The organism is Acinetobacter sp., from assembly GCF_041919735.1.
Taxonomy (GTDB): Bacteria; Pseudomonadota; Gammaproteobacteria; order Pseudomonadales; family Moraxellaceae; genus Acinetobacter.
Window position 1 is genome coordinate 1 of the sequence record NZ_JAYRTF010000017.1, and the last position, 56,872, is coordinate 56,872.

Annotated in this window: 53 protein-coding genes (1 of these 53 cut by a window edge); 24 read left to right on the top strand and 29 right to left on the bottom strand. The window is 49.8% G+C overall.

Translation table 11 applies throughout. The features are described 5' to 3' along the window. Positions 1-225: 225 nt before the first annotated feature. On the top strand, positions 226-1,710 hold the full coding sequence (locus tag ACE3T3_RS10765) for an NACHT domain-containing NTPase (RefSeq protein ID WP_374666904.1): 1,485 nt from the start codon (positions 226-228) through the stop codon (positions 1,708-1,710). Between the two features lie 283 nt (positions 1,711-1,993). Here the strand turns inward: ACE3T3_RS10765 and pyrE are convergent, their stop codons facing one another. Next, complete coding sequence (gene pyrE / locus ACE3T3_RS10770; protein ID WP_374666761.1) at positions 1,994-2,644, bottom strand: orotate phosphoribosyltransferase; 651 nt, start codon at positions 2,642-2,644, stop codon at positions 1,994-1,996. Positions 2,645-2,683: 39 nt separating this feature from the next. Here pyrE and ACE3T3_RS10775 point away from each other — a divergent pair, with 39 nt between their 5' ends. Next, the gene (locus ACE3T3_RS10775; RefSeq protein ID WP_374666763.1) at positions 2,684-3,502 is read left to right on the top strand and encodes an exodeoxyribonuclease III; all 819 of its coding nucleotides are present in this window, start codon (positions 2,684-2,686) and stop codon (positions 3,500-3,502) included. Positions 3,503-4,170: 668 nt separating this feature from the next. Continuing rightward, positions 4,171-4,518: a Spx/MgsR family RNA polymerase-binding regulatory protein gene (locus ACE3T3_RS10780; RefSeq protein WP_374666765.1), complete on the top strand. Its 348-nt coding sequence runs from the start codon at positions 4,171-4,173 to the stop codon at positions 4,516-4,518. Positions 4,519-4,669: 151 nt separating this feature from the next. On the opposite strand, the gene ACE3T3_RS10785 is transcribed toward ACE3T3_RS10780, so the two are convergent. Then, positions 4,670-5,107, bottom strand: a complete 438-nt coding sequence (locus ACE3T3_RS10785) for a DUF2147 domain-containing protein (protein ID WP_374666768.1) — start codon at positions 5,105-5,107, stop codon at positions 4,670-4,672. 154 nt (positions 5,108-5,261) lie between these two features. On the opposite strand from ACE3T3_RS10785, the gene ACE3T3_RS10790 reads away from it, so the two are divergent. Continuing rightward, complete coding sequence (locus ACE3T3_RS10790; RefSeq protein WP_374666770.1) at positions 5,262-6,173, top strand: alpha/beta hydrolase; 912 nt, start codon at positions 5,262-5,264, stop codon at positions 6,171-6,173. Between the two features lie 115 nt (positions 6,174-6,288). On the opposite strand, the gene ACE3T3_RS10795 is transcribed toward ACE3T3_RS10790, so the two are convergent. Further along, positions 6,289-6,855, bottom strand: a complete 567-nt coding sequence (locus tag ACE3T3_RS10795) for an FMN-dependent NADH-azoreductase (RefSeq protein WP_374666772.1) — start codon at positions 6,853-6,855, stop codon at positions 6,289-6,291. A 249-nt stretch (positions 6,856-7,104) separates the two neighbouring features. Here ACE3T3_RS10795 and ACE3T3_RS10800 point away from each other — a divergent pair, with 249 nt between their 5' ends. Further along, on the top strand, positions 7,105-8,295 hold the full coding sequence (locus ACE3T3_RS10800) for a GGDEF domain-containing protein (protein ID WP_374666774.1): 1,191 nt from the start codon (positions 7,105-7,107) through the stop codon (positions 8,293-8,295). On the opposite strand, the gene ACE3T3_RS10805 is transcribed toward ACE3T3_RS10800, so the two are convergent. From ACE3T3_RS10805 to ACE3T3_RS10825, 5 genes are all read right to left on the bottom strand, one after another. Further along, on the bottom strand, positions 8,292-8,957 hold the full coding sequence (locus ACE3T3_RS10805) for a glutathione S-transferase family protein (RefSeq protein WP_374666776.1): 666 nt from the start codon (positions 8,955-8,957) through the stop codon (positions 8,292-8,294). The two genes, ACE3T3_RS10800 and ACE3T3_RS10805, sit on opposite strands and share 4 nt — an antisense overlap. A 33-nt stretch (positions 8,958-8,990) precedes the next feature. Continuing rightward, positions 8,991-10,793 carry a protein-disulfide reductase DsbD gene (gene dsbD / locus ACE3T3_RS10810; protein WP_374666778.1) on the bottom strand — a complete coding sequence of 601 codons (1,803 nt, stop codon included), beginning with the start codon at positions 10,791-10,793 and terminating at the stop codon, positions 8,991-8,993. Positions 10,794-10,833: 40 nt separating this feature from the next. Beyond that, complete coding sequence (locus ACE3T3_RS10815) at positions 10,834-11,610, bottom strand: transporter (protein ID WP_374666906.1); 777 nt, start codon at positions 11,608-11,610, stop codon at positions 10,834-10,836. Between the two features lie 21 nt (positions 11,611-11,631). Then, the gene (locus ACE3T3_RS10820) at positions 11,632-12,174 is read right to left on the bottom strand and encodes an ankyrin repeat domain-containing protein (RefSeq protein ID WP_374666780.1); all 543 of its coding nucleotides are present in this window, start codon (positions 12,172-12,174) and stop codon (positions 11,632-11,634) included. Positions 12,175-12,331: 157 nt separating this feature from the next. Further along, a complete protein-coding gene (locus tag ACE3T3_RS10825; RefSeq protein ID WP_374666782.1) occupies positions 12,332-12,697 on the bottom strand; it encodes an HPF/RaiA family ribosome-associated protein in 366 nt (121 codons plus the stop codon). A 484-nt stretch (positions 12,698-13,181) separates the two neighbouring features. Between ACE3T3_RS10825 and ACE3T3_RS10830 the strand changes: the two genes are divergently transcribed. Both ACE3T3_RS10830 and ACE3T3_RS10835 read left to right on the top strand, forming a co-directional pair. Then, positions 13,182-13,919, top strand: coding sequence for an outer membrane protein OmpK (locus tag ACE3T3_RS10830; RefSeq protein ID WP_374666784.1), 738 nt, complete (start codon positions 13,182-13,184; stop codon positions 13,917-13,919). A 93-nt stretch (positions 13,920-14,012) separates the two neighbouring features. Then, on the top strand, positions 14,013-14,516 hold the full coding sequence (locus tag ACE3T3_RS10835; protein WP_374666786.1) for an N-acetyltransferase family protein: 504 nt from the start codon (positions 14,013-14,015) through the stop codon (positions 14,514-14,516). Here the strand turns inward: ACE3T3_RS10835 and ACE3T3_RS10840 are convergent. The 3 genes from ACE3T3_RS10840 to ACE3T3_RS10850 all read right to left on the bottom strand — a co-directional run bounded on the left by ACE3T3_RS10840 (position 14,508) and on the right by ACE3T3_RS10850 (position 17,999). After that, on the bottom strand, positions 14,508-14,996 hold the full coding sequence (locus tag ACE3T3_RS10840) for a DUF1877 family protein (protein ID WP_374666788.1): 489 nt from the start codon (positions 14,994-14,996) through the stop codon (positions 14,508-14,510). The genes ACE3T3_RS10835 and ACE3T3_RS10840 overlap by 9 nt on opposite strands. A 263-nt stretch (positions 14,997-15,259) precedes the next feature. After that, positions 15,260-17,137 carry a DNA topoisomerase IV subunit B gene (parE, locus tag ACE3T3_RS10845; RefSeq protein WP_374666790.1) on the bottom strand — a complete coding sequence of 626 codons (1,878 nt, stop codon included), beginning with the start codon at positions 17,135-17,137 and terminating at the stop codon, positions 15,260-15,262. Between the two features lie 253 nt (positions 17,138-17,390). Then, positions 17,391-17,999 (bottom strand): YqiA/YcfP family alpha/beta fold hydrolase, encoded by a 609-nt coding sequence (locus tag ACE3T3_RS10850; RefSeq protein ID WP_374666792.1) that lies wholly within the window; start codon positions 17,997-17,999, stop codon positions 17,391-17,393. Between the two features lie 245 nt (positions 18,000-18,244). Here ACE3T3_RS10850 and ACE3T3_RS10855 point away from each other — a divergent pair, with 245 nt between their 5' ends. Further along, complete coding sequence (locus ACE3T3_RS10855; protein WP_374666794.1) at positions 18,245-19,576, top strand: hypothetical protein; 1,332 nt, start codon at positions 18,245-18,247, stop codon at positions 19,574-19,576. Between the two features lie 66 nt (positions 19,577-19,642). On the opposite strand, the gene ACE3T3_RS10860 is transcribed toward ACE3T3_RS10855, so the two are convergent. Next, positions 19,643-20,170, bottom strand: a complete 528-nt coding sequence (locus ACE3T3_RS10860) for a disulfide bond formation protein B (RefSeq protein WP_374666796.1) — start codon at positions 20,168-20,170, stop codon at positions 19,643-19,645. Positions 20,171-20,190: 20 nt separating this feature from the next. Beyond that, positions 20,191-21,768 (bottom strand): glutamate--cysteine ligase, encoded by a 1,578-nt coding sequence (gene gshA / locus ACE3T3_RS10865; RefSeq protein WP_374666798.1) that lies wholly within the window; start codon positions 21,766-21,768, stop codon positions 20,191-20,193. Between the two features lie 207 nt (positions 21,769-21,975). Here gshA and ACE3T3_RS10870 point away from each other — a divergent pair, with 207 nt between their 5' ends. The 6 genes from ACE3T3_RS10870 to ACE3T3_RS10895 all read left to right on the top strand — a co-directional run bounded on the left by ACE3T3_RS10870 (position 21,976) and on the right by ACE3T3_RS10895 (position 28,010). Beyond that, positions 21,976-22,515 carry a DUF924 family protein gene (locus ACE3T3_RS10870; protein ID WP_374666800.1) on the top strand — a complete coding sequence of 180 codons (540 nt, stop codon included), beginning with the start codon at positions 21,976-21,978 and terminating at the stop codon, positions 22,513-22,515. Positions 22,516-22,570: 55 nt separating this feature from the next. Beyond that, a complete protein-coding gene (locus tag ACE3T3_RS10875) occupies positions 22,571-23,128 on the top strand; it encodes a hypothetical protein (RefSeq protein WP_374666802.1) in 558 nt (185 codons plus the stop codon). Between the two features lie 16 nt (positions 23,129-23,144). Next, on the top strand, positions 23,145-24,458 hold the full coding sequence (locus ACE3T3_RS10880; protein WP_374666804.1) for a DUF445 domain-containing protein: 1,314 nt from the start codon (positions 23,145-23,147) through the stop codon (positions 24,456-24,458). 255 nt (positions 24,459-24,713) lie between these two features. Next, positions 24,714-25,301 (top strand): hypothetical protein, encoded by a 588-nt coding sequence (locus tag ACE3T3_RS10885; protein WP_374666806.1) that lies wholly within the window; start codon positions 24,714-24,716, stop codon positions 25,299-25,301. A 176-nt stretch (positions 25,302-25,477) separates the two neighbouring features. Beyond that, positions 25,478-27,268, top strand: a complete 1,791-nt coding sequence (gene argS, locus ACE3T3_RS10890; RefSeq protein ID WP_374666809.1) for an arginine--tRNA ligase — start codon at positions 25,478-25,480, stop codon at positions 27,266-27,268. 142 nt (positions 27,269-27,410) lie between these two features. Next, positions 27,411-28,010: an SPOR domain-containing protein gene (locus ACE3T3_RS10895; protein ID WP_374666811.1), complete on the top strand. Its 600-nt coding sequence runs from the start codon at positions 27,411-27,413 to the stop codon at positions 28,008-28,010. A gap of 103 nt (positions 28,011-28,113) precedes the next feature. Here the strand turns inward: ACE3T3_RS10895 and asd are convergent, their stop codons facing one another. The 3 genes from asd to pncB all read right to left on the bottom strand — a co-directional run bounded on the left by asd (position 28,114) and on the right by pncB (position 31,176). Beyond that, a complete protein-coding gene (gene asd / locus ACE3T3_RS10900; protein ID WP_374666813.1) occupies positions 28,114-28,965 on the bottom strand; it encodes an archaetidylserine decarboxylase in 852 nt (283 codons plus the stop codon). Next, positions 28,962-29,810: a sulfurtransferase gene (locus ACE3T3_RS10905; RefSeq protein ID WP_374666815.1), complete on the bottom strand. Its 849-nt coding sequence runs from the start codon at positions 29,808-29,810 to the stop codon at positions 28,962-28,964. Before ACE3T3_RS10905 ends, asd begins: the two co-directional genes overlap by 4 nt. A 157-nt stretch (positions 29,811-29,967) precedes the next feature. Next, complete coding sequence (gene pncB, locus ACE3T3_RS10910; RefSeq protein WP_374666817.1) at positions 29,968-31,176, bottom strand: nicotinate phosphoribosyltransferase; 1,209 nt, start codon at positions 31,174-31,176, stop codon at positions 29,968-29,970. 383 nt (positions 31,177-31,559) lie between these two features. Here pncB and dtd point away from each other — a divergent pair, with 383 nt between their 5' ends. Continuing rightward, entirely contained in the window at positions 31,560-32,000 is a 441-nt protein-coding gene (gene dtd, locus ACE3T3_RS10915) for a D-aminoacyl-tRNA deacylase (protein WP_374666819.1), read from the top strand. Between the two features lie 93 nt (positions 32,001-32,093). Here the strand turns inward: dtd and ACE3T3_RS10920 are convergent, their stop codons facing one another. The 3 genes from ACE3T3_RS10920 to serB all read right to left on the bottom strand — a co-directional run bounded on the left by ACE3T3_RS10920 (position 32,094) and on the right by serB (position 34,694). Then, positions 32,094-32,573 (bottom strand): SCP-2 sterol transfer family protein, encoded by a 480-nt coding sequence (locus ACE3T3_RS10920; protein WP_374666821.1) that lies wholly within the window; start codon positions 32,571-32,573, stop codon positions 32,094-32,096. Positions 32,574-32,726: 153 nt separating this feature from the next. Further along, complete coding sequence (gene aciT, locus ACE3T3_RS10925; protein ID WP_374666823.1) at positions 32,727-33,062, bottom strand: ciprofloxacin tolerance protein AciT; 336 nt, start codon at positions 33,060-33,062, stop codon at positions 32,727-32,729. 411 nt (positions 33,063-33,473) lie between these two features. Continuing rightward, positions 33,474-34,694 (bottom strand): phosphoserine phosphatase SerB, encoded by a 1,221-nt coding sequence (gene serB, locus ACE3T3_RS10930; protein WP_374666825.1) that lies wholly within the window; start codon positions 34,692-34,694, stop codon positions 33,474-33,476. A 77-nt stretch (positions 34,695-34,771) separates the two neighbouring features. On the opposite strand from serB, the gene ACE3T3_RS10935 reads away from it, so the two are divergent. Continuing rightward, positions 34,772-36,025: a hypothetical protein gene (locus ACE3T3_RS10935; RefSeq protein WP_374666908.1), complete on the top strand. Its 1,254-nt coding sequence runs from the start codon at positions 34,772-34,774 to the stop codon at positions 36,023-36,025. A 66-nt stretch (positions 36,026-36,091) separates the two neighbouring features. Here ACE3T3_RS10935 and ppk1 read toward each other — a convergent pair whose 3' ends face one another. From ppk1 to mhpT, 4 genes are all read right to left on the bottom strand, one after another. Beyond that, a complete protein-coding gene (ppk1, locus tag ACE3T3_RS10940) occupies positions 36,092-38,155 on the bottom strand; it encodes a polyphosphate kinase 1 (protein ID WP_374666827.1) in 2,064 nt (687 codons plus the stop codon). 198 nt (positions 38,156-38,353) lie between these two features. Next, on the bottom strand, positions 38,354-39,328 hold the full coding sequence (locus ACE3T3_RS10945) for a bile acid:sodium symporter family protein (protein ID WP_374666829.1): 975 nt from the start codon (positions 39,326-39,328) through the stop codon (positions 38,354-38,356). Between the two features lie 97 nt (positions 39,329-39,425). Continuing rightward, positions 39,426-40,064, bottom strand: coding sequence for a bifunctional nicotinamidase/pyrazinamidase (pncA, locus tag ACE3T3_RS10950; RefSeq protein WP_374666831.1), 639 nt, complete (start codon positions 40,062-40,064; stop codon positions 39,426-39,428). Between the two features lie 214 nt (positions 40,065-40,278). After that, a complete protein-coding gene (gene mhpT, locus ACE3T3_RS10955; protein WP_374666834.1) occupies positions 40,279-41,484 on the bottom strand; it encodes a 3-(3-hydroxy-phenyl)propionate transporter MhpT in 1,206 nt (401 codons plus the stop codon). Between the two features lie 731 nt (positions 41,485-42,215). Between mhpT and dapA the strand changes: the two genes are divergently transcribed. From dapA to purC, 3 genes are read left to right on the top strand one after another with little or no spacing between them, the layout of a single operon-like run. Next, the gene (dapA, locus tag ACE3T3_RS10960; protein WP_374666837.1) at positions 42,216-43,115 is read left to right on the top strand and encodes a 4-hydroxy-tetrahydrodipicolinate synthase; all 900 of its coding nucleotides are present in this window, start codon (positions 42,216-42,218) and stop codon (positions 43,113-43,115) included. 14 nt (positions 43,116-43,129) lie between these two features. Beyond that, positions 43,130-43,738 carry a lipoprotein-34 precursor (NlpB) gene (locus ACE3T3_RS10965; protein WP_374666839.1) on the top strand — a complete coding sequence of 203 codons (609 nt, stop codon included), beginning with the start codon at positions 43,130-43,132 and terminating at the stop codon, positions 43,736-43,738. A 36-nt stretch (positions 43,739-43,774) separates the two neighbouring features. Next, positions 43,775-44,494 (top strand): phosphoribosylaminoimidazolesuccinocarboxamide synthase, encoded by a 720-nt coding sequence (purC, locus tag ACE3T3_RS10970; RefSeq protein ID WP_374666841.1) that lies wholly within the window; start codon positions 43,775-43,777, stop codon positions 44,492-44,494. A 285-nt stretch (positions 44,495-44,779) separates the two neighbouring features. Here purC and ACE3T3_RS10975 read toward each other — a convergent pair whose 3' ends face one another. Then, positions 44,780-46,054, bottom strand: coding sequence for a replication-associated recombination protein A (locus ACE3T3_RS10975; protein WP_374666843.1), 1,275 nt, complete (start codon positions 46,052-46,054; stop codon positions 44,780-44,782). Between the two features lie 266 nt (positions 46,055-46,320). Between ACE3T3_RS10975 and ACE3T3_RS10980 the strand changes: the two genes are divergently transcribed. Then, entirely contained in the window at positions 46,321-48,465 is a 2,145-nt protein-coding gene (locus ACE3T3_RS10980; protein WP_374666845.1) for a putative bifunctional diguanylate cyclase/phosphodiesterase, read from the top strand. Between the two features lie 28 nt (positions 48,466-48,493). Beyond that, the gene (locus tag ACE3T3_RS10985; RefSeq protein WP_374666847.1) at positions 48,494-48,958 is read left to right on the top strand and encodes a DUF523 domain-containing protein; all 465 of its coding nucleotides are present in this window, start codon (positions 48,494-48,496) and stop codon (positions 48,956-48,958) included. Positions 48,959-48,980: 22 nt separating this feature from the next. Here ACE3T3_RS10985 and ACE3T3_RS10990 read toward each other — a convergent pair whose 3' ends face one another. Further along, a complete protein-coding gene (locus ACE3T3_RS10990) occupies positions 48,981-49,433 on the bottom strand; it encodes a YcgN family cysteine cluster protein (RefSeq protein ID WP_374666849.1) in 453 nt (150 codons plus the stop codon). 192 nt (positions 49,434-49,625) lie between these two features. Here ACE3T3_RS10990 and ACE3T3_RS10995 point away from each other — a divergent pair, with 192 nt between their 5' ends. Then, the gene (locus ACE3T3_RS10995; RefSeq protein WP_005006601.1) at positions 49,626-49,784 is read left to right on the top strand and encodes a DUF1328 domain-containing protein; all 159 of its coding nucleotides are present in this window, start codon (positions 49,626-49,628) and stop codon (positions 49,782-49,784) included. A gap of 119 nt (positions 49,785-49,903) precedes the next feature. Here ACE3T3_RS10995 and murJ read toward each other — a convergent pair whose 3' ends face one another. After that, positions 49,904-51,454: a murein biosynthesis integral membrane protein MurJ gene (murJ, locus tag ACE3T3_RS11000; RefSeq protein WP_374666852.1), complete on the bottom strand. Its 1,551-nt coding sequence runs from the start codon at positions 51,452-51,454 to the stop codon at positions 49,904-49,906. Positions 51,455-51,531: 77 nt separating this feature from the next. Continuing rightward, on the bottom strand, positions 51,532-52,104 hold the full coding sequence (gene ampD / locus ACE3T3_RS11005; protein WP_374666910.1) for a 1,6-anhydro-N-acetylmuramyl-L-alanine amidase AmpD: 573 nt from the start codon (positions 52,102-52,104) through the stop codon (positions 51,532-51,534). Positions 52,105-52,284: 180 nt separating this feature from the next. On the opposite strand from ampD, the gene nadC reads away from it, so the two are divergent. Beyond that, complete coding sequence (nadC, locus tag ACE3T3_RS11010) at positions 52,285-53,130, top strand: carboxylating nicotinate-nucleotide diphosphorylase (RefSeq protein WP_374666854.1); 846 nt, start codon at positions 52,285-52,287, stop codon at positions 53,128-53,130. A gap of 86 nt (positions 53,131-53,216) precedes the next feature. Here the strand turns inward: nadC and ACE3T3_RS11015 are convergent, their stop codons facing one another. Both ACE3T3_RS11015 and rph read right to left on the bottom strand, forming a co-directional pair. Next, positions 53,217-55,427: a phosphocholine-specific phospholipase C gene (locus ACE3T3_RS11015; RefSeq protein ID WP_374666856.1), complete on the bottom strand. Its 2,211-nt coding sequence runs from the start codon at positions 55,425-55,427 to the stop codon at positions 53,217-53,219. Between the two features lie 292 nt (positions 55,428-55,719). Next, positions 55,720-56,436: a ribonuclease PH gene (gene rph / locus ACE3T3_RS11020; protein WP_374666858.1), complete on the bottom strand. Its 717-nt coding sequence runs from the start codon at positions 56,434-56,436 to the stop codon at positions 55,720-55,722. A gap of 173 nt (positions 56,437-56,609) precedes the next feature. Between rph and ACE3T3_RS11025 the strand changes: the two genes are divergently transcribed. After that, positions 56,610-56,872, top strand: the 5' portion of a protein-coding gene (locus ACE3T3_RS11025; RefSeq protein ID WP_374666860.1) for a TetR family transcriptional regulator. 418 nt of this gene lie beyond the right edge of the window; the window shows 263 of its 681 coding nt (coding positions 1-263); the start codon lies at positions 56,610-56,612; its stop codon lies off the right edge, out of view.

Genomic DNA, 56,872 nt, shown 5'->3' on the forward strand with positions numbered 1-56,872 from the left:
TTCTCTGTCACTTGTTTAACTGCTTCAATTTTGAATTCTTCAGGGTATCTTTTACTGCTCATAAGCACCTCGTTAATTAGCCATTTTATCTAACTAAAAGGTGTCTACAAAATCGGTGGCTATTCAGTTCATATCAGTGAGTTCTATTATCCAACAAAAGTTTATATTGGGGATGATTTACAAACAATTAATAGTATTTCTGAACTTAAAGTCGCTAATAACATTATTGTTGAGGGAACTATTGGTCATGGTAAATCCATGTTCATGCGACATTTAACGCTAAGTGAAGTATTGGATGGTAAACGTCTCCCTATTTTTTTTGAGTTAAGACGATTAGGCAAAGCAGAGAATCTCCAAGCGGCCCTTTGTAGTAATTTATCAGACTTATTTGATGTTGAAATTAAAGAAACAGACTTTTTTCATTTAGCTAGAAATGGCTATTTAACTCTTTTCTTAGATGGATTTGATGAGATATCAAGTCCAGAAACTATAAATTCTGTCATTAGAAATCTAGAAAGTTGGGCTACACGATTTCCACAGATGAGAATAGTGTGTTCATCTCGACCTGACTCTAGTATTCAAAATAGTGTATTCTTTTATCCTGTAAAAATAAGTAATTATGATGATAAAGATCAACAAAACTTTCTAAATAATTTAGTTAAAGATCATGATATTACTAAGCAATTAATGGATAAAATTTCTAATAGTTCTATAGATATGCAAGATCTGTTACGAACTCCATTAATGCTTACATTATTTCTCAGAACTTATGAAATTAAATTAAAAACCCCGATGTCATTGTCAGATTTCTATTCAGACTTATTTGACGTTTTAATGAATAGGCATGATGCACTAAAAGCTCCATTTAGTAGGGGGCGATTTATTGATGTTGAAGACAGTGTCTTACAGGATATCTTTGAGGAATTTTGTTTATATACCAAAGAAAATGGTAATAAATTAACTTTTTCTTTAGCATATTTTAAGCATGGGTTAGAAAAGAGTTTGGAAAATTTAGGTATCTCGATAGAGCCAAATAATCTGGTTAAAGAGTTTACTAAGAATATCTGCTTAATTTTACAAGATGGTAACGACTACAGCTTTATTCATAAAAGTGTACAAGAGTTTTTCGTATCTAATTTAATTAAATCATTTGATATTAGTTATCTAGAGACATTTTATAATGACATGAGATGTATAGAAAACTCTAAAGAGTATGTAGTCGAATTAGCTTTTTTGCGAGAATTGGATAAGCTAAATCACACTAAACATTACGTTATACCTTCTTTAAATTATTTCTCGGATTTCTACGAAGATAAAAAAGAAGGAAAGCTACACCTCTTAGATCATTTATTTGTTGCCTTTAGTAAACAGAATCCTGATAAGCCTATATTTTTAATTAAATTCCCATACGAGTTCCATCGTAATTGTGCTTACATTCATAGGAAATATTTATCACCGTTTATAATTCAAATTTTATTCTCAAAAGATATGCCTGCATTTCAAAGAATTATAACTTGTGATATTTCTGATGAAAAAAATGATTCTATCAAAGAATTAGAAATTAATACCAAAGAGACGAGATTCTTAAGACAATATGTGCAAGTAAATTCTATGAATATGCACTTATTAGAGAGTCTTAAGCAAGAGCTAGAAGAAGCAAGAGCCTATATTGCGACCAAATCAAGATTGCCCTATAGAGTTAAGCGATAAAATATCAATTATATTAAAAGATATTTTATAGTTTTTCTAAAATTAACATAATACACGTTATACGAAATGCTATTTTTCATTTCATATAAATCATAATCTTATCTTAATGTGAAAAGCCCAATCACCTCTGATTGGGCTTTTTTGTGGATTATTCACGTTCAACGCTCAATAAATAATCGATATTCCACAACAGTGTTTAACTTGACTAAACACTATTACGTTCAAAGACAAATAAAAAGGAAGCCGCAGCTTCCTTTGTAACAACCTTAGAATCTAAAAAATCTTAGATTCCGTATTTCACACGGTAGGCTTCCATTTTCGCCAAAGCATCTTTTTCGCCTTTAGCATCCAGAAAATCCATTAAATCTTTCATGTTAATTAACGCATGTACTGGAATTTCCAGTTCTTTTTGCACTTCTTGAATGGCAGAAAGATCGCCCTGACCTTTTTCTTGACGGTCTAACGCAACCAATACCCCTGCAATTTGCGCGCCCGCATTTTTCAAAATAGTCACCACTTCGCGGATTGCTGTACCTGCGGTGATCACATCATCAATAATCCAGACTTTTTTGCCGGCAACAGATGCGCCAACCAGCACGCCGCCTTCACCATGATCTTTGGCTTCTTTGCGGTTAAAACCCCAAGGCACGCTCACGCCATGATTTTGCGACAAAGCCACAGCTGTTGCTGCAACAAATGGAATGCCTTTGTATGCAGGGCCAAAAATGACTTCTACATGATCGCATTGTGTTAATTTATCTGCATAGCCTGAAGCCAAGACAGACAACGCTTCACCGTCATTCAGCAGGCCTGCGTTAAAAAAATAAGGGCTCACGCGGCCCGATTTTAAAGTAAACTCACCAAATTTAAGCACACCGCGTGATAATGCGAGTTCGATAAAAGCCTGTGGGTTAAATGCCGCTTGCGCTGTCATGGGGTGCTCCATTTTTCTAAGTTGAGGTTAAACCTGAGCATGATACCAAAGACTAGCTATCCAAGTGATCAAAAAATTCTAAGAGTGGTTTCAATTAACGTCAACGGCTTACGCTCTTCTGTAACCAAAGGCTTGCTGGAGTGGTTGGAACAGTCTGATGCCGACGTGATCTGCATGCAGGAAAGCCGCATTACTCATGCGCAGTGGACGGATAAATTTAAACCGGAAGGCTGGCATACGCACCTGTTCCCTGCAGAACGCGCGGGTTATGCAGGCACCGCCATCTACAGCCGCTTGCCTTTCCTCTCTGTCACAGATGGCCTCGGTTTTGAATTGGCAGACTCGCAAGGCCGCTTCATTAGCGCCGAATTTGACCTGGGCTTAGGCAAATCAGCGCACATCTGTTCGCTGTATTTGCCGTCCGGCTCATCCGGCGATGAAGCGCAGGCGCGCAAAGACCACTTTTTAGAAGAATATGCCAAAATTCTGAAGCAATGGCGCGATGAAGACAAATCCATCATTGTCTGCGGTGACTACAACATCGTGCATAAGCGCATCGATATTAAAAACTGGTCCGGCAACCAGAAATCTTCCGGCTGCCTGCCGCATGAACGCGCATGGCTGGATCATATTTACGATGATTTAGGCTATGTCGATACTTTCCGTGAAGTGCGCAAAGAAGCCGAGGTCTATTCCTGGTGGTCCAACCGCGGCCAAGCGCGCGCGAAGAACGTCGGCTGGCGCATTGATTACCAAGCCTGCTCGCCAGACTGGAAAGAGCGCACCGTCAATGCCTGGGTGTTTAAAGATGAATGGTTCAGTGACCATGCGCCGGTCATTATCGACTACAAGCTTTAAGCTTCCGCCTAATTCAGTAAACACTCGTTTACTGAATTAATGCCAATTTCCTACAAGTTCTTCCGCTATAGAAGATTTATCTCACACTTGCAGAAAGGCATTATGGTTGCACGGCACAGGGACATGTCAGGATGACACTAAAGGATAGGACGCCGTAGGAAGAAACAAAAACAGACTAAACGATTTAGCTTGTTTTTCAAGGATGTGACAATGGACGTTGTACTGAGACCCGCATGATCAGGATGATTAAATGCGGGTTTTCTCTTTTCTAAACCCATGTTTCTAAGCCCGCGCAATTCCGCTCGGCATCGCTCTCAGACGAAAATCCATAAATATCGGCACAGCTTTCTTGTTGTTGTTTTTATGTTTATTCGGTCTTGCCGTGCACAGTATGCGCTTCTTTCACTGCCAGCTTCTCAATCGGCCCGAACGCTGTCCTGTTCAGGCCTTCAGCAGCGGTTTCTTCTCAATGCGATGCTTATTCGTTTTCTTTCATCGGTTTTATTTTTAAAGCCAGTCTAAAGCGTCTGTGTGTCGGTTTAATGACAGCTGCAAAATAGAAAGAACCCATTTCAACAGCAAAAGCCCTGCACAGAAGATAGAGCTTTGCCGCGTTTTTGGTTAATCTGTAGCGCATTGCATAATGGATTCATTTAGGATGTACGCCCATGCTTAAGATTTACGGCATCAAAAACTGCAGCACTATGAAAAAGGCCTTTGACCTGCTGAATGAACTGGGCTTGGCCTACGAGTTCCATGACTATAAAAAACAGGCGATTGATGCGGCAACCGTCAAAACCTGGCTGGATGCCAAAGGCGCAGAGATTATTCTGAATAAAAAAGGCACCACCTGGAAAAAGCTCAGCGAAGCTGAACAGCAGGCGGCGCTGGCCAGTGAGGCGCATTTAATTGAAGCGTTAACCGCGCACAGCAGCATGATTAAGCGCCCCGTGCTGGAAACGGAACAAGGCCTTCTGGTCGGCTTTGATGAAGCGGCTTACCGCAATCTCAAATAAGCGTTCCGTTTGCCCAGAAAGCCTCTGCTCTCTGCTTGCGCTGCAAAATCTGCAAGCGTAAAAAAAACCAGCTGACAACAGCTGGTTTTTTAATGCCGACTCAGCCCAAACCGCTTTCTGGCTCAGCAGCTGCGGCCGAAAGCGCCGGCACTTAGTGCGCGCGAAGCCAGGTTTGGTTGCGGCCCAGCACGGCAACACCAATAAAACCGCGAAGCTCAAGCTTTTGGCCGCCATCGGTCAGTTGGCCTTTCAAGCGGTAAGTTTTGCCCGATTGAGGATCAAGAATGGTGCCGTCTTCATAGCTTGTACCGCCGGCATTTTTCAGTCCGCTGACAATACGCAGGCCTTTCAATGATTTGTTGTGGTAAGGCCCTTCACATTTACTGCAGGCATTTTCCTCGCCTTTGGTCAAAATTTGCTGGATGCTGGCCGTTAAGGTGCCATTTTTTTGCTCAGTAAATTTCACAATAGCTTTCGGCTGCTTAGTCTTGTCATCAATGGTTTTCCAAGACGTGCCATTTAAAGGGTCTGCAGCATTTGCCAAAGCAGTGAGCCCAAGTAATCCTAATGCAAGTGCGATTTTTTTCATTTTTGTTTATTTCCCTGGTCTGGTATAGACAGCTTAAGTATTCAAAACTCACAACAAATTTGCAATTTTTGAATGTGACCATTTAGTGTAACCTTGTAACTTGTGTTGGTAAATAAGCAGTCCCCAGCTCAAAAAGATAAAAAATGGAATAAACATGAAGATATCCCCGCTGACGAAACAATTATTGACAGAACGCTTCCTGAAAACTGCAATCCGCACGCCCAGCCAGTTCAATTTTCCGCCCAGCGCGCTGCGCTTTGCACTGGAGCAGCTGTGCCGCATCCTGCCGCAAAACAAAGAGATTCGTATCCGCCCCTTGCGCCTTGCCGGACTGGCTGCAGAAGAACTGAAGCCGCAAAGTGAATCAACTCAGCTGATCTTCCATATTCATGGCGGGGCATTTTTTCTAGGCTCCATGAATACCCACCGCGCGTTCCTAACGCAAGTGGCCGCGCGCACGCAAATGCAGGTGCTGCATCTGGATTATCCGCTGTCGCCGGAGCATCAATACCCGGAAGCGCTGGATGCGCTGTTTGATGTGTATTGCCAGCTGCTCGATCAAGGCATCCAGGCCAAAGACATTATTCTGTCTGGCGATTCCTGCGGCGCCAATTTAGCGCTGGCGCTGGCGCTCCGCATCCGCAATGAAGACATGCCGCAAGTCAGCGGGCTGATTTTAATGTCGCCATTTTTAGACCTGACCCTGAGCAGCGAGTCGCTGCGCTACAACCGCAAGCATGATGCCCTGCTGAGCATTGAAGCGCTGGAAGCCGGCATCGATTATTATGTGCCCAAATCCGTTGACCGGGCAGATCCCTTTGTTTCACCTTTTTTTGCCGATTTGACGGGATTGCCGCCGATTCAGGTGCAGGTCGGCTCTAAGGAAATTCTGCTGGATGATGCGCAGCGCTTTAAAGATAAAGGCGAAGAGGCTGATTTGGATATTGAATTCAAAATTTATACCGGCATGTGGCATAACTTTCAGATGTTCAGCGCATGGTTTGAAGAAGGCCAGCGCGCCTTGGCCGATCTGGCGGATTTTGCCCACCGCTTAGACCGCGATTAAACGCCAGCGCTCCGGTAAATCCCAGGCAAAAAAATGGTCAGCCGGAGCTGACCATAAAAATGCTGAATCCATTGAAGGGAGAGGTTTCAGCAGAGGAAATCTTTTATTTTCCGGCTTAGATGGCTTGAATTTGCGCCATTGCATCCGCCATCGCTTTGTCTTTCAGTTCTGCGCCCATATTCACGCCTTCAGCGCGGATAATTTCCACATCATTGACGCCAGTAAAGCCAAAAACAGTTTTCAGCAGGCCTTCTTGATAATCGACAGGGCTGTTTTCGCCATACACGCCGCCGCGGCTGCTGGCGATATACGCTTTTTTATCGCCTGCCAGGCCTACAGGGCCATTTTCAGTGTATTTGAAAGTTTTGCCGGCCACACTGATGCGATCAATCCACGCCTTCAGCGCAGAAGACACGCCGAAGTTGTACATGGCTGCGCCAACCACCACGACATCGGCATCTAAATATTGCTGAATAATCTGTTCACCCAGCGCCGCCTGTTCAGCATTTTGGCCCATTAAAATTTCAGCGGTTAAATGCGGAATCGGCTGCGCCGCCAAATCTAAATAATCAACTTGCGCATCGGCATGTTTGGCTTTTAATTGCTCAACAATTGCTTGACTCAACTGGCGGGATACTGAAGCGCCGCCCATGATGCTTGAATCGATATGCAAAACTTTCATGCTAAATTCTCATACTGTTATTTCTTCATTGCGTGCATTTTAAGGCTTTTCATAAATGAAATAATTACCAAAGCTAAGACACACTGTTTTAAAATTGGAACGGTCAGCCGTTCGCCGGCCGTTAACATTTAAGCCCCAAAATAGTCATTACCAAAGCGCGAAAAGCATGCTATTTTAATTTTAAAGATGATCTATCTATATAAACTTAAAGAAAAAAATCATAATTAACAGCAGGGTGAATACATAAGCATGAAGCTACTTCCGCCCAAAAGCGAAGCCTTCTCGAAGCAAAAAATTCTGCAATACGTGCTCGAAGATGAAGCCGTCATGAACTGGAATATCCTCAAAAAATGCATCCTCATGCTGATTTTGGGCGCTGCGGTTCATCTGACCTGGATTATCTGGAAATCCTTTGTATTACTCACGCCTGAGGTCTGGCAATGGGTTGATGTGCCTTTGGTGCGCTTTCAGCTGATCGTGAACTGCGTGTTTTTCATCCTGATGCTACTGCTGATCTGGCCCTGCTGCGTGCGGCACAATCAGCGCTGGGTCAAACTGCTGCTGCCCTATGTATCGGTTGGGCTTTTCGTGTTTTCACTCTGCCGCGACGGCTATCTGATCGGCACCTTCAGCCCCGCCACCATGATTTCTTATGTCAGCCTGGTCACTGTGGGCCTTGTGCTGTTTCCGCGCACGATTGTATACAGCGCATTCATACCTGCCACCCTGTTCCTGATCGGCTGCTCATACTTCAGCTATAGCGGCCTCTTGAGCTATGCGCCGCTGTTCCGGATCGAAGGCTACGGCTATGCCAACCGCTTCTGGCTGCTGTCGATGCTGTTTTTTATTGTTCCGATCTTATGCACCTGCCTCACGCTGTTTGAAATCCTGCTCAGCCAATGGCGCCGCCGTGAGCGGATGATTGAGCGGCTCAGCCAAATCGATCCGCTGACCAGCCTGCTCAACCGCCGCAGCATCAATCAGTGCCTGGAACGGCTGAATCATTCAAAAAATGAAAGTTATGCGCTGGTGCTGCTGGATCTCGACCACTTTAAACGCATCAATGATCAATACGGGCATCATAAAGGCGATGAAGCATTGGTTAAGGTCAGCGCCATGCTGAGCCAGCTATTGCGCAGCAGCGATGTCGTGGGCCGTTTTGGCGGTGAAGAATTCATCCTGATTTTGCATCAGTCTAATCTTGAGCAGGCGCAGCAGGCCGCAGAACGCTGCCGCGCTGCGATTCAGCAGATTGAGCTGCTTTCCGATGCCGGCCAGCCGATTCAGATGACCGCAAGTTTCGGCATCGCTGTTTCAAAACAGGAGCACCGTCCGCAGCAGCTGCTCAGTCAAGCCGATAAAGCGCTGTATGATGCCAAAGCCAGCGGCAGAAACGCCGTCAAAACCTATTTCGAGCCCAGCGCAGCATCCCTGATTTAAAGGTGAGCTTCCAGATATTCGACGCGCGCGGACTCCTGCAGAGCGCCGTCAATCCATTCACGCACTGCCGGATGTTCCAGCATCAGCTGCATATACTGCTGCGAAGATGCGCTGACCGGCAGGCCATAGGTTTTAAACCGGGTCACGACCGGCGCGTAGAACGCATCTGCAATGGAAAATTCACCGCACAAGAAGCTGTCTGAAGATGGCCGCTCAGCCCAAATCTGTTCAATCCGCGCCACATCTTTACGCAGGCCATCATCCAAGGCCCAGCGCTTGGCGCCTAATTCATCGAGATGCGCGCGGATATTCATGCCGCATTGACTGCGCAGCGCCATAAAGCTGCTATGCATTTCAGCAGCAATGCAACGCGCCCGGGCGCGTAAAGCCGCATCTTTCGGCCATAACGCCAATTGAGGATATTTTTCCGCCAGATATTCACAGATCGCCAGCGAATCCCACACCATCTGCGCCTGGTCAATTAAAACCGGCACTTTGCCATTGGGATTGGCCGCCAGCACTTTCTGCTTAAACTCGCCTGCAGATGGCTCAGCAGAAAATTCAATCATGACTTCTTCGAAAGGCAAGTCAAAAGCCTTCAGCACCAGCCATGGCCGCATCGACCAGCTGGAATAGTTTTTATTGGCAATCCACAGCTGCATCGTCATGCTCCTGATCATCTGCGCTGCTTCAGTTTAAAGCTTCTTCAGCTGCTGCAGCAATTCATCCTGTGTAAATGCTCCCGTTAAGCGCAGCCCGCGCATTTCCTGATGCTGTTCATCTAAAAATAAATAAGTCGGCGGCCCAAGAATATCCCATTGATTCAGCAAGGCTTGATGCGCTTCATCATAATGGCTCAGGTCCAGCTTAATCAGAAAATAAGGCGCTAAAGCCTGCTGCACCTCAGCCGTTTTTAAAATGCGGTGCTCAATCGGCTGGCAAGCCACGCACCAATCCGCATAAACATCAATCACCGCCTTTTGCCCCGCAGGGATTTCACTCAGCAGCTGCTGAAATTCTGCAGCGGTCCTTGCCTGATGCCAAAGCGCCTGCGCAGAGGCCGGCTCGGCAAAAAAGCGCTGGCTTTGCTGATACTGGCTGTAGAGCGCATAAGGGACAGCGGCGCACAGCACCAGCACATACAGCCATTTCAGCTGCGTGCTGCGCCGAAAAATGCACCAGGCAATATAAAAAACAAAGCTCAGTTCCAGCGCCAAAGACAGCCATTGCATCCAAGCGTCACTCATCAGCGGGCGGACAAAATACAGCGCCAGCCCCAGCATGATAAAGGCGAACAGCACTTTAATCTGATTCATCCACATGCCGGCTTTCGGCAATACCCGCGATCCGAGCACACTGGCCAGCAGCAGCGGCGTTCCCATGCCAAAACCCAGCGTAAACAGCAGCAGCGCGCCCTGCCATTGGCTCTGTGTTTGAGAAATAAACAGCAGCGCGCCCGCCAAAGGTGCGGTCATGCATGGCCCCACCAGCAAGGCGGAAATCATGCCCATCACCCCTGCGCCCATCAGGCTGCCGCCTTTTTGCATGGATTGCGCATGGTCTAAGCGCTGCACCAGCGCACGCGGCAATTTAATTTCAAACAGCCCAAATAAGTTCAATGCAAAAACCACGAACAGCAGGCTGAAGGCAATTAAGGTTGAGGGCTGCTGCAGCCAGCGCTGAAAATTCAGTCCTGCCGATGACGCAATCAGCCCCAGAACCGCATAGACCATGGCCATACTGCAGACAAAGGTCAGCGCAATCATCCACGCTTTCAGGCCTTTGCTGTCACGGACAATCAAAGAGGTGAGAATCGGCAGCATCGGCAGCGAACAGGGGGTAAAAGCCAGCAGCATGCCTAAGCCAAAAAACAGCAGCAAGCCATACGCCAATGAGCTTTCGGCCAGCTTTTCAGACCACATTTGATCTTTGGCCGCATCTTTTGCTGCAGATTTTGCTGCAGAAGCTTCGGCCGGTGCAGGCTGAGCGCCAGCGGTGCTTGGCGCAGCCTCACCGGATGCACTGTTTTGCAGATTGCGGCTCGCGGCCAAATCCAGCAGCTGCCGGGTCTTGCCCTGATTCTGCACACTGACTAAGCCATTGGCATCTGTTTTGAAATCAATGCTTTGCGGCGGGTAGCATACCCGGTCTTTAGCGCAGCCCTGCCAAGTCACATGGTACTGCTGCGACGCCTGTGTCGGAATCAGCAGCTGCAGCTGCTGATAATACACCTGCACTTGGCCAAAATTATCATCATGCAGGCTTTCTGCCGGCGGCAGTTTCAGCGCCAGCGGCTGATTGCCCTGCTGCACGCTGATTTTGTGCTGATACAGATAATAATTCGGCGGAATGCTCCAGCTCAGTTCAGCCTGCTGCTCCGAGCTGGAGATCACAGTCAGCGGAAAAGCCTCTTCTGCAGACAGCAGCGCCGTTTGCGCATGCAGCGGCGCGCTGCATGCCAGCAGCGCCAGTACTGCGCTATAAGCCAAGGTATTCATGCCAACCGTTTCATCCTGAAATTATCCTGCACCGCGTGCATCAAAAGAGATAGGAAACGCCTAATCCAGATTGGTAGCCTTTGTCTTTGCCATTTAAATCCACACCGATGCCGGCATCCAGCTGCATGCGGTCATTCACCGCATAAATCAGCCCTGTGCCTAAAGCATATTCTTTCTCTTCACTTTCCGCTTTGCGGAATATAAACTCAGAATAGCCGGACAATTTTCCGGAAATCTGATAGCCCAGTGTTGGAATGGCTGATACAGCCCAATTGCCGTCTTGCACTTCATAGCGCATGGTGATCGATGTATTCAGCAAATCGCTGTAAGCATACGATACGGCTGAGCTAAGGCTGTAAATATCATCTTCATTGCTAAAGCCTTCATTGCCTGTCGCAATCACCGCTTCGGCCAAAATCGCCATAGACAGCTGGTCATCATCCAAATCAATGGCTTTTTTCAGGCCAATGCTGACATCGCCCAAACCGTCTTCTTCAACATTGCGTCCGCCTGTTTTGGTCTTAGACCATGACGGGCCTTGCCAGCCCAGCTGCAGCTCTAAATCTTTGGCTAAGCCGGTGCGTAAAAGCATGTCACCGTTCAGCGTCACTTGCTTGGTTTTTTGACCATTGGCATCGGTGCTTTCCTGATAGGATGCGCTTGGCAGGCCCTGTTCCCATGCCAGCTGGCCGACAGGCGTGATGCCTGTGCCGAAGCCTGTGCCCGGCCGGTCAAATGAAAAATCTGCAGCCAAACCATAGGTGCTGGCTCCCGCCAGCGCTGCAAAGGCAAATGCCGTGATTGTTTTGCTTATCATCGTCATGCAAATTCTCTTTAATTACGCCAATTCTTTGGTCATTTTTGCGCCATGGCTGCGCAGCAGTTCTAAAGTCTGCTTTTCTTCATCCAGCGATTCGGACCAATTGATTTCATCAAAATCGCAGTCAAAAAATAAATCACTGATTGAAGACAGGATGGTGAGGCCTTCGCTATCTTTGCTGTTCGGATCCACTTTTTCATCCAGCAGGCGCTGCACGGCCGGCGTGCAGGCAGCGCTGGCGGCATCCCACAATGGGCCGTACAGTTCTTCAGCATCCCAAAGATGCAGATTCACTTTTGCCTGAATCAGCGCATCCAGAATCTCCAGATGCACCGCCAAGCGTTCCTGTTTCTGCTGCTCAGATAAAGGCGCGCCTGCCTCATAGGCTTCACAGATCTCTTCCCACCACTTAAACAGGCCATCAGACCACACAGAAATTGCCGGGCCCTTATCAAAATCGATAAAGTTTGGATTCAGGCCGTCTGCTAAAAGGCGCTTTACCTGCTCAAGGTTCTGCTCTTCTAAAGCCTGCACAAAAACTTGCTGCTGTGCTGTTAACATAGGAAAGCTCTTCTTCAAATGATTGATGACTATTATGCCGAATAAAGCATCTTTTGTTTTGACTTAATGCAAAACAAGCTGTATTTTTCTTTATCCTGTTTTTAATTCAGCGCCCAGCATAAAAAAAAGCCCCGCAGGGCTCTTTTTCGAATTACGCTTAAGCGTCTTCATCATCCAGATCAGCTTCAGCAAAGGCTGGCTGAGCTGCACGCGGATTCTCTTTTTTCTCGAACACGTGCTCTAAGCTGCGTTTCAAGCGGTCGATCGCGCCATGAATTGCCGTATCAATATTGTGGCCTTTATGGCTCACCACGACAGGCTTCAAACCTGCAGGACGCGCTTCGATCATGCATTTAATGTCGTCGCTGCCGCCTTTGTCTCCATTTTCATCACTAAAGTGCACCGAAAAGTGAGTAATACGTTCACTATGGCGCTGGAATTCCTGATTCAGTTCTGCACGAACGTACTCAATTAAACGGTCACTGTTTTGAATGTTCTTATCTGTACGGATTTCTATGTTCATAATATCATCCTCTAACTTTCTGGATTATCTATAAAATATTGTGCAAAACTTTCTTATTTCGGCACGCTTACATCTGCTGTTTTATACAGCCAGAACATCTTCAACTTAGTTTGGAACGGGTCCTCCACATTGAATGATGACACTTTTTATAGTCTGCAGAACTGTGTCCTTATACTTCGAATATCGGGCCTAACTGAAAAATATGCAAGCGCTATTTTATATATTTTTTTAAATCCCTTATATTGATTAGGGTTTTATTCCGCGGCCGCATCACCGTTTACTGTGCATTCAAAAAATCTATTTTTAGATATTCTTATCAATCACTTATTTTAAACAAAATAAATCACCCCGATCCAGGGCCATGGCACTGCGGTTTAAATCTTAGTTTTCATACGGAATTTTTTTTATCCATCAATCAATTTTGGCTTTATTTTTGCTAAGGAATCTGTATCCTTTCAGTGCTTCTCGGGGGAGACCTTTTTTAATGAAACTTACACAATTCACAACCGCATGCGCATTGGCTTCAGCTGCTGCCTTCACTCAAGCTTCGCCTGTCGTATGGCAAGATTTCAGTTTAACGGGCCTATATGGCGACAACTATGAAGTTGGAACTGAAGACCGTACTACTGCGACTGTAGAATATGCCGCGAAATTGAAATACTCAGATGTATTTTTCTTCGTTGACCAGCAAGTCGATGGCAACAACGATCATTCTACATACTTAGAGTTATCACCGCGTTTGAGCCTAGGTGAAGTGTCTGGCAAGAAACTTTCTGCTGGCCCAATTAAAGATGTTCTTATTGCAACAACCTGGGAACATAATGCCGGATACAGACAGAATCAGGAATTCAACAACTTCCTGTATGGTGTAGGTTTCGATCTGGATATCCCTTATACGCAATATGCCAGCATCAACTTCTACCGTGCTGACAATGATACTCAGAAAGACGACTATCAAATGACCATCACTTATGGCGTGCCATTTAAGCTCGGTTCTGAAGATTTCCTTGTTGACGGCTTCCTGGACTGGTCAACTGCTGAAAAAGGCGATCACGCAAGCGAATTGAACTGGACCACACAGTGGAAATGGAATGTCGGCAAGCACATTTCTCCAAAAACCCGTTTATACCTTGGTGTTGAACACTCTGTTTGGAACAACAAATACGGTATTCAGGGCGCAGATCAAAATGATGTCAGCGCTTTGGTTAAATACCACTTCTAATTCCACAGCGAATTAAAAAGCAAGGCCCAGCGCCTTGCTTTTTTTATGCCTAAGCCCTCTAATAAAAGCTTCTTTTCTCTGCTGCCTTCAGCCATGCCTTTTCAAATCCGCTCCGCCACAGCGCAAGACCTGCCGGCCATTCTGGCCATTTACAATCCAGAAGTGCAGCATGGCTTCGCCACATGGAATGATCAGCCCTTCAGTCTCGAATCTTTCCAAAATAAGCTGCAAAAATTTCAGAACAACGGCTGGCCGTTCTGGGTGATTGAAGATCAGGACAATTTAAAGATTGCCGGTTACGCCGATTATGCGCCTTTCCGCAATTTTTCCGGCTACCGCCACACTGCAGAACATTCCTTGTACGTGTCACCGGACTACGCGCGCCAAGGTTTAGGCAAGCGCCTGCTGCAGCATTTAATTGAACATGCCCGGCGGCAGGGCAAACATATCCTCGTTGCAGGCATTGATCATGGCAATGCGGCCTCCATCGCCCTGCATCAGCAGTTTGGCTTTATTCAAACCGGCTATATGCCGCAGGTCGGGCAAAAATTTGGCCAATGGCGCGATTTGGTGCTGATGCAGCTGGCCTTAAATTAACTTTTCCGGCTGTATCTGTTGCTGAATTACGCTGAGCACCGCCAAATTCTGCCTTACCGCCGTGCGGTAAAAATCCTGCAGCTGCAGATAAATCAATTTCAGTTCCGCCAAATAAAGCTCCTGCGCCAATTCTTCAGGCGCAGTCTGCACCACATCAAACTGATAACGCTTTTTCAGTTCACTTACACTCAGATTTTGCAGCTGCTGCTGAATTTCGGCAGTGCGCACCACCGTATTGTAATGCACCGCTTCAGGATGATCGATCCGTTCAGACAGCGGATGCTCCGCCTGAATGGCATACTGCAGCGCGGTTGCCGCTTGCGGCTGAGGGTTGAGCGCACGGTTCACGGTTTCCCAAGCATGGCCTAAATAGAAGGACTGCTGGATAAAGGGAGAATCTAAGACAGCCTGCGCATTCTCCGCCTCCAGGATTAAAGTTTCTAAATCATTCGGGTGAATTAAAAATAAACTGGCTTGCATCGGTTATCTTCTTATCATGGCTTTTATGTCAGATTAAACAAAACGAAAAAAGAAATCTGCTGAAAAATTGTATATATACATGCATCAGCCAGCCCAGGCCTTTGCGCTTTCATGTAAATAATCCATTCTTTTCCATAAACGCTAAAACCTGCAGGCAAAACCCAAACAGCCTTCGTCGCCCGGCTGTTTCATGCCGGCCATGCAGAAAAAGACACAAAAAAACCGCACTGATTGCGGTTTTTTTGTTTACAGAATTGCATCAATTACACGGTCAATTCCGCTAAATTGCCTTTCTGCTCCAGCCAGTGCTTGCGGTCGCTGGAGCGTTTTTTCGCCAGCAGCTTATCCAGCAAGCCCGCAGTAAAGTGCATATCATCCAAATCCAGCTGCACCAAACGGCGGGTATCCGGATCCATGGTAGTTTCACGCAGCTGGCTGGCGTTCATCTCGCCCAGCCCTTTAAATCGGGTGATTTGCGGGTTCTTGCTTTTGCATTTTTTCAAAATGCTGTCCAGCTCATCATCGTCCAGCGCGTAATGCACATCTTTGCTGTCATCAATCCGGTACAAAGGCGGCATGGCGACAAATAAATGCCCTTCTTCCACCAAGTTTGGGAAATGCTTCACAAACAGCGCGCAGAGCAACGTGGCGATATGCAGGCCGTCCGAATCGGCATCGGCCAAAATGCAGATTTTGCCGTAGCGCAATTCAGACAAATCATCGCTGCCCGGATCGACACCAATGGCAATCGCAATATCATGCACTTCCTGAGACGCAAGCACTTCATCCGAAGAGACTTCCCAGGTATTTAAGATCTTGCCGCGGATCGGCATGATCGCCTGGAAGTTTTTATCACGCGCCTGTTTGGCGGAACCGCCGGCAGAATCCCCTTCCACAATAAACAGTTCAGATTCTTCCAGCGTATGGCCGACGCAGTCCGCCAGCTTGCCCGGCAATGCAGGGCCGGACACGATTTTTTTCCGTTCGACTTTTTTGGCCGCTTTCAGACGGCGGCCGGCTTTGGCGATCGCCATCTCCGCCAGCTGCATGGCGATATCCGAGTTTTGGTTCAGCCATAAAGCAAAGGCGTCTTTGGCAATATTCAGCACGATGCCGGAAGCTTCACGGCTGGATAAGCGCTCTTTGGTCTGGCCGGAAAACTGCGGCTCCTGAAATTTCAGCGACAGAATGAAATTCACGCCATCCCAGACATCTTCCGCCGACAGCTTCATATTGCGCGGCAGCAGGCTGCGCAGTTCACAGAACTCACGGATGGCATCGGTCACGCCTGAACGCAAGCCGTTGACATGCGTCCCGCCCTGCGCCGTTGGAATCAGGTTGACATAGCTTTCCTGCACCTGCTCGCCGCCTTCGACATTCCAGCAGATGGCGAACTCTGCGCTGGCGCGTTCCGCTTCACCTGTGGCGACAAAAGCCGGCATCGGCAGAATCTCGCGGTCCTGCAGCTCGTCCATCAAATAATCAACCAGGCCATTTTCAAACTGCCATTCGATTTTTTCATCGTTGATCTTGTCGATATAATTAATCTGCAGGCCGGCAGCTAAAACAGCTTTGGCTTTCAAATTGTGCTTTAAGGCTTTTAAAGCAAATTTCGGCGAATCAAAATATTTGGCTTCTGGCCAAAAATGCACTTTGGTTCCCGTTGCGCGTTTCGCGCATTTGCCTTCCAGCACTTCCAAAGGCGCAACAGGCTCGCCGTGCTCAAAGGCCATTTTATACAGGTTGCCCTGACGCTGCACTTCCACTTCAATACGGTCAGACAGCGCATTCACCACAGAAATGCCGACCCCATGCAAGCCGCCGGAAAACTGATAGTTATCGGTACTGAATTTGCCGCCCGCATGCAGCTTGGTCAGAATGATTTCAATCCCGCTCTGGCCGTATTCCGGGTGAATATCAACCGGCATGCCGCGGCCATTGTCTTCTACCGACAATGATCCGTCTTTATGGACTGTGACGGTGATTTTATTCGCATGCCCAGCCAGCGCTTCATCGACAGCGTTATCAATCACTTCCTGCGCCAAATGGTTTGGACGGGTGGTGTCGGTATACATGCCCGGACGTCTGCGGACCGGATCCAAACCAGATAAGACTTCAAGTGATTGAGCGGTATACGTCACGTTGCAAAATTCCCTGCATGAATGGGTTAAAATATTAATCTTCAGCGCTACAGTATATTCTTTTTCGCAAAAAAGCATATCCATCACTTTCCCAGCGCTATTTCTTTCGCCAATTGCGGCTTTTTGGCGTCAAATCATGACGTAGCAGGGAGCAGCCGATCTGCTTTTGCTTCTGTTTGACGGGATTCCACGGCCGTTGAACCGCCCAGCGCCCTTTTGCCCGCCTTTCTGAAAAACGCCTGATACAGTCATTTTAACGCGCCGCATGGCGGGATAAAAACTGCAGAATCATCGGAATTTTCTGGGCAAAATCATCCATCCCGTGATTGCCGTGGCTTTCGCTGATGACGACCGCCTGAGTTTCCGGCTGGCTGAAAAAAGCCTGCGCTTCGCGGTAATCCAGCACTTCATCGCCCTGCTGCAGCAGCACCAAGACCGGCGCATGGCCGCTGTATTGATCTATCGCCATTTTTTCTAAGGCATTCAATTGCGCCTGATCCAGCGACCAGGCATCGGTCACCGCATACGGCAGCTGTTCATCGGAAAAAATCCGCCTGAATAAGCTCCATGGCTGCATGGCGGGATTAATCAGCACGGCCGGAAGCTGATGTTTGGCCGCCAGCTGCAGCGCATAAAAACCGCCGAGGCTGCTGCCCGCCAGCACTGTCTTTGCTGCGCCCAATTGCTCAATCAGCTGGGAAACCCGCTGCAGCGCCTGTACAGGCGCCAAGTTCAAATCCGGCAAATGCACTTGAATGCCGTCGGTTTGCGTGCCGGTCCAATCCTCGCAATAGCGTTTCAGCATTTGGCCTTTGACTGACATGGCGCTGCTTTGAAAGCCGTGCAAGTAAATCACATTCATTACAGACTCCTTAATGGGGCGTGTTCCGCTGAGAGCAGTCTAATGTGACAATGTTCACATTTTACTAAAAAGTACAATATCTGAAAAATTGTCAGACAAAATAAGCCGGCGTCGATTTCAAATCTATGTATTTTAAAATGAATTCGAGATGAATCACAAAATACAGCAACAAGAAAAGCCATCTCTGCACAGCTCATGACGATGCCGTGGCTGCGGGGAAAGCGCAAAGAATAGGAAAGCAATCAATGCCGAGTTTGACGCCGCTGCATGAAACCTATTGCAAATGGGACCGCACACCGCCCAGCCAGGCTGATGTTTTAGAAGGCCTGGCGCAGCTGGTCACCATGCGCTTCAGTGATGTGGTGCATGACCTGATCCAAAATATCCAGCGTGAATTGCTGATCAGCATCTTTGGCATGAGTGAACAGAAATCCAAAAAATTCCATAAAATTCCTTATGTCGCCAAGCTTTACCAGCTCACCTATGAAACCTTTTTCAATTACGGCAATTACTTGCTGGCGCCTGGGCTGCGCAGCATCATTGAAAAATTTCCGCGCCTGCATGACAAGCCGATGACGCCAATGCTGCATTTTTTGGTCGGCGCGCTGAATGGGGTTTTGGGCGATTATTTGCTGAAATATCATAACCCGATGGCGCTGCCGATGGCGGTCTATGACCATTACGGCGCAGTGCAGCAAGGAGAACTGACCGGGCGCATCACCCTGCTGGTGCATGGCCTGTGCATGAACCATCTGGACTGGTCGACCCGCAAATACGGCGGCATCGGCGAAAAGCTGCTGGCGCAGCGCGACCACAACACCATGCTGTATCTCAGCTACAATACCGGCCGGCGCATTTCAGCCAATGGCCGCAGCCTGTCCAATACCTTGGAAGAACTGGTTCAGCGCAATCCCGGCATCACCAGCATTGACTTGATTGGCCACAGCATGGGCGGGCTGGTTTCCCGCAGCGCGCTGTTCTACGGCAAGCAGAATATGCAGGGCTGGATTCATCAAGTTGAAAATTTAGTCTGCCTCGGCTCTCCGCATCACGGCGCGGTGCTGGAACGCATCGGCTTTGCCTTGCAGAAGCGCTTGCGCCGCATCCCGATGGGAAAAATTATCGGCCATATCGCCAATATCCGCAGCAACGGCATTCTGGACCTGCGCTACGGCAGCGTGCGCGATGATGACTGGGAGCACAATGACGTGCGGATCGGCCTGATGGATGACAACCGCAAGCCTGCGCCGATTCCCTCGCATATCAATACTTATTTGGTTGCGGGCACGATTGAATTTGAAAACCGTAAAAACCGCACGCTGCAAGTGATCGGCGACTATTTGGTCAGTGTGAAAAGCGCCTTGGGCGAACATCCGAACCCGCGCTATCAGCTGAAAGTGCCGGATGCGCATAAAGCGATTTTTTACGGCTTGAACCACTTTGAAATCCAGCATCATCCGCAGGTGGCCGAACAGATTGTGCATTGGTTTTATCCGAATGCTGAAGATACTCAATGCACTGAAATTCATGAGTTTATGATGGATTTAGAGCAGTTTGAAGGCATTGCCATGACTTAAGCTCATCCAGCGCCGCCTCATCAAAAAGCCCTCTGAACAGAGGGCTTTTATTTGTTAAACTGGCAATCAGTATTTATCTCTTAAGCGCTTCACTGGCGCAGTTTGATATTTGCGCAGCAATTGCCACAGGCTGATCAAAGCCAGCACGCAGAAAAAGGCCAGCGACCACACCGGCAGCGAGAAACCCAAAAGCATCCAGTCCACCCGAGCGCATTCACCAGAACCGGTCAGCACCTGCTGAAAAACTGACTTCAGCGGCAAGGTCTCCAGCCAGTAGTCCAGACCTGGGCCGCAGCTCGGCACTTGATCCGGCGGCAGGCTTTGCAGCCAGACATGGCGCGCCGCCACACCGGCCGACCATAAAATGGACAGCGTACCCAAGAAAGCGTACACGCGCTTAAAGCCATTTGAAACCGGGTTATGCAAAAAGGCAATCAGGGAAATCAGGCCCAGCCCAATCAGGCCTAGACGCTGGAACACACATAATGGGCAAGGTTCAAGGCCTTGAACATGCTCTAAATACAGGGCAAAAGCCATGCCAATAACACTGGCTAAAAACAAAAAACCACTCACGAAGCGGTAACTCCATTGCATGGCATATCCTCTTAATTTTTTTATCGAAAATGGGTTAAATACTGGTCAAAACTGACCGAATTGTCTTGCTCAAGCGCTTTTTGGCGCTGTATGGACGCTTGAGCGGTCTCATCAAAATAAGCTATTTTTTCAGGGCTCAGCGGATGCTGCTCATAGGCTTCCGCATGCTGCTGCGCCATATAGCTGCCAAAATTCCAGGTACCGCCTTGCGCCAAGGTATCTTCAATCACTTTCGCCGACAGCGTTTCATCCACTTCATCCACACGCGACTGCATGACCGCCAGCGCGCTGCTGTACAACTGTGTAGCATAAGCGCGGTCCAGTAAAGCCGCCAATGACTGCATTTGTGTTAAATAGCCGCGGCACCATGCTTCAATCGGGATGCTCTGCCCCTGTTCAACAATAGCCGCATTCGGCGCACGGCCGCGGTTCACGACCTCGGCCTGATTCTGCTCAATGATTTCCTGCTCATCATCCAGCAGCTCTGGACTGTCCTGCAGCAGGCAATACAAAGCCAGCACTTCCAAAAAGCCGGCGGTATTTTCATCAATACCGATTGGGCTGTAAGGATTGACATCCACCGCGCGCAGCTCAACATAGGCAACCCCGCGCTTCTGCAAGGCTTCAGACGGTGTTTCGCCTTCCTGCGGCACCTGTTTTGGACGCACCAGGCTGTAATATTCATTTTCAATCTGCAGGACATGGTCATTGATTTGAATCGGTTCGCCCTGCGCATTGCTCAGGCCTAAGCGGCTGAACGGCGCATACGGGGTTTTCACCGCTTTTTGCAGGCCCTGCAGATAGCCGTCAAGATTGTTGTAGTGAATGCCCAGCTGCTTTTGCGCAGAATTTTGATAGCCGAAGCGCCCCATGCGCAGCGCAGTGGCATAAGGCAAATACAGCGTGCCTTTCAAAAGCGGCAGCAGATGGTGCTCACGGCCGGTCATAAAGCATTTGCAGACCGATGGGCTGGCGCCGACCACAAACATCACCAGCGGCGTCAGGCGGATAAAATTGCGGATCAGGCCAAAATAGCGGTGGCTGCGGTAGTCCTGCAGGCTCAGGGCTTTCAGCTGTTCATCAGTTTCAGCCGCCTGCAGTGCAGCAAAAAAATGATCCGGGAACGATAAGTTGTAATGCACGCCGGAAATGGTCTGCATGCGGCGCCCGTAGCGCACGCCCAGGCCATGGCGGTATAAGGTTTTAAAGCGTCCGATATTGGATGTTCCGTACTGCGCCAAACGGATATTGTCTTCCTGATCATCCAGCATGCACGGCATGGACAGCGGCCAAAGCTTTTCATCATTTTCCAAATGACGGTGCACCACCGCATGAATATCGGTTAACTCATCCAAGGCCTGACCGATGCTCTCTTTCGGCGGGGTAATAAACTCCATCAGCGCTTCAGAATAATCGGTGGTGATATGCGGATGCGTCAATGCGGAGCCCAGCGCTTTCGGATGATCGGCCTGAGACAGAAAACCGCTGCTTTGCATGCGCAGGCTTTCCCGCTCAATGCCGCGCAGCATGCCGTTTATATGCGTAGAATCCACCCAAGCCGGTAAAATATCTTGAGAGGTCGATTCGGGCTGACTCATTGCAATCTCGCTTAATGGAAGAACTACTGAAATAAAATCCTGTATTTATGCAGTATAACGTGATTTATTCACTGCATATGATGCCATGCCTATTTTTCAGGCAATCTTCGATTTTATTTTTGCAATTTTTTATCACAAAGTTCCTCTATATGACATGCAAAATTTGTGATCTTATGGATCAATAAATGCCAACAACATCTGAAACTTATGAATTATCAAGATATTTTAGACTTTTGGTTTGCCCCTGAAGCGCAGCCAAACTGGTTTGCCAAAAGCGATGCTTTTGACCAAAGCCTTGAAAAACAATTTAAAACGGTACTGCACAGCGCCGCCCAGTCAGAACTGTGGAACTGGCGCAGCAGCGCAGAGGGCCGCTTAGCTGAAATCATTGTGCTGGATCAGTTCTCGCGCAATATTTACCGCGATTCAGCGCAGTCGTTTGCGCAGGATGCCTTAGCGCTGGCTTTGGCGCAGGAAGCCGTCAGCCAAGGCTTAGACCGCCAGCTGCGCCCAGAACAGCGCGCTTTTTTATATATGCCGTTCATGCATAGCGAATCCCCCCTGATCCATGAATATGCGCTAAAATTATTTGAGGATCTTGGCAATCCGGTTAATTTAGATTTTGAACAAAAGCATAAAGCCATTATTGACCGCTTTGGACGCTATCCGCACCGCAACGCCATTTTAGGCCGCACGTCCACAGCAGAAGAACGTGAATTTTTAACCCAGCCCAATTCCAGCTTTTAATGGCCTGATGGGCCTTTTCTCTCCCCTTCAACCGCCAATATTCAGGAGGTTAAGCATGAAACATTTATTCTTGGCCAGCGCCTTGGGCCTCAGCCTCGCACTGGCTGGCTGTGCATCCACACCGTCAAAACCGCTGACGTTTGATCAGCTGGGACAGTTCAGCAGCACGCCGCTGAATGCGCAAACCTTCCGCATCAGCTTCAAAGCGAGTCCGAATATGAGCTTTGGCACTGCAGAAGAAATCACCCTGGTCAAAGCCGCGCAGGCCACCGTTCAAAACGGCTTCCAATTTTTTAAAGTGCTGGATGATCCAAGCAACCGGACACAGCAGCCGCCGAGACAAGCGGTGGTTTACCCAACCCCATCGCCTTATCCTTACGGCTATTACCGCCGTTATCCGGGTTTCTGGCCGGATCCGTTCTATGATATGCCGAGAGTCGTCACCCTAGACCCGGCTCAAGTAGCCTATACCATCGAATGCTTTAAAAATGAAAAAACGGCACCGAAAGACGCGTTTAATGCGCGGCTGATTTTGCAGTCTTTAGGCCCGAAATACGGCCTGAGCCCTGCAGGTGAAATTCTGCCGGCGCCTGAACCTGCCCCATCAAAATAGGAGCGCATAAGCAGCAATGCCTATAGAATCAGAACAGAACACGGTTTCCCCGAATCTGCAGCGCAGCAAGCGCTTTGCCGCCATTGCGCTGCTCATGGCCGTCTTGGCCTGGCTGGCGCTGATGGTGGCGGCCAAACTGCTGCCGGACTATGTCTGGCTGATTCATATTCTGATGCTCTCTGCTGAAGCCGGCGTGGTCGGCGGACTGGCGGACTGGTATGCCATTACCGTGCTGTTCCGCAATCCGTTCGGGAAAATGCCCATTCCGAAATTTCTGCGCGACCATACTGAAATCATCCCGCGCAACAAGGCCCGCATTGCGGAATCCATGGGCCGTTTTGTACAGGAAAATTTTCTGTCGCCGCAGGTGGTGGAGCGCAGCCTGCAGGATATCGACCTGTCGCTGGCGGCCGGCAAATGGCTGGCCAATCCTCACAACAATAAGCAAGTCACGGACGTCATCCAGCAGACAGTGCCGAAAATTTTTGAGTTTGTCGGCCAGGAGCAGATCGGGCGCTTTATTCAGAGCAACAGCGTGCAGTGGGTCAAAAATACCCAAGTCAATCATTTGGCCAGCGAAATGCTGCGCGCGGTGCTGGAAAATGACTTCCATCAGGATGTACTGCAGCGCGGACTGGACTTGGCGCATGACTGGATGATGCATCATCCTGAACAGGCGCGCGATTTAAGCCGCCAGCTGTTTAAAGAACTCGGCGTCTGGAAGCTGGCCAAAGGCGCCAGCTGGATCGGCATTGATGTGCAGCAGCGCACCATCGACTCGCTGATTCAACGGGTCGAATCAATGCTGGCCGACCCGGAGCATCCTTGGCGCAGAAAAATTGAAGAGGCTGGCCAAAGCCTGATGCACGCGCTGGCGGATAATCACAGCGCGGCCAGCATGCGCCTGAATCAAACCAAAGACGCGCTGCTGGACAGCCCGCAAGTGCTGAATTTCATCAGCGGCGCCGTAGTGATTTTATGCGATGCCATCAAAGCGGATTTGCAGAAGCCGGATTCCGGCGTGGCGCAGAATCTGCGCATCGCCATTCAGCAGGTGGGGGAAAATATTGTCTCCAATGTGGCCGTGCGCCAGCTGCTGAATGAAAAGCTTGGCGATATTGCGGTGAACCTGTCCGATCAATACAGTGAAAAAGTCATCCGCTTTATCAGCCAGCGCATTCACGAATGGGATTCCAGTGAAATGATCGGCAAAATTGAAAATGAAGTCGGCGGCGATCTGCACATGATCCGCGTCAATGGCGTGGTGGTCGGCGCCTTTATCGGCCTGATCCTCGGCATCATCCGCGCAGCGGTGGAATTTGCGCTGTAAGCGGCGCATCTGAACGGCTGAACCATCTGATGCTGCGAAGGCGGTGCAGTTTTCCTGCAGCACCGCCTTGACTCTTGATTCATGGCAAGGCCTGCGCTTCCCAAGCGGCAGCTGCTGGATCATTCACCTAAATTTGTTCTTGGGCTGAAAAGCCGTTAAGCTGGCGCCCGAACCTGCGCCAGAAAATATGCGCGCGCTGCAGAGCTTTCAGCTCTTGAAAAATAAGCTCCATCAATAACAATAAGACCCTTTTTTATGCCTACTCCATTGAATGCTGCTGCCCTGCTGGCTGCGCTCGCTCTCAGCGGCTGCCACCGCCTGTCCAAGCCGGATGAAGATTTTTCCAGCCGCATGTTAGCGCTCTTCGGCAAAGACAAAGCGCCTGCCATTGAAATGCCGGATACCGCTGAACTGGCCAAACAGGCGCAAGCGCAGCGGGACAAGCTGCTGAACCATCTGCCGAAAAATCAATGGGTGTATATTGAAAATCCGCCGCAAGGCACGGCCGATGTGCAGAATAAAAATGATCAGGATTTTATCCTGTCGCTGCGCCTGAACTGCAAAATTTCCAGCCAGCATCCCGCGTTCAGCCTGAGCGCGGCAGACGGCAGCATCGTGCTGAAGGCCTATGACAGCAGTTCCGGCGCCGTGCAGTTTCTATTGGACAACAAAAATTACGGCAACCCTTTTGACCCGTACAGCACGAAAAAAATCGCCGGATTTCAAACCGCGCTGGCTGCCGCCAAAGTGATTAAAGTTTTCAGCGCATCGAAACTCTACAGCTTTCAGAACCAGCATGCTGAGCTGCTGAACAATCCCGCCAGCTGCCGCGAATCCGGATAAAATCGAATGCAGATTTCCGGCAATGCCGCGTGCATCAAGCCTCGGTTTTTTATTCAGCAGGAAGAATCGAATCTTTTTCATCGAATATTATTTATTCACAGCAAATGGGTTCACCTAAAGAGCTCGAAATTTGCTATATTTGCTGTTTTTCTGCGACATTTATTTTTCGACTGATTATGAATACGGCAATACAAGCAGCGCTCGACCATGCAGTGCAATCCCTTCAAGCTGAAGGTGTACTCCCATCTGACTGGAACAATACCAGCATCTTGACGCGTACCAAAGACCGAAGCCACGGCGACTTTGCGTCAAACATTGCCATGATGGGGTCTAAAGCTGCCGGTATGAAACCGCGTGATTTAGCGGAAAAAATTCTGGCGAGCCTGCCGGAAGTTGCAGACATCAGCAAAGCAGAAATTGCCGGTCCTGGCTTTATCAACTTTTTCTTGAACGCCAATCAGCGTTTTGCGGTGCTGGAACAAATTCAAGCGCAAAAAGATCAGTTCGGCCGCACCCAAGCCAATGCAGGCAAGCGCATTCAGGTCGAATTCGTTTCCGCCAACCCAACATCTAGCCTGCATGTCGGCCATGGCCGCGGCGCAGCATACGGCATGACCGTTGCCAACCTGCTGGAAGCGACGGGCGCTAAAGTTGACCGTGAATACTATGTCAACGATGCAGGCCGTCAAATGGATATTTTGGCGACGTCAACTTACCTGCGCTATCTGGAATTGACAGGCCAGGAATTGGTCTTCCCGAAAAATGCCTACCAAGGCGGCTACGTCAAAGAAATCGCGCAGAGCATTATTGACCAAGACGGCGACGCTTATGTGCGCCCTGTTGCAGACATCTACAAAGATGTGCCGGAAGATGTGCAGTATGCTGCTGAACCAGATGCGGAAGGCAACAAAGTGGTGCTGTCCGGCGATAAAGAAAAGCATATCGACGGTCTAATCCACAATTCGCAAAACCATCTGACTGAGGGCTACCGCGTGTTCCATCAAGCGGCGCTGAAAGCCATTCTGGATGACATTAAAGATGATCTGGGCGAATTTGGCGTAACTTTCAACCAATGGTTCAGCGAAGCGACCCTGACTGAAAAAATTGATGAAGCGCTTCAGACCTTGGATCAACGCGGCTTCCTGTACGAAAAAGACGGCAACATCTGGTTCAAATCCACTGAATTCGGCGATGAAAAAGACCGCGTGGTGAAACGCCGCAATGGCCAAACCACTTATTTCGCCTCTGACATTGCCTACCACCTGAACAAGCTGCAGCGCGGCTATACCGATATCATTGACATCTGGGGCTCGGACCACCACGGCTACATCGCGCGCGTGAAAGCAGCCATTGATGCGCTGGGCTATGATTCGAAAAAATTAACCGTGCTGCTGGTGCAGTTCGTCAGCTTATGGCGCGGCGGCGAAATGGTGCAAATGTCATCGCGTTCCGGCCAGTTCGTGACGCTGCGCGACCTGCGTAAAGAAGTCGGCAACGATGCTGCGCGTTTCTATTATGTGATGCGCAAGTCTGAACAGCACATTGATTTTGACTTGGATTTGGCTGTATCGCAAAGCAAAGACAATGCAGTGTACTATATTCAATATGCACATGCGCGTATTTGCCGTATGCTGGAAAAAGCCGCTGCAACTGACGTGCAATTTGATCGTGCTGCAGCAGCGCCTTATACAGCGAAGCTGGAACTGGAAGCGGAATCTGAAATTCTGTCCAAACTGGCGGCCTACCCTGAAATTGTCACCCGTGCAGCCAACAGCTATGAACCGCACCAAGTGGGCAACTACTTGAAAGAATTAGCTGCGCTATTCCACGGCTGGTACAATGAGCACAAAGTGCTGGGTGACGATGCTGAATTGACGCAAGCGCGTTTGCTGCTGTCTGTGAACGTACAGCAAGTCATCCGCAATGGCTTGGAACTGCTGGGCGTATCTGCGCCGGAAGCGATGTAAGCCAGTTTCTGATACGGATTAGAAATGACGCATGCCTTTGCTGTGCAGATCCAAGGATTTGCATTGCAAAGCATGGCAATGCTGACGATTGAACTGAAAAACCGTGCCTTTCACGGCATTTATTAGAATAAGAGGTTCCCACGTGTTTGGAAAAACGCAGCGCGGTGTATCTGAACGGCCGAATAAGCCGAAAAAGCCTTTAATCCCTGCCTGGCTGGGAACATTGGCGATTATTTTGATCATCCTAAGTTTTATAGTAGCGCTTATGCTCTGGAAGCCTTGGGAACCTGTACAGCCTAAAAATCAGATCACATCTGAACATGCGCCGGAAGAAACCAATAAAGACTACCGTTTTTATGACCTGCTGCCGCAGCAGCAGGTGACGCCGATTCCAGAACAGGCCATCCCGGAAAGCAAAAATGAAGGGACAGTCGTGATTGTGGAAGCGCCAAAAGATGAGCCGGCGGACACTGCCGCTGAGCCTGGCCTGCAGGAAAGCGCGCCGGCAAAAAGCGCCAGCTATATCCTGCAAGTGCGCAGCTATGATGATCCGGATCAGGCCGATGCGCGCCGTGCGGAAATTATCCTGAATGGCTTATCCGCCGATGTGGTGCAAACCACAGAAAATGGAAAAGTCTGGTACCGCGTGGTGTCTGGCCCCTATGATTCGCAAGAGTCTGCAGTGATTGCCCAGCAAACCCTGCAGCACAGCGGCATCGACTCGATTGTCGTGAAACGCTGAGATGAAAGATAAAAAAAAGCGCCTCATTGAGGCGCTTTTTTTTATTGAAGTGCCCTCTCCGATAAGGAGAGGGCGAAGGAATTTCATAATATGAGAAACTTGATTAAAGCGTATGCCCTAAAGCTTTGCCCATCACGACCGCAGAGTTGGCTTTAAATTCGGCATCCCACTGCATTTTATTTTCTTCAAACAGTACCACAGCCGTTGAACCCAAGTAGAAACGGCCCAATTCTGCGCCCTTTTCCAAACGCAGATTGTGCTGATTCAGCTCTAAACGGCCGGTCGGCTTCACTTTGCCGGTTGCGACTGTTTCAATGCCGGCCACAATCATGGCGCCGACCAAAACCACCGCCATGCGGCCCAGCTCAGTATCAAACAGGCACACCATGCGTTCATTGCGCGCAAACAGACCAGGGATGTTTTCTGCTGTCGTTTGGTTCACAGAGAATAATTCACCTGGCACATACAACGTTTCCGTCAAGGTGCCGGCAAACGGCATATGCACACGGTGATAGTCTTTCGGCGATAAATAAACCGTCGCGAACTGGCCATTTTTAAACGGTTCTGCCAGCTGCGGGTCAGCAATCAATTTTTCCACCGAAAAGCTCTGGCCTTTGGCTTGGAAAATATCGCCGGCTTCAATTTTGCCCAGCTGCGAGATTGCGCCATCAGCAGGGGAAACAATACTGGATGCATCGGCATCAATATCGCGCACGCCGTCTTTCAGCGAGCGGGTAAAAAATTCATTGAACGATTTAAATTTCAATGCATTGCTTTGCTCTGCAATCGACATATCAATGCCGTACTGCGCTTTAAATACGCTGATCACGGCATTTTTCAGCAGCGGGTTTTCACTGGCCGCCACTTTGCCGACCACGCGCGACAGCCTATGCTGCGGCACAACGCGCTGAGCCTGAATGAAAATTTGTTTTTTTAATCGTGATGTGATGCTCAAGACGGCAACTCTCCGGTTATGACAGGACTATCGAGGCGATTGCCCCATTCACTCCACGCACCATCATAAGCCTGAATCTTCCAGCCCAGCAACCGGCCGACAATATAGGCCAAACCTGAGCGGTGGTGTGACTGGCAGTAAACCGCTACGGGTTCATTCAAATTGAATCCCAGCTGTTCTAAGCGCTGCTGCGTGTGTTCCAAGGGATGCAATTTTAAATGATTTTCACGGTTTAGGGCAGTACTCCATTCAAAATGCAGCGCGCCGGGAATGTGACCGCCGCGTCTAGCCGCTAAACGCAAGCCGGTATATTCATCTTCTGTACGGCAATCCCACACCTGCAGCGCATGCGCGCTGACTTTCTGCAAAAGCTGATCATAGCGGATCCGGTATTGATCCTGACCGTCTAAATTGACCTGCAGCAAATCTTCCACAGCGATGACCGGCTCGACCTCAGAAGACGTCGGCAAGCCCGCGCCCAGCCAAGCATGAATGCCGCCATTCAATAAGCTGGCCTTGCTAAAACCAAGGCAATGCAGATTCCAAATCAAGCGTCCAGCCCACGCGCCGCCTTCGTCATCATACACAACCACATGATGATCCGGACTGATATTCAAATGGCGGATCAGCTGCTGCAGACCGTCCTGATCCGGCAGCAGGCCTGTCGCCTGCTCTTCCTGACGCACCAGCAGCCCCGGCTTCAAATGCACGGCATGCGGGATATGCAGCTGTTCATAGACCGAACTGCGGCATAAATCGATGATTCTCAGTTTGTCATGGCCTAAATAAGGCACCAAGTCTTCGGCTTCTATCAATAGCCCTAAATTCAAAGCAGCTTCAGTCATCGCTATTCGGTGATTTATCCATCTATTTGCCCTTGATCTTAGCACAACTGCATTTGGGCCCTATGCTGAAATTTTGCATTCCTTCAGCAAAAAATCAGATATCCAGCAGAGCTAAAAAAAGCCGAACCTCCGTTCAGCTTTTTTTGCGTTCAGGCGTTTAAGCCTGTTCTTCCTGAATATCAAACACCTGACGCAAATAGGCCAAGAAGGTGTCGTTATCGGTCATGGTCTTGCCCGGGCTGTCAGAGATTTTCGCCACCGACTGGCCATTGCATTCCACCAGTTTCAGCACAATGTTCAGCGGCGTTTGCCCCATGTCATTGGTTAAATTGGTACCAATGCCAAAGCTGACTTGGAAACGGTCCTTGAAGTAATTATGCAAATCCCAGGCTTTTTCTAAATTCAAGCCGTCACTGAAAGTCAGCATTTTGGAACGGGTATCAATTTTCAGCTTTTTATAATGCGCATAAGCTTTGTCGCCCCACACATAAGGGTCACCGCTGTCATGGCGCAAGCCGTCAAAGAGTTTGGCAAAATACAGGTCAAAATCGCGCAGGAAAGCATCCATCCCCACCACATCGGTCAAGGCAATGCCCAAGTCGCCGCGGTATTCCTGCACCCAGGTTTCCAGCGCCGCTTTTTGGAAGTCGCGCAAACGCACATCCAGCGCCTGAAAAGCCTGCAGGAATTCATGCGCCATGGTGCCGATCGGGAAAATGCCCAGCTCTTTCGCAATCAGCACATTGCTGGTGCCGCGGAACACTTCCGGCACGGCGCGGTGCAGCGTTTCGATCACATGCTTTTGCCAGGTATAGCTGTAGCGGCGGCGCGTGCCGAAATCAGACACCAAAAAGGGCGGATCATTCGGATTCTGCTGTTTTTGATAGCTGCGGATCAGTTCCACTTTATGCCTTAAACGCTGCTCGCCCTCAGCCAAAACACCCTCATTGCGGATGCGGCTGAAATACAATTCATTGACGATGGCCAAAACAAAAATTTCAAACATCATGGCCTGCACCATCGGGCCTTCCACCCAAATGTCCAAACGGCCTTCGCTGTCGATGCCCGCCTTGATAAAGCGGCGCTTCAGCTGGAATAATTCCAGATAGTCAACAAAATCGCTTTTAATAAAGCGCAGGCTGCGCAAATACAGCAATTCATCTTCGGTGAATTTCAATTGGCACAGGTAATCCAGCTGCTCATTCAGATCGCCCAAAATATCCGTCAGCGGATACACTGTGTCCTCTAAATTCCGGCAGCGGAAATGATAAACACTGTGGGTTTGCGGAAATTTATGTAAAACCACCTGAAGCATGGTGAATTTATATAAATCAGTATCAAGCAAGGATTGAACGATTGGAGCCATATCTATGTGAATTTCGCTGTGCTTCCAGCATTAAAGCATATTTTCTAACACGATATTGTCCGTTTTACGTCTAGCTGGCCGAATTCTAGACCATAGTTCCCAACCTGCAGCATGCTTTTTGAGTCCACGGCACAGGCGGCAGTCAAACTCCGCGGCCTCAACCGGAGCGCATTGAACTGCAATGCTCTGCTGCCGGCGCACTGTCAGCGCTGCAGTGAATAGCACAGTCCGCATCGCTGATCATAGCCGTTGCGCATCTCCATGGATCCGCATTTTATCAATGTAAAATCAATATTTTATTGCTACAAAATCTGCGCCGATTTTCTTCTGCCGCCTCATTTTTGCTACAATGCCTGCGTTTGATCATCTTGTTTGAGTGCAATATGCGTGCCTTGTTACAGCGTGTCCTGGAAGCCAAAGTTGTTGTCGATGGCGAAACCGCCGGAGAAATTAATCATGGCATTTTGGTGTTTTTAGGTCTGGGCAAAGAGGATAATTTTGAAAAAGGCCAAAAGCTGATTGATAAGATCTTGAAATACCGGTTTTTTGATGATGAACAAGGCAAAATGGGCTGGAATGTCAGCCAAGCAGGCGGCGGCCTATTATTGGTGTCGCAGTTCACGCTGATGGCGCAAACGCAAAAAGGCCTGCGTCCGGACTTTGGCCCAGCCATGCCGCCCGCAGAGGCCAAAGCCCTGTATGAACAGCTGGTAGACTATGCCAAGAGCCAATTTGAACAGGTGCAAACCGGCATTTTTGCCGCTGACATGAAAGTGCATTTGGTGAATGATGGGCCTGTGACTTTTAATCTAGAAGTGGAATAAGCATTAGGCAATAAAAAAGCCCTCAGATCCGAGGGCTTTTTTTATCCTCCCCTAACCTCTCCTTTAAAAAGGAGGGGAAACAAGGAGCAAAACTTACTTGCCTGTTTTTTCTTTAATAAAACGGCGGGCAATTGTAATTTTTTCTTTCACCGGTTTCGGCAATTTTGGCGGAATCAATTTGGCTGCCTGGTTGAACCAAACCAGCAGGCCGAAGTCGCCTTCCATTTTAATGCTGCCATTTTGCATGCCGGTCATGAATGCGGTCGGATCGCCTTTCATTAAGGTTTTGACGCCCTGCTCGCTGTCTGCAAACTGCAAAATAAAGTCCGCTTTTTCAGCATCGCCAGAAACTGTGTCAATTTGCCCATTGTTTACAATGATTTGACGCGCAACCCCCAAGTCCGTACCAATCTGAATGCGGAACTGGCGCTCATGAACTAATTCAATAAATTTTGGGCTGGTGCGCGCAAGCTGTTTCATGCGCAGCGCTAAGCCGGCAACCAGTAAGTCCAGCGGATCGGTGCTGACATCGACCAGCGGCAGCTTTACGACAGGTATTGACGATAGTTTCATGACTTTGAGCCTATTGTAATTGTTGGAAAAATGACTGCTTCATCCTACCATAACTTCTATTTTGAGACGTATGCCTTTGTACAACAATTATCAATCCGCAGCGCATAAAAAAATGCGCCCCAAGGCGCATTCTTCAATCCAGCAAATTTGAGCTTAACGGCTCGAGCACTGCTGCTGATCATCTTCATACACAGGGGTATGCTCTATATAGCGCCGGCTCGCAACCGCCCGTTCTGCACGGCGGTCTTCGCGCAGCAAAATTAAAGTGAACACCATAATCGCAGAAGTTACTGCTGTCAGATAGCTGAAGGCCATGGGCAGTTCAAACACCGTTTGCGTGCCGAAGCGAATGACTTCAATCAGTCCCCAAACCAGCATCCCAGCCAGCATAAAACTCAACCAGCGACGATAAGGCGAGAAGAAAACAGCAATCAACGCAGTGGCGATTAGGCCGATGCCGACGATGGTCGCTAAATTCGCTGTTACCATAAAAACCTCCGTCATACGGCAGAATCTGCATGCAGTTGATGCTGGGTTCCGCCGACTAATACCGTTAAATGAATCAATGGAATATTCTTGATCTCAATCTCTATGGATGCATTATGAGGAGTTTTTTGCATAAAAAAAGACTTGTCTTTTGGCACAGCGACATACCTTGTCGCAATATTATTTTGTCATTACATTTTTTTGTTTTGCGCTTTTTCTGGAACAATGATTCCATCCCGCTTGGCGTGTCATTACAAAAAAAACGCGGCGGTTCTGCATTAAAAAAATATTTTTTCAGTTTCGCTTAGCTGTTGTTTTTATCGGCAATTTTCTGAAATACCGCAGGCTGGATTTGCCCGAAGCCAAGGCAAAAAAAATGCGGCGCAATCGCCGCATTTTCATTCTGCTGTCATGTTAGGCGCGGTTTAAATCTTTATCATGCACACCGAGAAGATACAGCACGCCGTCTAAACCGACGCTGGAAATGGCTTGATTGGCGTTCTGGCGCACCAGCGGTTTCGCGCGGAATGCAACGCCTAAGCCGGCAATAGACAGCATTGGCAAATCATTCGCGCCATCACCGACTGCAATCGCCTGCTCCAGTGAAATGCCCATTTCTTTGGCGATATTGGTCAGCAGCAGCGCCTTGCGCGCGCCATCGACAATATGCCCTTTCACTTCGCCTGTGACCACACCGTCCTGCACATCCAAGACGTTGGCATGCACTTCATCCAGCCCTAATTTTTCCTGCAGGTATTCGGCAAAATACTGGAAGCCGCCAGACAGAATGGCTGTGCGGTAGCCCAATGATTTCAGCGTTGAAATCAGGCGCTCCGCGCCTTCGGTAATGGTCAGGCGTTCAGCAATTTTCGGCAGGACGGACGCATCCATGCCTTTGAGCAGCGCCACGCGCGCGCGGAAGCTTTGCTGGAAGTCCAATTCACCCTGCATGGCGCGCTCGGTGATCTCCGCCACTTGCGCGCCGACACCGGCTTCTTTGGCAAGCTCATCAATCACTTCCTGCTCAATCAGGGTGGAATCCATGTCAAAGCAGACCAAACGGCGGTTGCGGCGGTAAGCATTGTCTTCCTGTACCGCAACGTCCACGCTGAGTTCTGCCGACAGGCGCAGGCAGGCTGCCCGCATCGCCGCAGCATCCAGCATTTGGCCTTTCAGGCCAAACTGCACGCAAGCGCGTTTTGGCCCATTTTGCAGGCCGTTCAGGTCTGGACGGTCCGATAAACGGGTCACCGTTTCAATATTGAAGCCTTGGCTGGAGACGATTTTTGTAACGGCCTGTAAGTGCGAAGCTGTCAATTCCGGCGCTAATGCAGTCACGATATAGCGTGTGCGGCCTCCCTCGCTCACCCATTGGTCGTATTCTGCTGCAGAGATAGGTTTAAAGCGCACAGTTAAGCCGATATCATGTGCTAGAATCAGTATCTCCTTCATGGCTAATGCTGTCGCAGTTTGATCATCAGACGACACAACAATGCCTAAAGTCAGCTGGTTATGGATGACGGCTTGCCCAACATCTAGAATTTGTAAAGAATGAGTGGAAAGAACCTGCATTAATCGTGTGAATTGATTAGGCTGGTCAGGTCCTAAAAATGAAATAAGAATGATTTCTCGCATGAATTGACTCGGTTCTGAGCTGCAACTATTGTGAGAATCATAATCGAAAATGAACAGAATTGCCTTGGAAGTTTACGTTGAATGCGCCTAGACAAGGGCTATTTGCTAGCCTACTGATTATAAGTTTTGCTTTTCATACCTTTTTACTGGTATTGGCAACAACTCACCAGCTGAATGAAAACCGCGCCAGCCAAGGCCAGCTCATGACGAGCCAGCTGGTCACGGACAGCATTTCAGAAATGCAGCCGGCAAATACCGTCTCTTTGGCGCTGCTGGCTGACCGCTATGCAACCAATCCCAGCGTGGCGTCAATCCGCATTTTAAATGCGGACAATCAGGTCTTGGCGACAGGCGGCTTGACCAAAACCCGCGAAGGCGAAGTATTTGTCCGCGATGCGCTGCAGAATGAAAAGAAAGTCGGCACCGTTGAAATCACCCTGATTAAGCCGAGCATTGGTGAAATCCTGCGCACGCAATGGCTGGCCATTTTGGCATCACTGTTCGTTCACGGCCTGCTGTGGCTGGCGTACCGCGCGATTGCGCGACCAAGCCGCACCGAATATCTGGCGCGCATTAACAATGAATCCCGCTTAAAGCACGAAATTCAGACTTTGGCTCAGGCGCTGGAACAGGAAAAGCATAATGCCGCCGTTGCAATTGCGCAGGCGCAGCAAAATGCGCAGGCCAAAGCCAAGGCCAAAGAAAGCAAGCCTGTGGTTGTGGACAGCAATGATTTGGCGCTGAATATTCAATTCTATGATCCCAAGCAGCTGCTCGACACGGTCAACAGCACTGTCTCTGTGCCGTATTTCAATCTGTGCCAGCTGTTCCTGAATAAAACCGTGGAACTGTGCGTACAGCATTACAAACTGAACAGTTCAGACATCTGCACAGTGCATAAATTTAATGATCAAGGCGCCAGCATCAGCATTTCTGCAGAAACGCCAAATTCCCTGCAATGCCTCACCATGATTGGCGCGGTATTCCAATTGCTGTCTGATGTGCTGTACAAGCGCTACCGCGAAGAAAAGCGTTTTGTGCTGCAGACCCGCAGCGCGGTGTCCAGCGCCGTTGAAGCCATGCAGCTGTCGGCGGTACAAGCCGCTGAACGCCTGGTGCAGCAGCTGTCCGCCAAAGAAAGCGCCGTGCATGTGCCGAATGAGCTGCTGAAAGGCATCTCAGAGCACTTCCAGCTGGTCAGCCTGCCGAATCCGACCAATGTCCTGACCCGCCACGCCTTCATGGTCAACGGCATGGACAGCGGCGCTGCAGAATTGGCGCAGAGCTTCCGTACCGAAATTTTAAAATCCAAGCAGTCCAAAGCCTCTTAAGGCCCGCGCTCAACTGCAGAATAAAAAAGCCTGACAGCAGTCAGGCTTTTTTATGGTTTCAGCTTTTTAAACTTTCAGCATCTTCTGCTCAATCAGCAGGCGCTGCGCGCTATGCGCCTGCTCTGGCGCACCGCAGGCCGCTTTCTGCCAATGACCGTCAGCCTGCAGCTCCCACGCATTTTGATTGTCCTGCAGATAATTGATCAGGCCGTCTTTAAAGATGCGCTTTTTCACGCTGCTGTCTAAAATCGGGAAACAGGTTTCCACCCGCGAAAATAAATTGCGCCCCATCCAGTCCGCGCTGGCGCAGTAGAGTTTTTTCTCACCGCCATGCTCAAAATAATACACGCGGGTATGTTCCAGAAAGCGCCCGACAATTGAGCGTACATGAATATTTTCCGACATGCCCGGCACTTGCGGAATCAGGCAGCAAATCGAGCGGATAATCAAATCCACCTGAACCCCTGCAGCAGAGGCGCGGTACAGAGCCGCAATCAGCTGCGGTTCTGTCAAAGCATTGACTTTAATGATAATCCGGGCCGCCTTGCCAGCCTGCGCAAATTCAATCTCCTGATCAATCAATTTCAGCAATTCACTGTGCAAGGTAAACGGCGCATGCAGCAAGGCTTTTAATTTTGCCATTTTGCCCATGCCGGTGAGTTCCTGAAACATGCGGTGCACATCTTCACAGATATCCGGCTGTGTGGTCATCAGGCCGTAATCGGTATACATGCGCGCATTGCCGGCATGGTAATTTCCGGTGCCTAAATGCACATAGCGCCTCAGCTGGTCATTTTCACGGCGCACAATCAGGATCATTTTGGCATGGGTTTTATAGCCGACAATGCCGTACACCACCACCGCGCCGGCTTCCTGCAGGATATTCGCCACGGTAATATTGGATTCTTCATCAAAACGCGCGCGCAGCTCAATCACTGCCGTGACCTCTTTGCCGTTGCGCGCCGCTTCCGCCAGCACCTGCACAATTTCAGAGTCTGGCCCGCTGCGGTACAAGGTCTGCTTGATGGCCAGCACTTTCGGATCTTTGGCCGCTTCTTTCAGCAGGCTGATGACCGGCTGAAAGGAATCAAAAGGATGATGCAGCAGCACATCCTGCTGCTTCAGCAGTTCAAACAGGCTCTGCTGCTTGCGCAAAACTTTCGGGATCACCGGGGTAAACAGCGGATGCTTCAGCGCCGGCCGGTCAAACCGGGTGCTTAAGCGCGACAGGTTAATCGGGCCTTCAATCCGGTACAGCTGCTGCTCGGTTAAATCAAATTCATCCAGCAAATATTGAATAATTTCCGCAGGGCAGTCATCTTCAATTTCCAGCCGCACTGCGCGGCCAAAACGGCGCGAAGACAATTCATCTTTCAGCGCAACCGCTAAATCATCTACATCTTCAGACAAAATCAAATCGGCATTGCGGGTCACGCGGAAAGCATAGCAGCCCGTGGCCTGCATGCCAGGAAAAACATCACTGATGTGCTGCTGAATCATCGCGGTTAAAAAAATCTGCGCGTCTGCGCAGCCGGACACCTCTTCCGGCAGCTGAATCAGGCGCGGCAATGAACGCGGCGCAGGCACGATCGCCATCGAAATTTCACGGCCAAAGGCATCTTTGCCGTCCAGGCTGACAATGAAATTCAGGCTTTTATTGACCAGCCTTGGGAACGGATGCGATGGATCCAGGCTGATCGGCGTCAGCACCGGCTGCACTTCTTTGGCAAAATATTTGGCGATCCAGGCTTTATGCTTTTCTTCAATATCTTGATATTGAATGAATTGAATGCCGTGGCGCCGCAGTTCCGGCAAAATCTCCTGATTTAAAATACGGTACTGCTCTTGCACCGAAGCATGCACCGCTTGCGACAGCTCCTGCAGCACCAGTTCCGCCGGCAGCGCATCCGGGGTCCGGGTGATCGCATTCAAATCCAGCTGCTTCATTAGTCCCGCAATGCGGATTTCAAAAAATTCATCTAAATTCCGGGCAAAAATAATCAAAAAGCTCAGCCGCTCCAGCAGCGGCAAGCTGGGATCCTGCGCCTGCGCAAGCACACGGCGGTGAAATTCAAAAAGCGACAGTTCCCGGTTGAAATACGTCTCCGATGAATGCTGAAAATTTTGCATACCCTCTCAATGCTGCTTGTCAGCAGTCTGTTATAAAGCTTACGGAAAGGCATGTTAGGCAGACATTATGACAGTGATGTTACAGCCGGCGGCGGCCTGCCATGCAATCCAGCGCCTCAGCACATTCAAGCAGCCCCATTCAGCGCATAAAAAAAGAGTGTCTTGCGCTCTTTTAAATTTAAATTGAAAGTCTGCTGTTCAACGCTGTGCAGAAGAGTCTTCAGCCGCATGCTGCTGCGCCGCGTCTGTTTGACTGGACCAGTAACTGGCCAACGCAGGGCCGGAAATATTATGCCACAGGCTGAAAATAGCGCTGGGCACCGCAGTTACCGGCGAGGCGGCAAAATGCGCAGCGGCCAGCGCCACCCCCAAGCCTGAATTTTGCATGCCCACTTCAATGGACACGGCTTTACAGTCTGCATAAGGCAGCTTGAACAGTTTGCTGGTCCAAAACCCCAGCAAATAGCCCAAGCCGTTATGCACCATCACCACCGCCAGAATCAGCAAGCCAGACTCTAAAATTTGCGCTTTGCTGCCGGCAATAATGGCGGCCACAATTACAACAATGCCGGCAACAGAAATCAGCGGCATCACCTGAATATAAGATTCGACCTGACGCTTGAACAGGCTGCGCGCAATCACGCCGAGCAGAATCGGAAAGAGCACCACCTGCAGAATGGACACCAGCATCGACACTGCATTAATTTCCAGCCATTGGCTGGCCAGCAGATAAAAAATGGCCGGCGTTAAAATGGGCGCCAAAAGGGTCGAAACGGAAGTGCAGGCGACGGACAATGCCGTATTGCCTTTGGCCATATAAGTGATGACATTCGAAGCGGTGCCGCCCGGGCAGCAGCCGACCAGAATCACCCCCACCGCAATTTCTGCCGGCAAGGCAAAAGCTTTGCACAGCAGATACGCCAGCCCCGGCATCACCATAAATTGCGCCGCCACGCCAATCATCACGGCTTTCGGGCTGTGCAGCACCCCTTTAAAATCCGCCACCGTCATGGTCATGCCCATGCCGAACATGATCAGTCCCAGCACCCATGGAATATACGCTTTCAGCCAGATGAACAGTTCCGGCATCCATAAAGCGATACCCGCAAACAGCACCACCCAAAAGGCAAAGGTTTTCTGTATCCATCGATTGAAGCTTAAAAATGCGGCCATGCGCTCCCTCTCTTGCATGCACACGAACGCAGGCATCTGCGCGAGAAGCCGGCGTTCATTGATCTATTGCATCTGTCAGATGCGGACGACGGCGAAACTATACAGTTTCATGCACTTTGACAATATCTTTGATGTAGATGCGCTTCACGCCCTGCGCCAGCATCTCCTGCCACGCATGCTGCAGCGAGCCGTGCAGGTCGATACCCTTGCAGGCGTCGGCAATGACAAAAGCGCGGAAACCCAGCTTGCAGGCATCCATGGCGGTCCATGCAACGCAGAAGTCTGTCGCAATGCCGGCAACAAAAACCGTATCAATGCCGCGTTCTTTCAGATAGCCCGCCAGCCCCGTGGAGGTTCGATGATCGGCTTCCATAAAAGCCGAATAGCTGTCGATGTCTGCATGAAAGCCTTTGCGGATGATCAGCTGCGCATGCGGCACATACAGATCCTGATGCAAAGCCGCATCATGCGTCCCCTGCACGCAATGCGCGGGCCACAACACTTGCGCACCGTACGGCAGCTGAATGGTGTCAAAAGGCTTGCCGCCCGCGTGATTACCTGCAAAAGAAATATGATTGGCCGGATGCCAGTCCTGCGTCAGCACCACATTGTCAAAATACTGCGCCAGCCGGTTAATGCCCGGAATAATCTGATCGGCATGCGCCACCGCTAAATTGCCGCCGGGGGTGAATCCATGCTGCACATCCACAATAATCAGCGCGCTATTCTTCTGCATAAACGTGTTCCATTTTATTCTTCATTTTTGACTGTGTTTCAGCATAGCCTAAACGCCGACAGTATTCAGGCTTTGACGTAAAAAAGGAATGACCGCATGAGCCTTTTCGCTTTCTTGCAAAGCAAATGCGGCAGCCGCCGGAAAAAACAGTGGGCAGAAAAAAGCCCGCAGATGCGGGCTTTTAAAATAGCTGCAGTATTGCTGTGCTGTTTGCTTACGCTACACGGCGCACCAGCAGCAGCATGAAAATTGCAGAGATAATGATGCACGGAATGGCTGCAGAAATGACCCCAGCTGCGCCAAAACCTGCCGCCAAAAGCTGGCCGGCAATCGCAGGCCCAAGCATCGCACCGATACGGCCAACCGCTGAACCCACGCCAACTCCGGTACCACGCACTTCTGTCGGGTACACAATGCCGCCGAATGCATACAGTACGCCTTGGCAGCCAATCACAAAGGCGCCAACCAAAGCGGAAGCCATGTACATTTGCGTTAATGAGCCTGCGCCATTCAAAGCGAATAGCCCTGCCAAGATGCCGCCATACATCAAAAGAATCACATAGGCTTTTTTCCAGCGGTCTGTCAGCATGCCTAGCACAATAGTGCCGACGGTCGCGCTCACCATGAAATAGAACTGCGCCGTTGCGCCGTCTTTACGGGTGAAGCCCAGCTCAGTGAAGAGCGACGGCAGCCAGCTCAGCATGATGTACACCACCATCAGCGTAAAGAAGTAGCTGACCCAGATGCAGAAGGTGCGCATGCGGTTTTCAGCATTGAATAAATCTTTGAATGAGCCTTGAGGCGCAGCTGCAGCTGATGCATTCACCGCCTGCTCTTTGGTCTTCAGATATTCTTTCGATTCAGGCAGCAGCCACATCATCAGCGGAATCACAATGATCGGCAACAGGCCGCCTAAATAGAAGACATTTTTCCAGTTGGCGCCGAACTCAGTCGTCGCAACCAGCGATAAAATCGCAGCGCCTACCGGCATGCCGCAGTACATTAAGCCCACTGCGCGGCCGCGGTTCTGCGGTGTGACCGCTTCAGAGGCCAGCGTAATCAGAATCGGCATCGCTGCGCCTAAACCTGCGCCTGCCAAAAAACGCACCGCCAGCAAAGAATGGAAGCTGTTCACCCATACCGTGCACAGCGTAAATAAAGCAAAAACGGCTGTAGACCAAATCAGGACTGTTTTACGCCCAATCCGGTCTGCAATACGACCACCAACCAGTGCGCCAGGCAGCAAGCCCAGAATCCCTGCACTAAAAAACACACCCAATTGCGATTTGTCCAAACCAAAGTACTCACGGATACCTGCAGCTGCAATGCCTGCTGCCTGAATATCCAAGCCTTCAATGACCGCAATCAGGAAACAGATGGCTACCGTGACAATAGCGTGTTTATTGTCTGATTTTTCCATTGGAGAATCCTTGTTCAATCAGTGTTCAAATTAGAACGCCATCTTGTCTGAGCCTGCGGTCGAATATAACTATCAAAAAGTTGAACGATTTACTCAGTTTTCAACATAAATAATGGATTGTTATCATTTTTTAAGGAATCCAATAAAGTCATAAAAACAATAAGAGAATTGTGGAAATAAACCTCAAAATAAATGAGCGATCTTTCAGATCAATGGAAAAATGCATCAAAGCCCTGCATCGCCTTCGTTTTCGTTATATTTAAAACAGATTATTAAGGTCGTTTTTATTGATGATTTTAATCACCGAAAGATTCAAAAGACATAGCTTTCAGGTCTATCCTCATCCTTTTTTCCTCTTAAAATCTGAGCAAAATGCACGGATTTCATGCACTTCCACGGCTTGAAGATCATTTTCGCCTCAAAAAACCTGCGCATGCCGCCCTGTAAGCTGCTGAAATTGAAAGCGCTTCCCTTGCCCTTTTCAACACGCTGCTTTTATGTGAACTTCACAGAATATCTGCTTGATTGTTTTAAAGAGGCTTTGTATAAAGTTTTTAGTGGCTTTGACTAAAGCATATTGTTCTTATGCTTACGATCAGTCATAATTTGCATAAGCATTATTCAACTGCGATATAAAGGCATTGATTTTGCTATAAATCAAAATACGAACCCATCCAACTTCATGTTTCCCTAAAACGCACTTCGGATGGACAAATAGGATTTTTTTCAAAATGACTCAGCAAGCACAGACCATTCAAGGCTCAATTGTCGCAATCGTCACCCCCATGTTTGAAGATGGAAGCGTAGATTGGAAGGGTCTAGAGAAGCTGGTTGAGTGGCACATCGCCCAAGGCACAAACAGCATTGTTGCAGTCGGCACCACTGGTGAAGCATCGACATTAAGCATGGCTGAACATACGCAAGTGATCAAAGAAATCATCCGTGTGGCCAACAAGCGCATTCCGATTATTGCCGGTACAGGCGCAAACTCGACGCATGAAGCGATTGAGCTGACCAAAGAAGCCAAAGAACTCGGCGCCGATGCAGCGCTGCTGGTAACGCCTTATTACAACAAACCGACGCAAGAAGGCCTGTTCCAGCACTATAAAGCGATTGCTGAAGCGGCAGATATGCCTATGATCCTGTATAACGTGCCTGGCCGTACAGGCGTGGACATGGACAACGAAACCGTAATCCGCTTAGCGGATATTCCGCAAATTGTCGGCATTAAAGATGCAACCGGCGACGTGCCGCGCGGCAAAGCGCTGATCGAAGGCCTGAAAGGCAAAGACATGACGGTCTATTCAGGCGATGACGCAACGGCTTACCAATTAATCGGCTTGGGCGCGAAAGGCAATATTTCAGTAACAGCCAATGTTGCGCCTAAAGAAATGAGCGGCGTTTGCGCAGCGGCGCTTGACGGCGATGCAGCGCGCGCTGAGCAGCTGAATGCCAAAGTTGCAAATTTACACAATATTCTGTTTTGTGAATCCAACCCAATTCCTGTGAAATGGGCACTCCATGACATGGGTTTAATTGGTGCAGGCATCCGCTTGCCGTTAACACCGCTAGCAGAACAATACCGCGCGCCGCTTCATGAAGCACTTGCTGATGCGGGCGTTATTCAATAAAGAGCAAAAATATTATGCAATTACGTTTAGGACTAACCCTTGCGCTTTCAGTATTCAGTTTAGCCGGATGCAGTTCTCTTGCCTTTAACAACGGCACGTTGGACTACAAAGATACGACCGAGCTCAATCCGCTGCAATATCCTGAAGGCTCCATGGTTCGTCCTGCAACGCCGCTGTATCCTGCTCCAACTGTTGATCAGCTCGCCATTGAGCACGCGCCGACACTGGAAAACAAGAAAGGCAACCGCTTTTCGATGCCCCGTCCAGATGAATCTCAGCAGCGCTCTGCTCCTGAAAGCAGCCAAGCTGAAGAGGGTTCAATCGGCCGTCCTGAGCTGGTTACTGACGGAAATAAAAATCCTTTGCTCAAAATCGATGGAAATTCTGCTACAATTTGGCAATACACACTTGCTACCCTCAGCAGTCTTAACCATACCGTCGTTGGTCAAAGCAAAAACCGTTACGAAGTGACCGTGAAAGTCGATCAGCAAACCTATATCTTAAGACTTGCATCTGCTGGGTCCAGCAATACCCTAGCTGTGTTCAATGCCGATAACAGTTTCGCAGACCAAGAAAAAGCTGCCGAACTGTTAGCTCAAATTTACCAAAATTGGCCAGCCTAGTCGTACTAGGCGTTTTTTTTTGAAAAAGGTTCCCCCATGTTAAAACAAACCTTGCTCTATACCGGTAAAGCAAAATCTGTTTATGAAACAGACAGTGCAGACCACCTCATCCTAGTCTTCCGTGATGATGCTTCTGCATTCAATGGCGAAAAAATCGAGCAACTGGATCGCAAAGGCAAGGTGAACAACCGTTTTAACGCCTTTATCATGGAAAAACTGGCAGCTGCCGGCATTGAAACACACTTTGAAAAACTTCTTTCACCAACTGAAGTTTTAGTGAAAAAATTAAAAATGATTCCTGTTGAATGCGTAGTGCGCAACTATGCTGCAGGTTCATTATGCCGCCGCTTAGGTGTTGAAGAAGGCAAAGAGCTGGTTCCGCCAACTTTTGAATTGTTCTTCAAAGACGACGCGCTGGGCGATCCAATGGTGAACGAATCTCAAGCGATTTCTTTAGGCTGGGCAACTGCTGAACAGCTGGCTCAAATGAAAGAATTGACTTACAAAGTGAATGAAGTGCTGAAAGAACTGTTTGCTGCAGGCAACATGCTTCTGGTTGACTTCAAACTTGAATTCGGCGTATTCCACGACCGTATCGTACTGGGTGATGAATTCTCTCCAGACGGCTGCCGTCTATGGGACAAAGACACTAAGAAAAAACTCGACAAAGACCGTTTCCGCCAAGGTTTAGGCGGTGTGGTTGAAGCGTATGAAGAAGTTGCTGCACGTATCGGCATCGATCTTTCAGACATCTGATGCATGTCTAAGCTTTAAAGCAAAAAACCGGGCTCAATGCCCGGTTTTTTTATCGCTGAAAACCCATCGGCTCAGCCTTTACTCATCTAAAAAACAGATTACTTACATATAAATAATCGTTTTCATAATGTCTGTTCAATCACATAGAATGCTTTGCATGCCAGGCTGTATTCACCGTTTTAGCGCTGATGGCCAGCCAGACGGCAATGCCGATTTACTGACCCTCTAGGATCCATCTTTCAAAGCGCATCCTATTTTCACCCAGCGGACCAAGCTGGGCTTTTTTTATTGCTGCTGCTGTTCCTGCATCCAGCGGCGATGCTGCAGGCGTTCACCTTCCACTTCACGCTTATTGCGGGCCGATTCATACAGCTTGGTGCCTTTCAGCTCTGGCGGCAGATACTCCTGCAAAACAAAATGCTCAGGATAATTATGCGGATATAAATAATCTGCACCATAACCTTGCTCTTTCATCAGCTTGGTCGGCGCATTGCGCAAATGCAGCGGCACAGGCAGATTCGCCGTCTTTTCCGCCAGGCTCATGGCCTGATTGATGGCTAAATAGGTGCTGTTGCTTTTGGCGCTGGTCGCCAAATACACAGCGCATTGGCCCAGAATAATCCGCGCTTCCGGCATGCCGATGACCTGCACGGAACGGAAACATTCCCCTGCCAGCAGCAAGGCATTCGGGTTGGAGTTGCCAATGTCTTCAGAGGCTAAAATCAGCATGCGCCGCGCAATGAAGACCGGATCTTCACCACCTTTCAGCATGCGCGCCAGCCAATACAGCGAAGCATCCGGGTCGCTGCCTCGGATGGACTTGATCATGGCGGACACCAAATCATAATGCTGCTCGCCAGACTTATCGTAGCGGGCAATATTCTGCTGCGCCACTTTCACCACCACCGCATTAGTAATGATATTTTCCTGATCCGGCTCAAAAGTGCTGGCAATCAGATCCAGCAGGTTCAAGGCTTTGCGCGCATCACCCGCAGCGAACTGGATCAGCGCCTCGCTTTCTTCAATCTGAATATGGCGCTCTTGCAAAAACGGGTCACTGCGCAGCGCATGCTGCAGCAGCGTTTGAATAGATTCCGCTTCCAAAGCATTCAGGGTATAGACCTGACAACGCGACAGCAAGGCACTGTTGACTTCGAAAGACGGATTTTCCGTGGTCGCGCCGATCAGGGTGATCTTGCCTTTTTCGACCGCATGCAGCAGCGCATCCTGCTGCGACTTGTTAAAGCGGTGAATTTCATCAATAAAGACCACTGGCGTTAATAAGTCGCCGCCATCGGCAATAATTTCCCGCAATTCTTTGACGCCCGTATTCAGCGCTGACAGGCTGATAAAGGGACGGTCTACCGCCTGCGCCAGCAGCAGCGCAATGGTGGTTTTGCCGACACCCGGAGGCCCCCAGAAAATAATGGACGGCAAATGCCCCTGATCAATCATTTGACGCAGCGGCGCCTGATCTCCCAAGAGATGGTCCTGCCCGATAATTTCGGACAAATCACGGGGTCTAATACGTTCGGGTAGCGGAATATTGCTGTCTGACATCTTCTGATTTCACGGCTGCTAAAAAACACGTCGGATTCTATTCTAACACTAGCTTTTTAAATCAATGCGCATTATTCGCTCTGCAGGCCGCTGAATCCTGAAAATTGATCCAGCTATCCTTAGTCTATATCGACTTTGCAAAGCGCGGCAAATGTGTTTAATTTGCAATGCAGCGTTAAAATAATTTGATCAAAAAATAGATTTTTACATTAAATAAGTGTGATTAATGTCATAATTTAGAGCGTAATTAATAAGTGGTGGGCGGAATGAAATCATCGTTGAAAAATGAACTTAATGCAGCCGCGCCTTTTGAATCTGAAATTTCAGCCCAATTTCAGCCTTCACCTATTTTTTCCATGGCTACCGATACCTCATTGCCCGCATTCATGGAGCATTTCCGTCTACCACTCTGGGCCAAAACGCCGCAAGGCGAATCTTGCTGCAACAGCGCTATGCAAGATTTTCTGGGACTGGAGCAGCGTCCTGCCCATGACGAGCAGTGGCTGCAATTCATTCATCCAGAAGATTTAGAGCATCTGCTGGTGCTCTGGCGCATGGCGCTTCTGGGCGCGCAAAGCTTCCAGAAAGACTGCCGGATTAAACACCGCAGCTTAGGCTACCGCATGTGCAATGTGCAGGTCAGCTTTCCTTTGAATGGACAGCCGCTGTATCAATGGCTGATCAGCCTCTCCGATATTCAGCACAAATATGAAAAACAGCTTCAGCTCAGCCAGCATATTGCGCAGCAGAATAAAATGCTGGACGCCAGCGCAGACTGCATCAAAATTTTAACGCCAGACGGCAAAATCACGCATATTAACCGCTCCGGATGCATGGCGCTGGGCATTTCTGTCGAAGAAAAGCAGTTCGGCATGCCTTGGCTTGCTCTATTGCCGGAAGAGGTCCGCAGCGCAGGCGCAGAAGCTTTGCATTTAGCGGCAGCCGGCAAAAATGCGCGCTTTTCCGGCAAAAGCCTGACTGCCGGCCAAGGCATGCAGTACTGGGACAATATTCTGACCCCGCTTTTGGATGACCGCGGCATGACGCAAAATATTCTGTGCGTCTCCCGCGATATCAGCCTGCAGGTTCTGGCCGAAAGCAAATTGAAGCAAGTCATCGAAGAGGATGAATTGACTGGCCTGCTGAACCGCAGGGCCTTTAATCAATTATTCAAAATAGCCCTGCAGGATGCGCAAAGCCGCCAGCAGCAGGCCGGCCTGCTGCTGATTGATTTGGATTACTTTAAACATATCAATGACACCCTTGGGCACGCGGCGGGCGATCACCTGCTGCGGACTTTAGGACAGCGCCTTCAAGACTGTTTTGATCCGCATATTACCGTTGCGCGATTGGGCGGCGACGAATTTGCCATTTTAGTACCGCAGCTGCACAGCCAAGAGCAGCTGCTGGACATCGCTCAGCGCGCATGGATGCAGATGGAGATGCCCATCAGCTATGTAGGCCAATTCATTAATAGCGGCATGAGCATCGGCTGTTCCATGTTCCCGCGTGATGCTCAAACCCCATCCAGCCTTTTAAAATGCGCGGACATAGCCTTAAATGATTTGAAATCCAACGGCCGCGGCGGCATCCGCATGTTTACCCATGCCATGCTTGAAGCGCTGGAAATCACCGCCAAGCAGCTGACTTTGGCGCGCAGCATTTTAAAATCCGACAGCGTAGAGCCGTATTATCAGCCCAAAGTGCTGCTGCAAAACGGCCAGGTCATCGGCTTTGAAGCCCTGCTGCGCTGGCGTGACTGCAATGGCCATTTGCAGCCGCCAGCCCATATCTTTGCCGCCTTTCAAGACTATGAACTGGCCTCCGGCATCAGTGAGGCCATGCAGTGCAAAATTTTCCAAACGGTGCAGCAATGGATGGCGGATGGCATCGAGGTGCTGCCGATTTCCATCAATGCGGCGCCTGTTGAATTCCTGCGTGATGACTATGCGGAAAAACTGCTGCGCCGCATGGCGGCATACCATATTCCGCACCATTTGATTGAAGTGGAAATTACCGAACAAAGCCTGTCCGAACGCGGCGCCAATTATGCCATCCGCGCGCTGAGCCTGCTGAAAGAAGCCGGCCTGCAAATTTCATTGGATGATTTCGGCACCGGGCATTCGTCTCTGACCCGGTTAAGGGATTACCCGATTGACTGCATCAAAATCGATAAGAACTTTGTGGACCGCATAAACAAGGACCGCTCGGCTTTAGCGATCATCAAGGCCATCAGCCAGTTAGGATGCAGCATTGCTTTGGATATTTTAGTGGAAGGGATTGAAACCGCAGAACAGCTGGAAATTTTAAAATCCTGCAACTGCCGCAAAGGGCAAGGATTCTATTTTTATCCGCCTATGAACCGTGACGATGCAGAACAGCTGCTGACGCCATTTAAGCGCCATACCTGAACATGCTGTCTCGAAAAGGCCTTTGACCATGTATTTATTCAGCGCCTGTTTAGCCGGCCAGCCGGTCCGCTACGACGGAAAATCCTATCACCATCAGCTCATTCAATCCCTCATTCAGCAGCAGTCGGCCATCTGCGCCTGCCCTGAAATGCTGGGCGGTCTGGCCTGTCCGAGAGCGCCGGCGGAGATTTCCGGCGGCACAGCGCAGGATGTCTTGGCTGGAACAGCGCAAGTCATTGACCGTGATGGCCGCAATGTCACTCAGGCCTTTATTGACGGCGCTTACCGCACACTGGAGCTGGCGCAAAAGCATCAAGTGCACACTGCAGTATTGAAAGAAAACAGTCCGTCCTGCGGCGCCAATTATATTTATGACGGCAGTTTCAGCGGCCAGAAAAATGCCGGCATGGGCATTGCTGCGGCCCTGCTGCGCCAGCACGGCATCAAGGTCATTTCGGAACAGGAATTTTTTGAAATAGCTGATAATTTATGATTTCGTCAAGCTTCATCCGGCGCTAGCGCACCCAGCGCACGATATATTCATCAATCTCATCGGCATCAATGCTTTTTTCGCTGATGCAGCGGCCTGCGACCGATTTCCGGGCTTTCAAAATGCTGTCTCGGCTGCCCGTCACTAAATGATGCCATGCCGGCAAAGCCTTGCCCTCATCCAGCCGGCGGTAAGCGCAGGTCGATGGCAGCCAGTGAATGCGCTGCAATTTTTCAGGCGTCAGCTGAATGCAGTCCGGCACAAACTGCTTGCGCTCCGCATAGTTGGAACAGTGCCCTGTCCGGCAGTCCAGCAGTTGGCAGGCCACCTTGGTATAGGCCACTTCCAGCGTGTCTTCATCTTCCAGCTTAATCAGGCAGCATTTGCCGCAGCCGTCGCATAAAGCTTCCCACTCTGCATGCGTCAGATCGGCTAAAGCATGCTGTGTCCAAAATTGCGGGCGAAGGGCATCCGTCATGGTCTGAGATTCAGTCTAGATATTGGGTTGAATTATAACAGCTCTTTCACATTTTAACGCGTTATTGCACAGCGCATGCTTTTCGCGGTCATTGATCACAATCTGTGTAAAACGCTCAACAAAAGCATAACAGTGTATAAATTTTAACCAAACTATACTGAAGATCAGAATAAAAACACATGGAGAAGTACGATGTTTCGTTGGGCTATTATATTTGCAGTCATCGCGCTCATTGCGAGCCTGCTCGGATTCGGCGGCGTTGCAGGACTGTCTAAAGATTTCGCCGTGATTCTGCTGGTCATTGCCGTGATTCTGGCAATCGTAGGCTTCCTGTCGCGCGGCAAAGTATAACGTACTTCTGCAGCCAATGTGTTCAGCTGCGAGTGTCAATCCTAAGCATGCTTTTCTCACAAGCAAAAAATAAGCGCCTTGAAAGGCGCTTATTGACGTTTAGCGGAATGCCGTGAGGCTTATGGGCGCAAATGGCGCGGCCTGAAACCGGCTGCAATTAAAGCGATGCCGTAGGCTGCCACACCCACCACGCACAATCCGGCAACTTCCGCCACACGGATCCATTGCGATACCTCGCCGTTGTACCATGTCATCGCATACCACAGCGCAGCGATCATGGCGGCATTGGCCAGCGCAAACTGCAGCGCCAGCTTTTTCCAATGCGCGCCAAAACGGAAAATATTGCGCTTATGCAAATAGAAATACAGCATGCCGGCATTTACCAAAGCTGAACCGGATGAAGCCAGCGCCAGCGCCATATGCTCCGCATGCCAGTCAATCAGCTTGAAGAAGCCAATAAAGATCACGTTCAAAATGGCATTGGCCGCCACCGCCATCAGGCCGACGCGCACAGGGGTTTTGGTATCCTGCTGCGCATAAAAGCCTGGCGCAAACACTTTAATCAGCATGAACGAAATCACGCCGGCGCTCATGCATTGCAGCGCCAAAGCGGTCATTTGCGTATCTTCCAGGGTAAATTCACCGCGCTGGAACAGAGCCTGAATAATCGGCGTCGACAGCATAAATAAGGCAATGCTGGCCGGGATGCCGACTAAAATAATCACCCGGGCCGCCCAGTCAATCATGCCGCGGAATTTGGCCTGATCCTGCTCAGCATGGCGTGCAGAAAGCGACGGCAGAATTACCGTGCCGATCGCCACGCCAATCAGGCCCAAAGGCAGTTCAGTCATGCGCTCGGCGCTGTACAGCCAAGACACGGAGCCATCCTGCATGAAGGATGCCCAAATGGTGTTGAGCAGCAGGTTGATCTGTGTGACCGAAACCCCGAACAGCGCCGGCAGCATCAGTTTCATGATGCGGTCTACGCCTTCATGCTTGAAGTCGACCTTCGGCGGAATCAGCAGTTTTTTATTCCACAGTTCTGGAATCTGAATCGCCAGCTGCAAAATGCCGGCAATCAGCACCGCCCAGCCCAACGCCATAATCGGTTCCGCCATATGCGGCGTCAGCCAGACTGCGCCGGCAATCATCGCGACATTCAGCAGCACCGGAGAAAAAGCCGGCGAGGTAAATGAACCGTAGCTGTTCAAAACGCTGCTGGCAAAAGCGGTCAGCGACATGAACAGCAAATACGGAATGGTCAGGCGGAACATATCTGCAGCCAGCGCAAATTTTTCCGGATCATCATGGAAACCCGGCGCATAGATATAAATAATCGCCGGCGCCGCCACCATAGCCACAAAGGTCAGCGCGCTCATGAAGGTGGCAAGGCAGCCGAAGACCCGGCTGATCAGAATCTGCACTTCAGCATGGGTGCGGGTGGTCTTGTATTCGGTCAGGACGGGGATAAACGCCTGAGAAAATGCCCCTTCAGCAAACAGCCGCCGGAAAAAGTTCGGAATCCGGAAAGCCACGACAAAGGTATCGAAATCTTTGCCCGCGCCAAATACGTTCAGCAGCACAATATCCCGCACCAGGCCCAATACCCGGGACAGCATGGTCATTGCACTGACAATGACGGTCGATCGCCATAACGCCATCATCTTCACCTATTATTTAAATTGCCGCTATTGTAATGAAACTTGGCGCAAATTTTCATTGGATAATTTGCGCCGAATGTTGTTATTTATTTATTTTTAAAATGATGCAGCTGCGCCCGGAACTTCGACCAGTCAAAAAATGGCCCTGGATCGGTCTTGCGGCCGGGCGCAATGTCAGAATGCCCAGCCAGATGCTGCTGAATTTTCGGATACGCCTGCTGCAGGCACGCTGTGACTGCGCTCAGCGCATCGTACTGCGCCGCCTCAAAAGGCAGATCATCGCTGCCTTCCAGTTCAATGCCAATCGAGTAGTCATTGCATTCTTTCAGGCCCAGATAGCTGGAACGCCCGGCATGCCACGCGCGGTCTTTAAAATTGACAAACTGCAGCACTTCGCCGCTGCGCAAAATCAGCAGATGCGCAGAAACCTGCATGCCTTCAATGGTTTGAAAGTATGGATGCTGCAACCAATCCAGCTGATTCTGAAAGAACTTTTCAATATAGCCGCCGCCAAACTGTGAGGGCGGCAGGCTGATGTTATGCACCACCAGCAGCTGAATTTCCGTCTGTTCGGGGCGCAGATTATAGTTCGGTGACGGCACTTGGCGCGCGCCGGCCAGTACGCCGTCACGCACCTGAAAGCTGGTTGTTGCGGACATAAATCCATCCTGATACGCTTCAAAAATAATGCTGGAGGCCAGCAGAAAGATGGCTTCCATGCTAAAACTTTCCTTGGCAAATCTCAATTCAACATTTTTGCTGTATGAAAAACCGCTCATTTTTCAGGAACAGTGCTAATATAGCGCGCAAATTTCTTGGGTTAATAGAGACGGAACTTTATGAGCATCTCTCAATCTTTGCTGGAACAATCCATTCAAATCAATATTCAGCAGGCGCTGCAGGAAGACATCGGTGATGGCGACATCACCGCCCTGTTAACCCCAGAAGATGAACAGGCTACGGCAACCATCATCAGCCGTGAAGAGATGGTGCTGGCGGGGCAGCCTTGGGTGAACGCCTTGATTCAAGCCTATGATGCCTCAGTGCAAGTGACTTGGCTGAAAAATGACGGCGACCGCGTTGCGGCCAATGAAGCTTTTCTGAAATTGGCGGGTTCTGCGCGCAGCCTGCTGACCGTGGAACGCCCTGCCCTGAACTTTGTGCAGACCTTATCGGCCGTCGCGACCAAAACGGCAGCCTATGTCCAGCAGCTGGATGGCCTGAAGACCAAACTGCTGGATACCCGTAAAACCTTGCCAGGCCTGCGCATCGCGCAAAAATATGCTGTGGCGGTCGGCGGCGGCCAAAATCACCGTTTAGGCCTGTTTGACGCCTTTTTAATTAAAGAAAACCACATCATGGCGGCAGGCGGCATTGCGCAGGCCATTGCCAAGGCGCACAGCATTGCGCCAGGCAAACCCGTCGAAGTGGAAGTGGAAACGTGGGATGAGCTGAATCAAGCGCTTGAAGCCAAAGCGGATATCGTGATGCTGGACAATTTCAGCCAGCAGCAAATGATTGATGCGGTGCAGCATGTGGCCGGGCGCTGCAAACTGGAAGCTTCAGGCAACATCACGATTGAAAACCTGCGTGAAGTGGCGACGACAGGCGTCGATTACATCTCAATGGGCGTATTGACCAAAGATGTGAAAGCGGTGGATTTGTCCATGCGTTTTAATGGCTAAGCCTCAGACGCAGAGCGCTTCAAGCTCCAGCAGATGACATAAAAAAGCGCCCCATGAGGCGCTTTTTTATTTGGCATAAATGCCGTTTATTCAGCGCCCATAAAAGGATCTGAATAGCCGTGCTTGCCGGTTTCAATGCGCCCAGCGAAGCGGCGCTCAAAACTGCTGCCGCTGTTCAGCGTCACGGTGAAATCATACCAGCCATGCACGCTTTCCATATCCAGCACGACATCAGTTTCATTGGCTACGCTTTTGACCGGCCAAGTTTTGCCGTCTAAATAGGCATTGGCTTTTACGGTTAAGTCAACGCCCTGCTGCCCATCATGGCGGACTTTCAAGAAAATCCGCGGCGCGCATTCTTCCATGCACACTCGGATTTCCGGCAGCGCCTGCAGCTGGGCTGTTTCATTCAAGTCACCTTTGAATGCGCGGTGAAAACCATTCGGCCCCAAGACCCATAAATCATACTGGCCATTGTGCAGCGCCCAATCATCTTCCAGCTGCTTGCCCGCTTCCACCATATAGCGGCGCGGCACGGCGGCCAAATCCAGCTGATCATAGACATGAAATACCCCAGCCTGCTCTCCCGTATTGGAGAACAGCAGTTTTACCGTACCGGCCCCTGCATCCACTTTCGCACTGGCATGCAGCATATACGGCAAAGCGCGCGATGGGCGCAAGCCGGTTTCCTGCTTCGGCTTGGCCTGCAGCGCCGGCACCTGCACTTGACTCAGCTTTTCCTGATTGCTGCGGATGATATCGGCCTGCTCTTTGCTTTTGCTGCCGTCCAAGCTGGGCAGCGTGCTGGTATTGGGGGTTTTAAAATCAAATGCGGACAGCAGATCACCGCAGACGGCGCGGCGGTAAGGGCTGATATTCGGTTCATTCACGCCAAAGCGCTGTTCTAAAAACTGGATGATCGAAGTATGGTCAAAGACTTGTGAATTGACCCAGCCGCCGCGGCTCCACGGAGAAATCACATACATCGGCACCCGCACGCCCGGCCCGTATACACCGTGCCAGAAATTCGCGTTTTTCCCATTGACAAATTCACGGCGCGGCTGCGCTGTCGAACCCGCCACAGGCGGATGATCAAAATATTCATAAGACAGCTGTTCATCGCTCAGCGTGGTTTTGCCATGCACTTTCTGCACTTCACCGCTGGCATTGATCTCGCGTGACGGCGCAGAAGGAGACGGCATATGGTCAAAGAAGCCGTCATTTTCATCAAAATTCACCAGCAGCACCGTTTGGCTCCACAGTTCAGGATGATCCGTCAATGCATTCAGCAGCTCCTGAATATACCACGCGCCCTGTACCGGACTGGATGGTCCGGGATGCTCGCTATACGCAGCCGGCGCCACAACCCAGCTGACCTGCGGCAATTTTCCTGAAGCCAGATCCAGCTTGAACTGGCCGAGCAAACCGCCGTCATTCGGCATGGTATTGGCTATGCCTTTGTACAGCGGCTCTTTGACGTCCACTGCTTCATCGTACGCAGGGCAAACTGGCGCACTGTTGCTGACCGGCTGGCCTGAACGCTCATTGGCGGCGCGGTATTGCTTAAAGCCTGCCAGCGGATTATCGGTAAAATTGTCCGGCATATTCTGATACACCTTCCAGCTGACGCCCGCTTGCTGCAAACGCTCCGGATAGGTGGTCCAGTCATAGCCCGAGGCTGAACTGCTTATGCCGTCAAATTCATTCACGACACTGGCTACGCCTGAACCGGTTGGCCCATTAGTGCCGGTCCAGATAAATTTGCGGTTGGGATTGGTGCCCGCATGCATGGCGCAATGATAGGCATCGCATAAGGTAAAGGCATCGGCCAAGGCATACTGAAATTCAACTTCGGCTTTTTTGTAATAGCCCATCGACTGCGGATTTTTATGCTCCACCCAATTGCCCATGCGCCCGCAGTCCCATGCCGCCTGCCCGTCTTTCCACGAGTGCGGCGTACCGCTGACACGCTGCGCATTGCCCAAACGGCTGTCCAAATGGTAGGGATAATACAGCTGATCATTTTTGCCATACTGCTGCCAGACTTTGCGTCCATCGGCCAGCGGAATGCCGAAGCGGTCGCCAAAACCGCGCACCCCTTTCAGCATGCCGAAATAATTGTCAAAAGAGCGGTTTTCCTGCGTCAGGATCACCACATGCTTGACATCCTGCAGGGTGCCCGTTTCAACTTTGGCATCAATCGCCAAGGCTTTTTGAATGCTGAGGGGAAAACTGGCAAATGCGGCAGAGCCGAATAAAGTTTTAGTCGAATTAATTAAAAAGTCGCGGCGGTTCATTGTTCTATCCTGCTGTTTTTATTATGGGGCGCAATGCATTTTGCACGCGGGCTGAGGAGGCGCCGGCTGACCGCCTGAAACATCATCATCGCCATTGCAGGCGCTCAGCAAAACAGCTGAACTCATCATGAGCAGCATCAAAAAAACGCGCATTGTATCTGTCCTATATATTGAATGCGCCAACAGAAATAAATCAGCGAGGTGACAGCCCGATGATGGTTTTATTGCAGCCTGGTGAAAAGCAAAAAACGCACCCGGAGGTGCGTCTTTTTCTTGAATAAAATCAGCAGTTTTACCAGCCTAATGCTTCTTGCTGCTTTTTGATGAGTTCTTGTATGCCTTTTTCAGCCAGCTCCAGCATTTCATTGCATTGCGCGCGGCTGAACGGCTTGTCTTCCGCTGTGCCCTGCAACTCAATGAATTCGCCCGCTTGCGTCATCACCACGTTTAAGTCTGTTTGGCAGTTTGAATCTTCTTCATAGCAAAGATCCAGCAGCGCTTCGTCTTTATACATGCCGACAGACACCGCAGCCACTAGGCCTTTTAATGGATCATGCTTAATTTTTTTCTTTTCCAGCAGCACATTCATGGCGTCAATCAATGCCACCGCAGCGCCAGTAATCGATGCTGTGCGTGTGCCGCCATCGGCTTGAATCACATCGCAGTCAATGGTAATGGTGTTTTCACCAAGTTTTTTCAGATCGACCATCGCGCGCAGGCTGCGGCCAATCAGGCGCTGAATTTCCTGTGTGCGGCCGCTTTGCTTGCCGCGGGCAGCTTCACGGTCAGAACGGGTATGTGTCGAACGCGGCAGCATGCCGTATTCAGCCGTTACCCAGCCTTGGCCTTGGCCTTTTAAAAAACGCGGCACTGAATTATCAATGCTGGCCGTGCACAGCACCTTTGTATGACCAAATTCCACCAATACCGAACCTTCCGCATAACGCGTGTAATTGCGGGTGATTTTAACGTCACGCAGTTGATCTAACGCTCGCTGGTCGATACGCATAGTGCATCCTTATTCTGACAGAAATTAATTGCGCCTAAGTATAGCAGATGCTGCCTGCAAGATAGGCGCGTCATTTACCGATTTATGCCTGGCCGCGCCAAGCGCCTGCAGCGCGCATCGTTTCAGCGCTTGTTTTTTGGTAGACTGAAGCCCTTCAAGGATCGAGTACCGGCATGTCCAAACGTGATGAGCGCAAGCAGCAAAGCCGCCAGGCATTATTGGATGCCGCATTGATTTTAAATACCTCTGGACGGGCCTTCAGCAGCATCAGCCTGCGTGAAATCACCCGCCATGCCGGCTTGGTGCCTGCCGCATTTTACCGCCACTTTGCGGACATGGAGCAGCTGGGGCTGGAGCTGGTGGATCAGGTCGCGCTGCATTTAAAAGGCGTGCTGCATCAGCTTGGCCAAGCCTACCTGTACCAGCCGAACGCCAA

Excerpts from the sequence above, each read along its gene's own strand:
- pyrE (WP_374666761.1), bottom strand. The coding sequence starts at position 2,644 with ATGACAGCGCAAGCGGCATTTAACCCACAGGCTTTTATCGAACTCGCA.
- ACE3T3_RS10775 (WP_374666763.1), top strand. The coding sequence starts at position 2,684 with ATGATACCAAAGACTAGCTATCCAAGTGATCAAAAAATTCTAAGAGTG.
- ACE3T3_RS10780 (WP_374666765.1), top strand. The coding sequence starts at position 4,171 with ATGCTTAAGATTTACGGCATCAAAAACTGCAGCACTATGAAAAAGGCC.
- ACE3T3_RS10785 (WP_374666768.1), bottom strand. The coding sequence starts at position 5,107 with ATGAAAAAAATCGCACTTGCATTAGGATTACTTGGGCTCACTGCTTTG.
- ACE3T3_RS10790 (WP_374666770.1), top strand. The coding sequence starts at position 5,262 with ATGAAGATATCCCCGCTGACGAAACAATTATTGACAGAACGCTTCCTG.
- ACE3T3_RS10795 (WP_374666772.1), bottom strand. The coding sequence starts at position 6,855 with ATGAAAGTTTTGCATATCGATTCAAGCATCATGGGCGGCGCTTCAGTA.
- ACE3T3_RS10800 (WP_374666774.1), top strand. The coding sequence starts at position 7,105 with ATGAAGCTACTTCCGCCCAAAAGCGAAGCCTTCTCGAAGCAAAAAATT.
- ACE3T3_RS10805 (WP_374666776.1), bottom strand. The coding sequence starts at position 8,957 with ATGCAGCTGTGGATTGCCAATAAAAACTATTCCAGCTGGTCGATGCGG.
- dsbD (WP_374666778.1), bottom strand. The coding sequence starts at position 10,793 with ATGAATACCTTGGCTTATAGCGCAGTACTGGCGCTGCTGGCATGCAGC.
- ACE3T3_RS10815 (WP_374666906.1), bottom strand. The coding sequence starts at position 11,610 with ATGATAAGCAAAACAATCACGGCATTTGCCTTTGCAGCGCTGGCGGGA.
- ACE3T3_RS10820 (WP_374666780.1), bottom strand. The coding sequence starts at position 12,174 with ATGTTAACAGCACAGCAGCAAGTTTTTGTGCAGGCTTTAGAAGAGCAG.
- ACE3T3_RS10825 (WP_374666782.1), bottom strand. The coding sequence starts at position 12,697 with ATGAACATAGAAATCCGTACAGATAAGAACATTCAAAACAGTGACCGT.
- ACE3T3_RS10830 (WP_374666784.1), top strand. The coding sequence starts at position 13,182 with ATGAAACTTACACAATTCACAACCGCATGCGCATTGGCTTCAGCTGCT.
- ACE3T3_RS10835 (WP_374666786.1), top strand. The coding sequence starts at position 14,013 with ATGCCTTTTCAAATCCGCTCCGCCACAGCGCAAGACCTGCCGGCCATT.
- ACE3T3_RS10840 (WP_374666788.1), bottom strand. The coding sequence starts at position 14,996 with ATGCAAGCCAGTTTATTTTTAATTCACCCGAATGATTTAGAAACTTTA.
- ACE3T3_RS10850 (WP_374666792.1), bottom strand. The coding sequence starts at position 17,999 with ATGAATGTGATTTACTTGCACGGCTTTCAAAGCAGCGCCATGTCAGTC.
- ACE3T3_RS10855 (WP_374666794.1), top strand. The coding sequence starts at position 18,245 with ATGCCGAGTTTGACGCCGCTGCATGAAACCTATTGCAAATGGGACCGC.
- ACE3T3_RS10860 (WP_374666796.1), bottom strand. The coding sequence starts at position 20,170 with ATGCAATGGAGTTACCGCTTCGTGAGTGGTTTTTTGTTTTTAGCCAGT.
- gshA (WP_374666798.1), bottom strand. The coding sequence starts at position 21,768 with ATGAGTCAGCCCGAATCGACCTCTCAAGATATTTTACCGGCTTGGGTG.
- ACE3T3_RS10870 (WP_374666800.1), top strand. The coding sequence starts at position 21,976 with ATGAATTATCAAGATATTTTAGACTTTTGGTTTGCCCCTGAAGCGCAG.
- ACE3T3_RS10875 (WP_374666802.1), top strand. The coding sequence starts at position 22,571 with ATGAAACATTTATTCTTGGCCAGCGCCTTGGGCCTCAGCCTCGCACTG.
- ACE3T3_RS10880 (WP_374666804.1), top strand. The coding sequence starts at position 23,145 with ATGCCTATAGAATCAGAACAGAACACGGTTTCCCCGAATCTGCAGCGC.
- ACE3T3_RS10885 (WP_374666806.1), top strand. The coding sequence starts at position 24,714 with ATGCCTACTCCATTGAATGCTGCTGCCCTGCTGGCTGCGCTCGCTCTC.
- argS (WP_374666809.1), top strand. The coding sequence starts at position 25,478 with ATGAATACGGCAATACAAGCAGCGCTCGACCATGCAGTGCAATCCCTT.
- ACE3T3_RS10905 (WP_374666815.1), bottom strand. The coding sequence starts at position 29,810 with ATGACTGAAGCTGCTTTGAATTTAGGGCTATTGATAGAAGCCGAAGAC.
- pncB (WP_374666817.1), bottom strand. The coding sequence starts at position 31,176 with ATGGCTCCAATCGTTCAATCCTTGCTTGATACTGATTTATATAAATTC.
- dtd (WP_374666819.1), top strand. The coding sequence starts at position 31,560 with ATGCGTGCCTTGTTACAGCGTGTCCTGGAAGCCAAAGTTGTTGTCGAT.
- ACE3T3_RS10920 (WP_374666821.1), bottom strand. The coding sequence starts at position 32,573 with ATGAAACTATCGTCAATACCTGTCGTAAAGCTGCCGCTGGTCGATGTC.
- aciT (WP_374666823.1), bottom strand. The coding sequence starts at position 33,062 with ATGGTAACAGCGAATTTAGCGACCATCGTCGGCATCGGCCTAATCGCC.
- serB (WP_374666825.1), bottom strand. The coding sequence starts at position 34,694 with ATGCGAGAAATCATTCTTATTTCATTTTTAGGACCTGACCAGCCTAAT.
- ppk1 (WP_374666827.1), bottom strand. The coding sequence starts at position 38,155 with ATGCAAAATTTTCAGCATTCATCGGAGACGTATTTCAACCGGGAACTG.
- ACE3T3_RS10945 (WP_374666829.1), bottom strand. The coding sequence starts at position 39,328 with ATGGCCGCATTTTTAAGCTTCAATCGATGGATACAGAAAACCTTTGCC.
- pncA (WP_374666831.1), bottom strand. The coding sequence starts at position 40,064 with ATGCAGAAGAATAGCGCGCTGATTATTGTGGATGTGCAGCATGGATTC.
- mhpT (WP_374666834.1), bottom strand. The coding sequence starts at position 41,484 with ATGGAAAAATCAGACAATAAACACGCTATTGTCACGGTAGCCATCTGT.
- dapA (WP_374666837.1), top strand. The coding sequence starts at position 42,216 with ATGACTCAGCAAGCACAGACCATTCAAGGCTCAATTGTCGCAATCGTC.
- ACE3T3_RS10965 (WP_374666839.1), top strand. The coding sequence starts at position 43,130 with ATGCAATTACGTTTAGGACTAACCCTTGCGCTTTCAGTATTCAGTTTA.
- purC (WP_374666841.1), top strand. The coding sequence starts at position 43,775 with ATGTTAAAACAAACCTTGCTCTATACCGGTAAAGCAAAATCTGTTTAT.
- ACE3T3_RS10975 (WP_374666843.1), bottom strand. The coding sequence starts at position 46,054 with ATGTCAGACAGCAATATTCCGCTACCCGAACGTATTAGACCCCGTGAT.
- ACE3T3_RS10980 (WP_374666845.1), top strand. The coding sequence starts at position 46,321 with ATGAAATCATCGTTGAAAAATGAACTTAATGCAGCCGCGCCTTTTGAA.
- ACE3T3_RS10985 (WP_374666847.1), top strand. The coding sequence starts at position 48,494 with ATGTATTTATTCAGCGCCTGTTTAGCCGGCCAGCCGGTCCGCTACGAC.
- ACE3T3_RS10990 (WP_374666849.1), bottom strand. The coding sequence starts at position 49,433 with ATGACGGATGCCCTTCGCCCGCAATTTTGGACACAGCATGCTTTAGCC.
- ACE3T3_RS10995 (WP_005006601.1), top strand. The coding sequence starts at position 49,626 with ATGTTTCGTTGGGCTATTATATTTGCAGTCATCGCGCTCATTGCGAGC.
- ampD (WP_374666910.1), bottom strand. The coding sequence starts at position 52,104 with ATGTCCGCAACAACCAGCTTTCAGGTGCGTGACGGCGTACTGGCCGGC.
- nadC (WP_374666854.1), top strand. The coding sequence starts at position 52,285 with ATGAGCATCTCTCAATCTTTGCTGGAACAATCCATTCAAATCAATATT.
- ACE3T3_RS11015 (WP_374666856.1), bottom strand. The coding sequence starts at position 55,427 with ATGAACCGCCGCGACTTTTTAATTAATTCGACTAAAACTTTATTCGGC.
- rph (WP_374666858.1), bottom strand. The coding sequence starts at position 56,436 with ATGCGTATCGACCAGCGAGCGTTAGATCAACTGCGTGACGTTAAAATC.